Consider the following 54,068-nt stretch of genomic DNA (forward strand, 5'->3'; position numbering starts at 1 on the left):
GGCACGCGAAGGCGCGCGGGTGGGCATTCTCGATGCCGATATCTATGGCCCCAGCCAGGGCATCATGTTCGGCATTCCCGAAGGTACTCGGCCGAAGGTTCGCGACCAGAAGTTCTTCGTGCCGGTGGAAGCTCATGGCGTGCAGGTGATGTCCATGGCGTTCCTGACCGACGACAACACCCCTGTGGTGTGGCGCGGTCCGATGGTCTCAGGCGCGCTTATCCAGCTGATCACCCAGACCGCCTGGGAAGACCTGGACTACCTGGTTGTGGACATGCCACCGGGCACCGGCGACATCCAGCTGACCCTGGCGCAGAAGGTGCCGGTGGCCGGCGCGGTGATCGTCACCACCCCCCAGGACCTGGCGCTACTGGATGCCAAGAAGGGTGTGGAGATGTTCCGCAAGGTGAACATCCCGGTACTCGGGGTCGTGGAAAACATGGCTGTGCACATCTGCTCCAACTGCGGACACGCCGAGCACCTGTTCGGCGAGGGCGGCGGCGAGAAGCTGGCGGCCCAGTACGGCGTGGATCTGCTGGCGTCGCTGCCGCTGTCCATGGCCATCCGCATGCAGTCCGATGGTGGCAAACCCACCACCATCGCTGACCCGGAAAGCCAGATCGCGATGATCTACCAGCAGGCGGCCCGCTGCGTTGGGGCGCGCATTGCGCTGTCCGACCAGGCTGCCACCGCCATGCCGAACATCACTATCAGCGACGACTGACGCTCCGACCATCCGGCGGGGCCTTTGCCGAGGCTTTCGCCGGGCTGTAAGATTCGCCGTCAAATTTTCAGCCCCTGACAGGACGCCCGCCATGACCATCAAATCGGATAAGTGGATTCGCCGCATGGCGCTGGAGCACGGCATGATCGAGCCGTTCGTCGAGCGCCAGATTCGCGGTGCGGACGATAGCCGGGTGATTTCCTACGGCGTTTCCAGCTACGGCTATGACGTGCGCTGCGCCGGCGAATTCAAGGTGTTCACCAACATCCATTCCGCCGTGGTCGACCCGAAGAACTTCGACGAGAAGAGCTTCGTCGACATCAACAGCGACGTCTGCATCATTCCGCCGAACTCCTTCGCGCTGGCCCGCACTGTGGAATACTTCCGCATTCCCCGTGATGTGCTGACCATCTGCCTGGGCAAGAGCACCTATGCCCGCTGCGGCATCATCGTCAACGTGACCCCGCTGGAACCCGAGTGGGAAGGCCACGTGACCCTGGAGTTCTCCAACACCACCAACCTGCCGGCGAAAATCTATGCTCACGAAGGCGTGGCGCAGATGCTGTTCCTGCAGTCGGACGAGGCGTGTGAGGTCTCTTACAAGGACCGTGGCGGCAAGTACCAAGGCCAGACCGGGGTTACCTTGCCCAAGGCCTGAGGCCAATGGGCAATGAAAGAACCGGGCTCGATGCCCGGTTTTTTTGTGCCCGGTGTCCGCAGGTCGGAAAGCTTGAATGCCTGGCGGAGGGTGGGGCTCTATCCAGGGAACTCCCTACCACGGAGGAATCCGGGATGCACATCGAAAAGCTCATAGAGACACTGTCGCCGGAGTCCAGCTTCCTGCTGGGGACTGTCCTGCGCGAACTACTGGCCGGTCGCGACCCGTTGCACGAGGAAGGGCCCGGCGATCCGGGACAGCCCGACGAGCCGAGTCAGCCCCATGAGCCGGGCGAGCCCACCATTCCTGATGAGCCACCACCGGTACCGGTGGTCTGAGGTTCAGGGCACCAGCGGCAGGATGCGCTTGTGCTGGGTGTTGTCGTAGGTGCGAACGATGGTGGCGTAGGCTTCGGGGCTGACTTGCTGACCGTGCAGGAAAGCGTCGATCTCGATGTAGGTCACCCCGTGAGCTTCTTCATCGGGCTTGCCGGGGCGCAGTTCTTCCAGGTCGGCGGTGGGCACTTTGTGGACCGCGCTTTCCGGTGCGCCCAAATGACGGGCAATGCTGCGTACCTGGTTCTTTACCAGACCGGAGAGGGGGGCGAGGTCGCAGGCACCATCGCCGAACTTGGTGAAGAAGCCCATCACCGCCTCGGCTGCGTGGTCGGTACCGATCACCAGGCCATTGTTTGCGTTGGCGATGGCGAACTGGGCCACCATGCGGATGCGCGCCTTGATGTTGCCGGTGACGAAGTCGCGGCGCGCGTCGGTGAGGTGGTTCAGGTGGGTAACCTGCTCGGACAGCCCGATCACGCTGTCCGCAATGTTCACGGTTTCTTCTTCGTCGGCACGAATGAAGTTCATCGCCACCTGCGCATCCGCCTCGTCGTGCTGGACGTTGTAGGGCAGGCGCACGGCGATGAAACGGTAGCCGGCATCACCCGTCTCGGCACGCAACTCCTCGACGCTGAGTTGGGCCAGGCGGCCGGCGGTGGTGGAATCGACGCCGCCGCTGATGCCCAGCACCAGGACCTTCAGGCCGGACTTGCGCAGGCAGTCCTTGATGAAGCTCTTGCGGCGTTCGACTTCGGCCACCAGGGCTGCTTCGTCGGCGAAGGGCGGGACAACATCCAGGGCTTTGGCGATTTCTTGCTGGCGGTTGCTCATGTGCGGAGTCCTTACTGGGCGTCGGTGACGCGGAAAACGTGTTTCAGGTAGGTGACGAAATTTTCGTCGCGGCATTGGGTCTTGCCCGGCTCATCGGAAATCTTCGCCACCGGTTGGCCGTTGCAGGCTGTCATCTTGATCACGATGTTCATGGGCTCGACCCCCGGGATATCGCAGGTCAGGTTCGTGCCTATGCCGAAGCTGACCTGGATGCGCCCGCGCAGGGCGCGGTAGAGCGCGAGTGCGCGGGGCATGTCGAGGCCGTCGGAGAATACGAGGGTCTTGGTCTGTGGGTCTATGCCCAGATTCTGGTAATGCCGGATGGCTCTTTCCGCCCATTGCAGCGGGTCGCCGGAGTCGTGGCGCAGGCCGTCGAAGAGCTTGGCGAAGTACAGGTCGAAGTCGTTGAGGAAGGCCTGCATGTTGATGCAGTCGGTCAGTGCGATGCCCAGCAGGCCCCGGTACTCGCGGACCCAACAGTCGAGCGCGGCGATCTGGCTGTCGATCAGTCGCGGGCCGAGTTGCTGATGGGCCATCAGCCATTCGTGGGCCATAGTGCCGATGGGCTTGATGTCGTACTCGCGGGCCAGGTGCACGTTGCTGGTGCCGACGAAACGGCCGGGGAAGTCGCGCTTGAGGATGTGCACGACTTCTTCCTGGACCTTATAGGAGAAGCGCCGGCGGGTACCGAAGTCCGCCAGCTGGAATCCGCTGAGTTCCTCGTCACTGGCATTGGCCTTGAGCCAGTCGAGCTTGCGATAGAGCCTTTCGCGGGCCTGGGTCAACTTGACGTCGCGATAGCGGTAACGGTTGCGGACTTCGCTGATGATCGCCAGTAACGGAATCTCGAAGAGGATCACGTGCAGCCAGGGGCCGCGCAGGCGGACGCAGATCTGGCCGTTGTCGATACCCAGTTGCAGGTAGCGCAGGTTGAAGCGGAACAGGCTGAGGAAACGGGTGAAGTCCGGCTTGATGAAGGGGATGCGCTCGAGGAAGTTCAGTTGGTCAGGAGTGATGGAGATGTCCGCCAGTTGCTCGATCTGGAAGCGGATTTCCGCGAGGTAGGGCGTCAGGTCTTCATCGTTGCGGCAGCGGAACTCCCACTCGACTTCTGCGTTGGGATAGTTGTGCAGCACCGCCTGCATCATCGTCAGCTTGTAGAAGTCGGTGTCCAGCAGGTTCTGAATGATGCGGCCGGAAAAGGCGCTGTCGGGCATGGTCGGTTCTCGGGGCTCCGGGCAAACCGTGGAAAGGGCGCAGGATGCGGCACCGGCGGGTGTTACGCAAGATTGCGGGCACTACCTCCCATGCGGAATGCCGGGCAAAAGAAAAGGCACCCGAGGGTGCCTTGAAATGTGATCTATGGAGTAAGTCCACCAGATCAGAGCGATGGGGCGGTGGGAAGTTCCACCGCTTGCCGATCATTTTTGCGGGGTCAGCATCAGGCGCTTGGTGCCATAGACGGCATCGAGGTTCTGCGGCTGGAAGGGGAACTTCACGTAGCGCGCCTTCAGCCAGGCATCGATGCCGTCGGCATAGTGCGGGCTGGCCGGGTTGCCGGACTGGCCGGAGCTGTTCACACCGATCATGGGCTCGGGCTGGCCGAAGTCGACGATGATGCGCATGGCCGGAATCAGCCAGGTATCGAAGTCTTCGCCCCAGTGGTAGGCCGAGACGTTGAGGGTGGTGTGGTCACCGCCGGCCGGGTAGGGGCCGCGATCCAGATAGCCCTTCAGGGCGTTGAGGCCGCTGCGCTGGCTGGCGCTCATGTACGGCGCCAGCTGGGTGCTGTCGGTGACCCACTCATAGGTGTGCAGCTTGCCCCATTGCCAGGCCTTGCGGTCCGCTCCCAGGCGGCCTTCGGCGTAGCTGACGGCGGCGGCCAGGCTGCGCGCGAGGATGGCTGGCTTGTCTTCCTTCTGCGGGGTGTTCACATCGTCCCAGAACGGGCTGTCGACGCGCCCCAGCAGGTGATCAGCCTGGGCTGAATAGGACAGGTCGGCGGTCTGCACCAGGGCGCGCCAGGCCGGGTTGCTCTCCGGGCCCAGTTCGTCGAGGAAGATCTGCCGCGCGCTTTCGTGGAGGAAGGCGCCGTAGTAGGCGGCGTCGGCCGACGTCGGACTGAGGCGGCCGTCGAACGACAGCAGACGGTCGAGGCCTTCCTGGGCCTTGGCCCGGTCGGTGGGCGGCAGGGCATTGATGGCCTGTTTGAGCGGCTGGGCCATGCCGGGGTCCTGCAGCATGGTCTTGAGCTTGGCCGGGAATGGGCTGGTCTGGTCGTACTGCATGGTGATCATGCTCTGCCAGTCGTGCTTGCCGCTGCCGCCAGCCAGTTCGGCGATGCGCTCGGCGCGCTCCGGGTAGTACCAGGAGTTGGACAGCTGCACGCCGTAGCCGCCCTGCACGGTGCGGTGGTTGGCGGTGCCGAGCCAGCCCTGAGCCGGGTCCTGGTCGTAAGGATGGAGCATCGGGTCGGCGTAGCCGTCCCAGTCGTAGCGGCCGTCCCAGCCTGGGGAAGGCAGCAGGCCACGGCCTTCGCGGCGGTTCGGGTAGCGGCCGGTCACCTGCCAGGCGATGTGCTTGTCATCGGCGTAGAGGATGTTCAGGCCCGTTGCACGGATGGAGCGGGTGGCCTCGTGGGCTTGGTCCACTGACTGTGCGCGGGACAGGGCAAAGAAGGCGTCCAGGGACTGGTCGGCTTCAAACTGGCTGGTCTGCAGGGCGATGCCATAGCCGCTCTTGATTTCCATGGGCTGGAGCGGGTGCTTGCGCTGGCCAAGCACCGAGTTCAGCAGTGGGCCGTGGCGGGTTTCGTAGATTACTTCGCGTACCGGGCGTTCGCCTTTGACGAAGAAGGTCTCCATGCGCTCGCTGGCAGGCACCCACTTGCCGTTGGCCTGGTAGTAAAGACGGCTGCCTTCGCGCTTGATCTTCTCGAGGAACAGATCCTGGTTGTCGCCCATGACCATGGTCATGCCCCAGGCCAGCTTGCCGTTGTAGCCGGCGACCACGGCCGGTACACCGGCGATGGAGACACCGGCGGCCTGGAACTTCGGCGAGCGGATCTGCACGAAGTTCCAGACCGAAGGCATGGAGATGGGCAGGTGGGTGTCATTGGCCAGGATGCTGCGGCCGGTGCGGCTCTTCTGCGGTGCGATGGCCCAGTTGTTCGAGGCGGCGACGCCAAGCATGTCGAGCGAGGCGATCTGGTTGGCGGCATCATCCAGCGCAGTCAGGCCAGGAATCTGGCCGCCCAGTTGCAGGCCCTTGAGCTTCTCGGCTTCCTCGAACGGCAGCGGTTCGTCGGGATAGATGGGGGTGAGCCAGGCCAGCTTGTCGGCGCCGACCTTCTGCGCCAGGACCAGGGAGGCGATTTCCTCCTGCAGGTTCACCGCCAGGCCAAAGTTCAGCAGGGTGAAGACCAGCGCCGAGTCCTCGGGCTTCCAGTAGGCCGGTTTGTAGCCGGACTCGGCCAGGTCCATCGGCAGTTTGTCGCGGTAGCGATAGAGATAAGCGTTGACGCCGCGGGCGTAGACCGCGAAGAACTCCTTCAGGCGGGGCGAGGAGTTCTTGTAGAGGATGTCGGCACTCTTGCGCAGGTTCACGGCGCGCATGAACCGGTCGATTTCCAGCACGCCGGGTCCGGCCAGTTCCGCGAGGCGGCCTTCGGCCATCAGGCGCAGGCCAACCATCTGGCTGAGGCGATCGGAAGCGTGGACGTAGCCGAGGGTGAACAGCGCGTCGTGGAAGGTGGTGGTTTCAATCAGCGGCATGCCCAGCGGGTTGCGGCGGATCGACACGCTCTGCGCGAGGCCTTTTACCGGCTGGAAGCCGGAGGTGGGCGGCAGGCTGTCCGAGTAGCGGCTGTCCAGCCAGGACTGGCAGCCACTGAGACCGATCATGGCGCCAGCGGCGGCGGCAACGCAGAACCGGGGGAGGAAGCGCTTGAAGGCTGGCGAAGCCATGGAACGGGCTCTCCTGAGAGGGGCATCGGATCAAACGCGCTACGTTAGTGAGCCGCCCCGCGCCGTGCAAGCACCGCCCGCCCTACTTTTTCACGTTACCCGGATTCACCTGTTCCACTAGTGCATAGGCGCGGATGGTCGCCGGGCGCGCCTGGATATCCAGATACCAACGCTTGAGGTTGGGGAAGTCGTCGAGGTTCTGTTCCTGCCAGGGGTGGCGGTCGATCCAGGGATAGATGGCCATGTCGGCGATGCTGTACTCGCTGCCGGCCACGTAGGCGCGGTCGGCTAATCGCTTGTCCAGCACGCCATAGAGGCGGGCGGTTTCCTTCATGTAGCGCTGGATGGCGTAGGGCAGCTTCTCCGGGGCGAAACGGTTGAAGTGATGGTTCTGCCCGGCCATCGGCCCGAGCCCACCCATTTGCCAAAACAGCCATTGCAGGCATTCCTGGCGGCCACGCAGGTCCTTGGGAATGAAGCGGCCGGTCTTCTCGGCCAGGTAGAGCAGAATGGCGCCGGATTCGAACAGCGACAGCGGCTCGGCGCCATCTGCTGGTTCGTGGTCGACGATGGCCGGGATGCGGTTGTTCGGCGAGATCTTCAGGAAGTGCGGCTGGAACTGCTCGTCCCTGCCGATATTGATCGGATGGAGTCGATAGGGCAGGCCGGCTTCCTCGAGGAACAGGCTGATCTTGTGGCCGTTGGGCGTGGTCCAGTAGTAGAGGTCGATCATCGACAAGGCTCCTGGGGCGTAGGCTTGGTCCGGAAACGAAAAGGCCCGCACTTGGCGGGCCTGGTGAGTGTCAGCAACGTCAGGCGCCGTGGCACTTCTTGAACTTTTTCTGGCTGCCGCAGGGGCAGGGATCGTTGCGGCCCACTTCCTTCAGCGGGTTGCGCACCGGCTCCTGGTGGCCGTGATTGCAGTGCGGGCCGTGGACGTGGCCGTGATGGTGGTCGTGATCATGGTCGTGGTTGCAGTTCGGACCATGTACGTGGGGTTCTTGGCTCATGAAGGTACTACTCCGGGATGTAACTGCCGGGGATTATCTCGCCATTGCGGCTCAGGTGCACGCTCTTGCCGAACATCAATCCAGTCTTAACTTCGCCTTGCAGGCGGTACTTGATGGGCTCGTCGGGCTTTTCCAGCAGCTTCACGATGTACTTCATGTGTCGCCACAGGTTGGTGCGCACCGGTACTTCGAAGGTCTGGCTGCCATGGGCGGGTACGGTGAACCAGGTACTGGATTCGCCGGATGCCAGCTTCACTTCATTGAGGTGAACGGTGTAGACCAAGCCGCGCACTGGCAGGCTGACGTCGTTGGGGTTGTCTATGCGAAAACGCAGCACGAACTGTTGTTCCAGCAGTTTGGCGCGTACCACGTCCACCTTGAGAAGGCGCACGTCGGGGTCCTGGAAGCTGTCGCTGATCCAGGTGGAGCATCCACTGAGGCCCGAAAATGGGAGGGCGAAGAAAAACAGTAGGCTGAGAATTCTTATCGTTTGCGCCTGGGAAAACATTGCAATACTCCAAGTGACGCTCCAGTGTAACAAGCAACTGCTCGGCCGCAACCAGTTGTGGGGGGAAAAAAAGCTGCGCCATACTGCAAGACAATTCGGACAGGAGTGTGACCAATGGGGCGTTATGAGATCGCCTTTTCCGGAAAGCTGGTACCAGGGGCGCAAAGGGAAGTGGTGCAGGCCAATCTGGCCAGGCTTTTCCAGGCCGATGCCCAACGCGTTGCCATGCTGTTCTCTGGTCGGCGCGTGATTCTCAAGAACAACCTGGATGAAGCCGCTGCCGAAAAATATCGCTCGACCCTGGAGCGCGCCGGTGCGCTGGTCGAAGTGGCATCCATGGAACCGGAAATAGAAGAGGTGGAACTGGCTCCGCCGCCCGAACCCGAACCGCAGGTTCAGCCGGTCCCAGCGCCCAACGCCGCGCAGCAGGCTGCATCGCCTGGTCGTTTGAAGGTGGTGCCGCGTGATGAATACATGGCTGCTTTCGTCGGTGTGGACGCACCGGACTTCGGTATCGCGCCGGTTGGCGCCGACCTTCAGGATGCCAAGCCACAATCGACGGCGCCACGCTACGACTTCTCCACTCTCAGCCTGGCGCCCGTAGGCAGCGACATGGGACAGCAGAAAACACCCCCGTCAGGCCCCCCGCCAGATACGTCGCATTTGCGGCTTGAAGAGCGCAAATAGATAGAGAAAGGCCCGCGATTGCGGGCCTTTTTTGTCAGTGCCTCAGAAATAACTCGAGCAACATTTCTTGAACTTGAGGCCACTGCCACAAGGGCAAGGATCGTTGCGGCTCGCCTTCACCGGGACGGTCGGGTCGAGGAAGTACCAGTGGTTATCCGCCTGGACGAAAGCCGAACGTTCACGATGGCTGTGCTCACCACTCTGGTCGTGCCAGCGTGCAGTGAAGGTAACGAACGCGTGCTCCGGCTGGCCGCCGAGCAACTCATGGCATTCCACCTCCAGCCCGAGCCAGGTGCTGCCAAGGCTCCAGGCGCGGATGGCCTCGATATCCAGCCCGGAGCGCTGGGCGGGCAGGGTGGTTTCCACCAGATAATCCACCAGGCCCAGTACATAGGCGCTGTAACGCGAACGCATCAGTGCCTCGGCGCTGGCGGCAGGATGACCGACATGATGGCGGCCGCAGCAGACTTCGAGGCGGTTGCCACTTCCGCAGGGGCAGATCGCAGTGCTCATGGCTTACCACCAGTATTTGCCGAAGTTTTCCGGGTTGGCCCAGAACTTCGCGTTCAGCCAATCGGGGACCTGCTTGTATTCGCGCAGGTCGTAGGTGAACAGAGTGAGGGTCTGCTCTTCGCGGCGAAAGCGCTCGCTTGCCTGGAGAGCGAGAGAAAAGAAGTCGGTGTCCCGCCAGCCGCAGGCACTGAGGTCGGCCAGCACCGCCACCCGACTGGCATTCAGATTACGGATACCGCCAAGCAGTTCCAGTCCGGTTCGCTTGGGCAGGTGTTCCAGGCAGTCCGCCAGCAGGGCGAGGTCGAAGCGCTTTGCGGCCTGTTCCGCTGGCAGCGTTCCGGCTGGCACTTGCACGACCTGGCTGTCGGGGTGTGCGGCGGCGAACGCTTCCAGGGCAGGAAGCGGGCTGTTGCCCACCAGCAGGAGGCTTTGCGGCGCGTAGCGTTCGAGCAGGGCCGCGAGTGCCTGCTGGGGTGTGCGGAAAGAGAAGCTGTCAGTCATCGAAAATCCTCGAACAAGTGGAGCAAGACTAGCCCGAAGGCGAGTCATGGCCTAGTGCTGGCGGTTTCCGGGGCTGGCGTCTTTACTCCCTAATTGTCGGTATGGGCCGATTCTAAGAGGAGACTCGCTTATGAGCATTACACGGACAGCTTTACCCCTAATCCTGGTGACCAGCTTGTTGACCGGTTGCGCCGGTCTGCAGAAGACCGACTGGCCCAAGTGTGCAGCAGTAGGGGGTGTGGTAGGTGCGGGGCTGGGTGCGATCGAAAGCAGTACATACGCTGGCTGGGGCGCCTTGATCGGCGCCGGTACGGCAGCTGCCTATTGCTGGGTACACGGCGATGGTGACGAAGACGGCGATGGCGTATTCGACAGCCGTGACAAGTGCCCTGGCACACCACCCGGCACCCAAGTGGACGCTGACGGTTGCCCGCTCAAGGCAGAAGAGCCAGTGGTTGAAGAAGTGGTCGTCGAGCACGAAACCATTGTTGTCCGTGACCTGCTGTTCGCCTTCGACTCCTCGAAACTCGATGCGGCAGACGAAGCCACCCTCGACAACGTAGCTACTCGCCTGAAAAACGAAGCACCTGACGCCAAGTTGACCATCACCGGTCACACTGACAGCGTTGGTTCCGACGCCTACAACCAGAAACTCTCCGAGCGTCGCGCCCATGCGGTTGCAGACTATCTGGTGCGCAGCGGCATCCCGGCCTCCAATATCGTCAGTGTTGGTGGTGCGGGTGAAAGCCAGCCAGTGGCCGACAACTCCACCAAAGACGGTCGCTCCATGAACCGTCGCGTAGAAATCCAGATCGACCGTTAAACCCCGGTAAGCCTGCGGCGCGCGCCTTGTGCGCCGTGGGCGCCGGGTCTTTACTCCTGTGTTACCGGCCTGGCCGGTGGCACAGGAGAATCATCATGGGCAACCAACTTCCCCGGGTTGCGATTTCACTTCTTCTGGTCAGCAGTTTCCTGTCTGGTTGCGCGTCCACGTCCAGTGATGGCCGTGCGGTGTTGAATCAGGGGAATTGGCCAATCTGTAGTCTGGTCGGTGGTCTCGTAGGTGGTGGGTTAGGCGCCGTGGAAAGTTCTGCCTGGGCGGCCGGTGGTGCCGCGGCAGGTGCCATAGTCGGTGGCCTCATCTGCTTTGCGCAGGATGGCGATGCCGATGGCGATGGTGTTTTCGATCGTCGCGATACCTGCCCCAATACACCCGCCGGAGCGACGGTCGATAGCCGGGGCTGTCCGGAACGGACTTATCCGCAGGCACCTCCGGAGCCCGTCCCGCCGCCACAGGACGAAGTCATCGTCCTCAGCGATATGGGCAACGTGCTCTTCGCATTCGATTCGGCCGAACTGACCTCTGCAGCGAAAGACCAACTGGCAGCAGTTGCCAATCGACTCACTGGCGCCAACCTGGTCAGCGTCAAGGTGATCGGCCACACCGACAGCGTGGGTTCCGATCAGTACAACCAGGGGCTTTCCGAGCGACGGGCGAGGAGCGTGGCGGACTTCCTGGCGAGCCAGGGCGTACCTGCTGACAAGCTGACGACCGAAGGCGTGGGCGAGAGCAAACCGGTGGCGGACAACGAGACGGATGCCGGGCGCGCGCAGAATCGCAGGGTGGAAATCCAGGTCGACCGCTGACGGATTTCCTGCGCCGTATCAAGGAGTCGATTGCAAGTGAATGCTTTTCCCGGCGACGCACTGGTGCGTCGCCGGGCTTCGGCGTATGTTCCGCAAAAACTCGAACAATGCCGGGAGGAAGGCATGCGTTTATTCATGGGGCTGGGCAAGGTAGTTGCCCTGTTGTTCTGGCTGGTCGTCATTGCCAACGTCGCTGCACCGTTCACAAAACCATTCGACATGCTGCTCAACGGTGCCGGAATCCTGCTGATCCTGGTCCACCTGTTCGAAATCATGCTGTTCAATTCCTTGCTGCACGGCCGCGCCAATCCCTGGCAGGACCGCCTGCAGCTGCTCCTGTTCGGCGTCTTCCATCTGCTCAGCATTCCGCGTCATCGCGGCAAGGAGGCACGTCATGCGTAAGCTGGGCCTCCTGCTCGCACTGATCACCCCCGTCGCCCTGGCCCAGGGCCAGGTGAAGGTGGACGCTCACAACTTCCTCAAGCTGCCCCCCAGAGCTGGGAGCCTCAGTCTCGACCAGGTCGAAGTGGCCGACTACGCCACACTACTGATTCCCGCAGGCGTTACCGAGCTGCGCATTGGCGAGTTGCGCATGGGGCGCGAGGCCCGACTTGGCATCGCACCGTCCGAGAAGGCTTTTCGTCTCGAAGTGCAGCATGGCGAGATCGGTACCGGCAGCCATATCACCGCATCGGGCGCGGCCGGCAGCATGAGCAGACCGGCTAGCGCGGGACGCAACCTCGAACTGCGCCTGGTGGATGTCCAAGTGAATGAAATGACCCTGGATGTGCGCGGCGGCATCGGCGCACCGGGACGGCCGGGGCTGGCTGGCGCCGACGGCGATGCTGCCGGTTGCCTCTGGGGCTCCGCCGGCCGTGGCTGGGACGGTCAACCCGGCACCGATGGCGAGGCTGGTGGTGCGGGCGGTCAGGTGCGCCTTGAAGTGCCGGCATCTTTCCCGGTGGATCTGGTGCGCGTGCGTCTCGAAGGTGGCGTGGGCGGCGCTGCGGGAGAGGGCGGTGCCGGTGGCCATGGAGGTGCCGGCAAAGGCTGCTTGCTGTACAAGGCCGACGGCGCCAAGAGCGGGCGCGCCGGGCAACCCGGCAAGGTCGGTGCTGCCGGCAATACCGGCAGCTTCAAGGTCGTACGATTCTGATCGAGGGCAGGCGCACAGGGACGTGCGCCTGATTCAGAAACTGGGGCGAATGGCGACTATGGTCACCAGCGTCAGCCCGATCAGCAGGTTGAATCCCACCACGCGGCGGATGCGACCGAGCACCGCGCCCCCCTCCGGCCAGTTTTCCGCATTCACCGCCGCACGCAGCTGCGGCAGCAGCAAGGCACTCACCCTCAGGAACAGTGCCAGCATCGCCACATACAGACCGATCATCATGTGCACATAGCGCGGCGCGGTTTCCATGCTGGCGTACGACATATGCAGCATGCCCACGCCGGTGAAGGGCAGGACCAGGACCGCCGGCCATACCCAATAGAAGAAACGGCGGAACACATCCAGCCAGAGACGCAGCCTGACCGGGGGCTCCAAGGTGGCGACGGCGGCGGGGCGCAGGATCATCCAGGCGAAGAACATGCCGCCGACCCATACCAGGGCGGCCAGCAGATGCAGGGCGTAAAGGGCTGCGTGGGCAGTCATCCGGTCAACTCCATTCGGCGGGTAAAAGAAGGCGCGCTATCATAGCCGTCCTGTTAAAGTACTGAAAATTTATCCAGCTCTTCCCGCCGCAGTCATCCATGCTCAGCACCGAACTCAAATCCCAGATCCAGGGCGCCTACAGCCGTTTTCTCGAAGCCAAGGGGCTGAAGGCCCGCTATGGCCAGCGCCTGATGATTGCCGAGGTAGCCAAGGCCCTGGGTGCCATTCCCGTGGACGACGAAGGTCACCGCGAGGGCGAGCCTGCCGTGGTGGCGGTGGAGGCGGGTACCGGTACGGGCAAGACCGTGGCCTACAGCCTGGCGACCATTCCCGCAGCAAAGGCTGCCGGCAAACGCCTGGTGATTGCCACCGCCACCGTGGCGCTGCAGGAGCAGATCGTCCACAAGGACCTGCCCGACCTGATGCGCAACAGCGGCCTGAACTTCAGCTTCGCCCTGGCCAAGGGGCGTGGCCGCTATCTCTGTCTGTCCAAGCTCGACATGCTGCTGCAGGAAGGCCAGGCGCAGAGTGCCACGGCCCAGCTGTTCGCCGACGAAGGCTTCACCATCGACGTCGACGAGAAAGGGCAGAAACTCCTCAATCAGATGATCGAACGCCTCGCCGGCAACCGTTGGGACGGCGATCGCGATTCCTGGCCTGAAGCCATCGAGGACCAGGACTGGGCTCGCGTCACTACCGACCACAGCCAGTGCACCAAACGCCATTGCCCGAACTTCCAGCAGTGCGCTTTCTATAAGGCACGGGAAGGTATGACCAAGGTGGACGTCATCGTCACCAACCATGACATGGTGCTCGCCGACCTGGCCCTGGGCGGTGGTGCCGTACTGCCGGACCCGCGCGAAACGCTGTACGTGTTCGACGAAGGTCATCACCTGCCGGACAAGGCCATCGGCCACTTCGCCCATTACACCCGACTGCGTTCCACCGCCGATTGGCTGGAACAGGTGGCGAAGAATCTCACCAAGCTGTTGGTGCAGAACCCCCTCCCAGGCGATTTCGGTCGTCTGGTGGAAGGCGTACCCGAGTTGGCTCGGGAGATTCGTACTCACCAGCAGTTCATGTTCAACGCTTGTGAGGAGATTGCGGACTTCCGCGCCGGTGAGGACATGGAAGGCCGCGACCGTCCCCGCCATCGTTTCGAGGCCGGTGTTGTGCCGGAGCACCTGCGAGAGTTGGGTATCGAGCTGAAGAAAGGCTTCTCCAGGCTGCACGACGTCTTCACCCGGCTGACCGAGTTGCTCAAGGAAGCCATGGACGGTGAAGCCAGCATCGGCGTCGCCAGTCATCAGGCCGAAGAGTGGTATCCCCTGTTCGGTAGCCTGCTGTCTCGTGCCCAGGGTAATTGGGAGCTGTGGACGGCCTTCACCGTCGAAGATCCGGAGGACAGTCCGCCCATGGCGCGCTGGCTGACGCTCGCTGAAAGCGGGGCGCTGCATGACATCGAGGTCAATGCCAGCCCCATCCTCGCCGCTGAGACGCTACGCCGTAACCTGTGGAATGTGGCATACGGTGCGCTGGTCACTTCCGCAACCCTCACCGCGCTGGGCAAGTTTGACCGTTTCCGCATGCGCGCCGGCCTGCCCAAGGTCGCGGTCACTGCCGTCGTGCCTAGCCCGTTCCAGCATGCCGATGCCGGTCTGTTGCGTGTTCCTGACCTGAAAGCCGACCCGCGCGATGCCGCCGCTCACACTGCCGCCATCGTCCGTGAATTGCCTGCTCTGGTGGAGGGCGCACGCGGCACGCTGGTGCTGTTTGCCTCGCGTCGGCAGATGCAGGATGTCTTCGAAGGGCTGGACCGTGACTGGCGCAAGCGCGTGCTGATCCAGGGCAACCTGTCCAAGCAGGAAACCTTGAACAAGCACAAGGCACGGGTGGACGACGGCGAGCCCAGCGTGCTCTTCGGTTTGGCGAGCTTCTCCGAAGGTGTCGACTTGCCGGGTGCCTACTGCGAACACGTGGTGATCGCCAAAATTCCCTTCGCCGTACCGGACGACCCGGTGGAAGCGGCGTTGTCCGATTGGATCGAGGCCCGCGGCGGTAACCCCTTCATGGAGATTGCCGTGCCCGATGCCTCCCTGCGTCTGGTGCAGGCATGTGGTCGCCTGCTGCGTACAGAGGCCGACCGAGGCACCATCACGCTGTTGGATCGACGCGTGGTCACCCAGCGCTACGGCCGCGCCATTCTCGATGCCCTGCCGCCGTTCCGTCGCGAGATCGCCTGATACAGGACTGCCCTTGACGCTGAGCGCCCCCCATCTGCGATGATGCCGGGGTTTTTGCGGACGCCCAGAGCGCCCGCCTTGTCCCGCTTCGTTTTGTCGCACAGTTGGCGAGATACGAACTTTTTGCGGTCTATGCTCAGCATTCTCTTGGGAACTCCGGTCCGATGCTTTCGATACCAAAACGCCCCCTCGCCCTGGCCATCCTTTTCGGGATGTCGGGAATTCCCCTGATTGCCCAGGCGGAGACCCTGTTCAACTTCGTCCGGCCGCTGGATGCGGTGCAGGTGACCACCCAGGACGCCAACCTGCCGAGCGTGACCGCTGAAACCACCGCGAATGGCGAAGTCCTGCGCCGTCTCACTTTCAATGCAGCGGAGAAGCCCAGCCTGCGCCTGACCCCGCAGAGCGGTACCTGGGACTGGACCAAGGCCGAGGCGATGAGCCTGCGCATCCAGAGTGCGCAGGACTGGGCAATTACCTTGGACGTGGCCATCGAAAGCACCGATGGCAAGGTTCTGACCACCCAGGTAGCGCTGCCGGCCGGACCGGCGCAAACCTTGCTCGTCCCCCTTTCCGCAACATCACCCAATGCCCACGGAATGAGAGCGGCGCCGCCGGTACCCTGGACCGCCGATGGCAAGCGCTGGCTGCCGGCGACACTGGTCAACGGCGAGATCGACCGCAGCAAGGTCGCCTCTGTGACGCTTTCCCTGAGCCAGCCGACTGCCGCCCAGAACGTGCTGCTCGGTCGTTTCGGAACTGAAGAGAAAGATCAGCAAGAAGCCTTCTACGACGGCCTGATGGACGCCTACGGCCAGTACACCCGCGCTGATTGGCCGGGTAAGGTGAAGAATGACGAGCAGCTGAAGAAGGCCCCCGGGGACGAAGTGAAACAGCTTGCCGACTGGACGGCCAAGTTGCCGCAGCAGGACACCTACGGTGGCTGGCTGGGTGGTGAAACCTTCGAAGCCAGCGGCTTCTTCCGTACCGAGAAGCGTAATGGTCGCTGGTTCCTGGTCACCCCGGAAGGCCATCCGTTCTTCTCGCTGGGCGTCAACGCGGTGACTCCGGGGTTGAGCCAGACCTACGTCGAGGGCCGGGAAGCCATGTTCAAGGCACTGCCGAAGGACAACGAGCCACTGGCCGGCCATTTCGGCAAAGGCGACGACCGTGCCGAAACCGACGCCAACAAGGGGCGCGAATTCAACCAGGGCCGCTGGTACGACTTCTACGGCGCCAACATCGAGCGCACCTACGGCGGGAATGATCCGCAGCGCTGGGTTCGCCACAGCCTGGATCGTCTCAAGGCGTGGGGCTTCAATACCGTCGGCAACTGGAGCGACCCGGCCTTCAACAACAGTCAGCGCATGCCCTACACGCTGCCTCTGTCCATTCACGGTGACTACGCCACCATCAAGACGGGCTTCGACTGGTGGGGCGGCATGCCCGACCCCTTCGACCCGCGATTTGCGATGGCGGCGGAGCGCGCTATCGCCATTGCCGCCCGCGACCATCGCGACGATCCCTGGCTGCTCGGCTTCTTCGCCGATAACGAACTTGCCTGGGGCGGCCATAGCGAAGACCCTAGGGCCCGTTACGCGCTGGCCTACGGCACCCTGCGCCTGACGACCGACGTGCCTGCCAAGCGCGCTTTCCTCAAGCAGCTGCGCGACAAGTACCGTAACCAGCAGGGCCTCTCGAAAGCCTGGGGCATCGATTTGCAAGCCTGGGAGCTGATGGAAGACCCGGGCTTCGAACCTCCGCTGCCGAATCCGGAGCACCCGGCCATCGAGGAAGACTTCCAGCGCTTCCAGCGCTTCTTTGCAGACACCTATTTCAAAACCATCGCCGACTCCATGAAGTGGCATGCGCCAAACCATATGCTGCTAGGTGGTCGTTTCGCCGCAACCGTGCCCGAGGCCATCGAGTCCTGCGCGCAGTACTGCGACGTGATCAGCTTCAACCGTTACACCCGTGAGCCGCAGCACGGCCTGGACATGGATTTGCTGCGTCGCCTCGACAAGCCCCTGATGCTCACCGAATTCCACTTCGGCTCCCGTGACCGCGGTCCGTTCTGGGGTGGCGTCTCCGAGGTCTACAAGGAAGAAGAGCGCGGTCCGGCTTACGCCGCTTATCTCAAGAAGGCAGCCGAGGAGCCGCTGATCGTCGGCGCCCACTGGTTCCAGTACCTCGACCAGCCCGCCACTGGCCGTCTGCTGGACGGCGAGAACGGCCACCTGGGACTGGTCGGCATCACTGACCGCCCATGGCAGGGCTTCGTCGAGGCCGTGCGCAAGGCGAACCTGGCGTTGGCCGCTGATATCAACAAGCCTGTGCAGCCCCAAGCTCCCTCGAAGGAGCAGCCCAAGACGCCGGTGAAGGAGCAGCCCAAGGAAGCGGCCAAGCCGACAGCGGCAGAAAAGCCCGTGGAGCCAGCCCAAGAGGCTGAACAACCGACTGCCGAACCGGCAGAACAGCCCAAGGCTGAGGAACCCGCCCAGCCGGCCGCTCCGAACCAGGAGGAAGCCGGGAAGCCCTGATGGGTGACCCGTCTTCGGCACGGTTCACAAGGGGCGGCAAGGCTGGAACAATGCCGCCTCCATTTTCTTTCAGGAGCATGCCGGTGCAGACCCAGGGCTATTTCGACTTGCGCTTCGAAGCGGCGAGAGACGCGTTCGCCGAACTCTTCGCTGATCCGCAGGAGCGCGGCGCCGCCCTTTGCGTGCAGGTCGGTGGCGAGACGGTGCTCGATCTCTGGGCCGGCGTGGCCGACAAGGATGGCCAGCAGGCCTGGCACAGCGACACTATCCTCAACCTGTTTTCCTGCACCAAGACCTTCGCCTCCGTAACGCTGTTGCAGCTGGTGGGGGAGGGCAAACTGGAACTGGACGCCCCCGTGGCGCGCTACTGGCCTGAGTTCGCTGCAGCAGGAAAGGAGCGAATTAGCGTTCGCCAACTGCTTTGTCACCGCGCCGGCCTGCCCGCGATTCGCGCCTTGTTACCGGCCGAGGCCCTCTACGATTGGGAAGCGATGACGTCGGCCCTGGCTGCTGAAGAGCCTTGGTGGACACCCGGGGAGGCTCATGGCTATGCGCCTATCACCTACGGCTGGCTGGTTGGCGAGCTGATTCGCCGAGCCGATGGCCGGGGACCGGGCGAGTCCATCGCTGCCCGCATCGCCCAACCTCTGGGGCTGGATTTTCATGTGGGCCTGGCGGATGAGGAGTTCCATCGCGTCGCCCATATCGCACGTGCCAAGGGCAACATGGGGGATGCCGCGGCGCAGCGGCTGCTCAAGAGCATGATGACCGAGCCGACGTCGGTCAGTACCCGCTCGTTCACCAATCCGCCGTCGATCATGACCAGCACGAACAAGCCGGAATGGCGTCGCATGCAGCAGCCTGCGGCCAATGGCCACGGCAACGCGCGCAGCGTGGCGGGTTTCTATGCCGCCTTGCTGGACGGCGAGCTACTGGACTCGGAGCTGCTCGCCGAACTGACCCGTGAACACGCCCAGGGCGAGGACCTCACCCTGCTGACCTCCACCCGCTTCGGCCTCGGCTGCATGCTCGATCAACCGGACGTAACAAATGCCACCTATGGCATGGGCCGTTACGCCTTCGGCCATCCCGGCGCAGGCGGCTCCACCGGCTTTGCCGACCCGGAGCGCGAACTGGCCTTCGGCTTCGTCACCAACACCCTCGGCCCCTATGTGCTGATGGACCCGCGAGCGCAAAAACTGGCACGCGTGGTCAAAGACTGCCTGGGCTGAGCCACTCGTCAGATACCCTGTTTATTTCTTTGCTGATTAAAGGCTTGGCGCGAAAATTTAAGCTCGATTGAGAGATTAAAACGCCATCAGCTGATGCTGGCGAGCGGCCTTCAGCGACTACGGAATCCTGCCCCATGAAGCTGTTAAAGATTTCCACCCTGATCCTCTGTGTGTCTGCCTCCGGCTGCAGCATGCTTGGCCAGCAGAAGGCCGAGGCGCCTGTTGCCAAACCCGAGAAGACCGTCTCCGCCAGCAAGGGCTGGTGGCCCTTTGGTGGTGACGAAAAGGCCAAGCAAACCAAGGTTGCCAAGGTGGATACCAAGGCGACCCAGGCTTGGCTCGATCAGTACGAGCCGCGCCTGCGCGAGGCGGTGAAGGGCAGCAAGCTGGAATTGGAGCGTCGTGAGAACGTGCTGGTGGTGACCCTGCCGGTCGACCCGTCCTACAACCCGGATCGCCCGAGCATGCTGCTGCCTATCACCCTTGGCCCCATTACCAGAGTGGCGAAGCTGGTGGAAGGCGATCCCAAGACCGCGGTGCTGGTCCTGGGCCATGCAGATAGCTCCGGCAAGGACGAAATCAACCGCAAGCTCAGCCAGGAGCGCGCCCAGTCCGTTGCGGCGATCTTCCGCCTGAGCGGCCTGCAGCGTGATCGCCTGTCCCTGAAGGGGCTGGGCTCGGATATGCCGCGCGCCGCCAACGACAGCCAGCAGGGCCGTTCCCTCAACCGCCGTGTCGAGATGATCCTGACGCCGCAGGAAACCCTGGTTGCGCTAATAGCCCAGTACAACAAGCCGGCCAAGCCGGAGCCGCTGGACAAGGCCAAGAAGGTGGTTGCGGCAGATCAAACCGAATAGGCCTGGCTTGGGTAAGCTATTGGTTTTCCGAACACAGGACTGCCAATCATGACCCAGACCCTGGCCGATATGCGCCGTGACTATGCCCGTGACGGGCTCAGCGAGGAACAGGCTCCCGCAGAGCCCTTCAGCCTGTTCCAGAGCTGGTTCGGCGATGCGGTGAAGACCGAGCAACTACCGGTCGAGCCCAACGCCATGACCCTCGCTACGGTCGACACCGAAGGCCGTCCCCATTGCCGGGTCCTACTGCTCAAGGGACTGGATGAGCGCGGATTCACTTTCTTCAGCAACTACGACAGTGCGAAGGGCGATCAACTGTCGGCCAATCCATTCGCCGCCATGACCTTCTTCTGGCCCGCCCTGGAGCGCCAGGTACGAATCGAGGGCAAGGTGGAGCGGGTGAGCCCGGCCGAGTCCGACGCCTACTACCAGGTTCGTCCGCTGGGTAGCCGCCTGGGTGCCTGGGCATCGCCACAGAGCCGGGTGATCCGCGATCGCGCGGAGCTCGAAGCGCTGCTGGCGAATACCGAACAGCGATTCCTCGATAGCGCACCCAGCTGCCCTCCGCATTGGGGCGGCTATCGCTTGCTGCCCGAGCGGATCGAGTTCTGGCAGGGGCGCCCGAGCCGTCTGCATGACCGCCTCAATTACCGGCTCGTGGATAGCGCCTGGGTTCGCGAGCGCCTGGCACCCTGACTTTCCCGAGAGAAGGCGCGAGGCCATCGACCACTCGCGCCCGAATCCGCTTTACCGCCTGGAAACGGTTGAGCCGTCCGGCCTTGATTGGCGGCTTTCCGGCGTTGAATTCGAAGTAGCGGCAGATGTGACAACCCGCTATGCGGGGCCTGTGGCGCCACTCATGTTTCCGGCCTGAAGAAGGATGCCAATCCCACGTAGGTGGAATCGCTCGACGCGGCGCCAGGGGCATTACGCGCAGCGGATCGCCGCTTGCTAGGGCCGAGACCATGGCCTGCACCTGCGCGCAGGTGCAGGCCAGCGGCCTGGGGTTTGCCGCGCGGGCCTTTCTCGGTGCCCGCTTCCGCTCCGTAGTCGAGCTGGTGGCGGAAGTTCGCCTCGACCCCCAGAGCTTGCATGGCAAGACGCCCGCTGGGCGCGGTGCGTAGCTCGATATCACCCGGCTATAGGAGCTCCCCGCTAACCGCCCTCAGGCGGTGTAACGCTGCGCCGCCCGCTCAAGCCACACCTGCAGGTCCTTGCGTCTGACGCCTTGGGCGCGGGCGGCCTGCAACTGCTCCAACATGAAGGCTTGCTTGTCCTTGTCGCCCCCGGCCAGGGACAACGCGAGGTCGCGATCAATCCAGCGCTTGATGCGAACGTACAGCCACCAGTGAAAGTAGAGACCGGCGATGGTGGTGATCGCGATGATGAAGTAGTCCATGGGCTAACCTTGAGTGACAGGGAGCTTGTGGGAAATTTCCTTTGAAACTGTCAGAAAGCTGAATTCAGGCTGAACGATACCTGAGTAGTCAGCCCGCTCTGGTGACAGCCTCCGCGGCGCGGAGTCTAATGGACAAGTAATTAATTCTGGAGGAATTGCTATGCGTAAACCCTATCTGCTGGTTGCCTCTTTCACGGCAGTGGCACTGGCGCTGGGTGGCTGTCAGTCGAGCCTGACCGGAGACACCTATTCCCGTGACGAAGCTCGACAAGTGCAGACCGTGCGCATGGGCACCATCGAATCCCTGCGACCGGTGAAGATCGAGGGCACCAAGACGCCGATCGGCGCCGGTGCCGGGGCTGTTGTCGGCGGCATTGGCGGCAGCACCATCGGTTCCGGTCGCGGCAGTGCAGTCGCAGCCGTGATTGGCGCAGTTGCAGGCGGTCTGCTGGGTGCGGCTGCCGAAGAGGGCGTTACCCGTACCCAGGGCGTCGAAATCACTGTACGTGAAGACGATGGTTCGATGCGCGCCTACGTCCAGGAAGTCCAACCCAATGAAGTCTTCCGCGTGGGCGAGCGTGTGCGCATCACGACGGTCAACGGCACCAGCCGCGTCGCACACTGAGGCTAAGCTGTCCCAATCGGGACAGCTTGCTGTTTCCCTCCCCGCTTCCACGAATGTCGGCGATAGCGTCATGGCGCTATCGCCGTTTGGAGTGGACGTTCTCCGCAGTTGCTAGCGTTTTGAAATAATTCAATCTATCGCGATGAATCGATAGTAATGGATAATCGCTGGGTTTTTTTCTTGCCATTTCCGTTACTTGGAGGAAGTTGGCGCTGACCTAGGGGAGATATGGATGATTCTGGCGCTCATTGTCGCGCTGCCCTTTCTCGGGGCACTTCTTCCGCCGCTGGCCGAGCGCCTTGGCCGTTCCGTTTGCGCGGCCGTCACCGCATTGTTGCCGCTGACCGGCCTCGTTCTCCTGTTGTCCCAGACCGATAGCGTCTTTGCCGGGCACACCCTCAACTTCGTCCAGCCCTGGCTACCGGGCTTCGGCCTCAGCTTCAACCTTCGACTGGATGGCCTGGGCTACCTGTTCGCCCTATTGATTCTCGGCATCGGCCTGTTGGTGATCCTTTACGCCCGCTACTACCTGTCGAAGGAAGAGCCCATGGGGCGCTTCTTTGCTTTCCTGCTGCTGTTCATGGGCGCGATGCTGGGCGTCGTGATGTCCGAGAATCTGCTGCTGATGCTGGTGTTCTGGGAGCTGACCAGCCTGTCTTCGTTCCTGCTCATCGGCTTCTGGGGTTATCGCTCCGATGCGCGCAAGGGAGCACGGATGGCGCTGGCGGTTACCGGTGGCGGTGGCTTGGCGTTGTTCGCCGGGATATTGCTGGTAGGGCATATCGCCGGTAGCTTCGAGCTGACCCAGGTGCTTGCCGCAGGCGAGCAGATCCGCGCCCACAGCCTCTATCCGGTGGCGCTGGTGTTGGTGCTGCTGGGTGCATTCACCAAGTCCGCGCAGTTCCCGTTCCATTTCTGGCTGCCCCACGCCATGGCCGCGCCGACCCCGGTGTCCGCCTACCTGCACTCGGCCACCATGGTGAAGGCCGGGGTGTTCCTGCTGGCGCGGCTGTATCCGGCCTTGTCCGGTTCCGACCTCTGGTTCTACCTGGTCAGCCTGAGTGGCCTGGCGACGTTGCTGTTCGGTGCCGGCATGGCGTTGTTCCAACATGATCTCAAGGGACTGCTGGCTTACTCGACCATCAGCCATCTCGGCTTGATCACATTGCTGTTCGGCCTCGATTCGCAGCTTTCCAACGTTGCTGCAGTGTTCCACATCATCAACCACGCCACGTTCAAGGCTTCGCTTTTCATGGCCGCGGGAATCATCGACCACGAAACCGGCAGCCGCGACATGCGCTTGATCAACGGGCTGTGGCGGTACATGCCGCATACCGCGGTGCTGGCGATGGTGGCCTCTCTTGCCATGGCCGGCGTGCCCTTGCTGAACGGTTTCCTCAGCAAGGAGATGTTCTTCGGTGAGACGTTGCAGCAGGACCTGTTGGGTAGCTTCAGCTGGGTAGTGCCGGCGGCGGCGACCCTCGCCGGGGTCTTCTCGGTCGCCTATTCGCTGCGTTTCGTCCACGACGTCTTCTTCAATGGCGAGCCTGCTGTCCTGCCCAAGTTCCCGCCTCACGAGCCGCCGCGCTACATGAAGGTGCCGGTGGAGATCCTCGTATCCCTCTGCCTGCTGGTGGGCATGCTGCCGGGCATCACGGTCGCGCCTCTGCTCGCTACTGCAGCCTCGGCCAGCCTGGGGGGCACTTTGCCGGAATATGACCTGGCGATCTGGCATGGCTTCAACCTGCCGCTGGCCATGAGCCTGGTCGCGCTGGTGGGCGGCGTGCTGGTCTATGTACTGCGCAAGCCGCTGTTCCGCTGGTACGCCGACCTGCCCGATACCGATGCCAAAGAAGTGTTCGAGCAGCAAGTGCAGCGCTGTGTCGTGGCCGCCCGCTGGATCACCGGCCACCTGGAGAACGGCTCCCTGCAACGTTACCTGTCGCTGCTGCTGGGCGCTGCAATGATGATGGTGGCGCTGTCTCTCGCGCCCTTGCCGCAGATCGCTGGCGAACGTCCGCTGACACCATTGGACGGCATCACCGCCCTGGGTTTGGTGGTGCTGGCGTTGTCTGGTGTGTTGACGGCGATATTCCATCGCCAGCGGCTGATCGCGCTGATGATCCTCGGTGTGGCCGGCTTGCTGGTAGCACTGGCATTCGCCCGGTTCTCCGCACCTGACCTGGCGCTCACCCAACTGGTGGTGGAAGTGGTGACCCTGGTCCTGCTGATGCTGGCGCTCTACTACCTGCCGTCTCGTACGCCGGGGGAAAGCTCCAGCCTGCGTGGACTGCGCGATTTCATCCTGGCCTGTGCGGTAGGCGTGATGGTGGCGTTGCTGGCCTATGCCGTGCTGACCCGTCCATACGAAGGCATCGCCGATTTCTTCCTCGCCAATAGCGTATCCGGGGGCGGCGGCACCAACGTGGTCAACGTGATACTGGTGGACTTCCGTGGCTTCGACACCCTGGGCGAAATCACCGTCCTGACGATTGCCGCCGTGGGTATCTTCGCCATGCTCTCGGGACTGCGCCTGGAAAATCCGACCTGCGACCCCCAGGGGCGCAACTGGGCCGGTGCCAAGCACCCGCTGATTCTCGAAACCCTCTCGCGCCTGATGCTTCCCCTGGCCCTGCTGATTTCGGTGTTCATCTTCCTGCGCGGGCATAACCTGCCGGGTGGCGGATTCATAGCCGGCCTGGTCACCGCGGTGGCCCTGGTGCTGCAGTACATCGCCAGTGGAATTGCCTGGGTGGAACAACGCCTGCCGTTGAATTACCAGCGCATCGCGGGTGCCGGGGTGCTCATTGCTGGACTCACTGGCCTCGGTAGCTGGGCCTTTGGCCGCAACTTCCTCACCTCGGCTTTCGGCCATTTCGAGCTGCCGCTGGTGGGGGAATTCGAGCTGGCCACCGCCATGCTGTTCGACCTCGGCGTCTATCTGGCCGTGGTTGGCTCGACGCTGCTGGTACTGGTCAACCTCGGACGGCTGAGCCTGTCCCCGCCTGCGATCAAGGAGATTCATTGATGGAGGCGCTGTTCGCCGTAACCCTCGGCCTGTTGACCGCCAGCGGCATCTACTTGTTGCTGCGCGGCCGGACTTTTCCGGTGGTACTGGGGCTGACCCTGCTGTCCTACGCAGTCAATCTGTTCCTCTTTGCCATGGGGCGTCTGGCCGGTGAAGCGGCGGTGCTCGGGCGCGACGTGCAGTTTGCCGACCCCGTGCCGCAGGCCCTGGTATTGACCGCCATCGTCATCGGCTTCGCCATGACCGCCTTCGTGGTGGTGCTGGCCCTGCGCGGCGTGGGTGATCTGAACAGCGATCATGTCGATGGCCACACCGACGGGGAGTCGGCGCCATGATCCACCTGACGATACTGCCCGTCCTGATTCCGCTGTTCACCGGCGCGCTGCTGCTGGTGCTGCCGTCCAACGAGCGCCTCAAACGCAGCCTTTCGGTGCTCGCTACCCTGGCGCTGATACCGGTGGCGCTGTACCTGATGCAGCAGGCTGGCGATGGCCAGTTGCGTGTCTATGCCCTGGGCAGCTGGCAGCCTCCCTTTGGCATTATCCTGATGCTGGACCGCCTTGCAGGGCTGATGCTGCTGGCGACCGCCGTACTGGCCAGCGCCGCCGTGCTCTATGCCGTGCGCGGCGATGATCGCATCGGTCTGCGCTTCCATGCGCTTTTCCAGTTCCAGTTGTTGGGAATCAACGGCGCCTTCCTCACGGGCGACCTGTTCAACCTCTTCGTGTTCTTCGAAATCCTGCTGATCGCGTCCTATGCGTTGCTGCTGCATGGCGGAGGTGGCGAGCGGGTCAAGGCGGGCATGCACTACGTGATCCTCAACCTCGCCGGTTCGGCGCTGTTCCTGATCGCAGTGGGCGCCCTCTACGGCATCACCGGTACCTTGAACATGGCCGACATGGCCCGCCAGGTGGCCGCAGCCGGACCGGAAAATGCCCCGGTGCTGGCCGCAGCCGGACTGGTGTTGCTGCTGGTGTTCGCCCTCAAGGCGGCACTGCTGCCGCTGTACTTCTGGCTGCCACGCGCCTATGCGGCGGCGAGTGCTCCGGTGGCCGCGCTCTTCGCGATCATGACCAAGGTGGGCATCTATTCCATCCTGCGGGTATACAGCCTGGTCTTCGGTCCCGAAGCCGGAGAGTTGGCCAACCTGGCGCAACCCTGGCTCTGGCCGCTGGCCCTGGCGACGGTAATCCTCGGCGCTCTGGGCGCACTGGCGGCCACTACGTTGCAGGGCCTGCTGGCCTACCTGGTGGTGGTATCCGCCGGCACCCTGCTGGCAGCCATCGCCCTGGGTACCCCCGAAGCCCAGGGCGCCGCACTTTTCTATCTGCTGCACAGCACCTGGGTGGCCGGAGGCCTGTTCCTCCTCGCGGACCTGGTCAGCCGGCAGCGTGGGGAGAAGGCGGGCCACCTGGTGCAAGGACCGGCACTGCAGAACCCGAACATCCTTGGCGCGGCGTTCTTCTTCGGTGCCATTGCGGTGGCTGGTCTCCCGCCTCTGTCGGGCTTCTTCGCCAAGCTCCTGCTGCTCCAGGCAGTGCCGCCGGGCGCTGGTGCATTGCCGCTGTGGAGCGTGCTGCTGATCGGTGGCTTTGTCAGCCTCATCGCCCTGAGCCGCGCGGGCAGCACATTGTTCTGGCGCACTGGCCACCAGGTGCTCGGCAGCGCGGAGCTGGACGGTGGCCGATTGCTCGCCACCCTTTTGCTGTTGGCCGGCAGTCTGCTGCTGGTGGCGTTTGCCCAGCCACTGCTCGATTACGCCCAGGCCACAGCCATGCAGCTGCATGACCTGAACCTTTACCGCGCCATTCTCGAGGGGAGCGGAGCATGATTCGAAGAATCTTTCCTCACCCCGCCGAAAGCCTGCTGCTGCTGTTCGTCTGGTTGCTGCTGGTGGATTCCTTCGCCTTCGGCCACTGGCTGATGGGGGGCTTCCTCGGCTGGGCGATTCCGTTCTTCTTCCAGCCGCTGTTGATCGAGCGTCCGAAACGCTGGCACCCGCTCAAGTTGATGCGCTTCCTGCTGATGGTGGTGGGGGACGTGCTGGTGGCCAACTTCCAGGTGGCGCGCCTGACCCTCGGCCGTGTCGAAGCGCTGCGTCCCGCCTTCGTCGAGGTCCCCATCGAGCTGGACAACGAACTGGCCATCAGCGTGTTGGTGAGCGTGGTGTCGCTGACACCAGGTTCGCTGGCCGCCGACCTCAGCGCCGATCGCCGGACACTCCTCGTGCACGGCCTGGACGTCCCGGACAAAGCGGCCATGGTGGCCGAGATCAAGTCGCGCTACGAGGCGCCGCTGAAGGAGATCTTTCCATGCTCGGCCTAGTGATCCCCCTTTGCCTGGCCATGCTCGGCCTGGCGCTGCTGCTGACCCTGGCGCGGCTCATCAAGGGGCCTTGCCTGCCGGACCGCGTGCTGGCGCTGGACACCCTCTACATCAACGCCATCGCCATGCTCGTGCTCTACGGCATCTGGAAGGGCAGCAACCTGTTCTTCGAGGTCGCACTGCTGATCGCCGTGCTCGGCTTCGTCAGCACCGTGGCGGTGGCCAAGTACATGCTGCGCGGAGACATCATCGAATGACCGGCGAACACTTGGCCCTCTGGTTGGAAATCCTCGTGTGTGCGCTGCTGATCCTTGGCAGTGCCTTCATGCTGATCGGCGCCATCGGCCTCTATCGCCTACCGGACTTCTTCATGCGCCTGCATGGCCCGACCAAGGCCACCACCCTGGGCGTGGGTGGCGTGGTGATGGCTTCGCTGGTGTTCTTTTCGGCCGATGCCGGCGGGATCAGCCTGCACGAGTTGCTGATCAGCCTGTTCCTCTTCATCAGCGCCCCGGTCAGCGCCTATATGCTGGCCAAGGCAGCGGTGCTGCAGCAGTTGCCGCTGGACCAGAAAACCCGCGGCAAGCCCTGGAACCAGTGAACGCAACAGTTTCTCCTGCCGGCTGTGCCTGTCTGGCCCCATGGACGGCCGCCTAGACTGGCGACTTTCTCCCGGAGGTGAAGCATGGCGCAGCAAGGTCGACTGGTGGCGGTGGTCTGCCTGGTGCTGGCCATGGCGCTCTGGGGCAGCTCCTTCATCGCCCTCAAGCTGGCCTTCCAGGAGGTCGCTCCGCATTGGGTGATTTTCGCGCGTATGGCCTTGGGCAGCCTGATCTTCCTTGCCGCCTGGCGCTGGCGAGGCAACCTCGACTACCGGCCTGGCGACTGGAAATACCTGCTGGGCCTGGCCGCCTGCGAACCCTGCCTCTACTTCATTTTCGAAGCCCTGGCGCTGCAGCACACCAGCGCCTCCCAGGCCGGAATGATCACCGCGCTTCTACCGCTGCTGGTAGCGGTGGGTGCCTATGGCTTGCTACATGAACGGATCACTCGCGGCACCCTGGCTGGCTTCGTCCTCGCCGTGGTCGGCGCAGTCTGGCTCAGCCTGGCCAGCGACTCGGATAGCCATGCCCCGCAGCCGCTGCTGGGCAATTTCTACGAGTTCCTCGCCATGCTCTGTGCCACCGGCTATACGCTGCTGCTCAAGCACCTGTCATCGCGCTACTCGGCCTTTTTCCTGACCGCCATGCAGGCCTTCATCGGCAGCCTGTTCTTCCTGCCCCTGGCATGGGTCACTTCGCCCTTGCCGGAGTCCGTCAGCCCACTGGGCGTTGGCGCCATGATCTACCTCGGCACCGTAGTCACGGTGGGTGCCTATGGCCTCTACAACTTCGGCGTCTCGTGGTTGCCGGCGAGCCAAGCCACCGGCTTCATCAACCTGATACCGGTGTTCACCCTGGTATTTGCCTGGGGCTTGCTGGGTGAGCGGCTGACTTTCGTGCAACTGCTCGCTGCCAGCGTGGTGTTCGCGGGTGTTGCGCTGAGCCAGTGGAAGAGCGCATCTCCGGCTCCGGCCGGGGTGCTGGATTGATCGTTCTGAACAATGCCTTCGCCATTCGCCTGGCCACCGCTGATGACATCCCAGCCTTGTGCGACCTGATCCTCGCGCATGGTCCCAACCCGTGGAATCACCTGCCACCAGATGAGGTCCGCGCCCACTTGCGGGGCATCGCCGATGCATCCGTAGGAGCGATCCTGGCGGAAGGCGAGGGGAGTCTGGCGGGCTTCGTCAGCGTCTACCTGAGCCAGGACATCCAGGTCCATCAGCAAGCCGGAAGGCAGGATCAGCTCCAGGGCTATGTCTGTGAGGCCGTGGTGCATCGCGATCTGGCCGGGCGCGGGTTGGGCACGCGACTACTTTTGGCCGCCATGGAGAAACTGGCCGCGCTTGGGGCTGTGGACATCTATATCCAGCGGCATGAGGAGAACCTCGCCTCGGCGGGCATGATGCGCAAGGCCGGCTTCCGCGAGGTGTCGACCTTCGACGATCCTGCCCGTCGGCCCAACGGTTCTCGCCGGACCACCCTCTGCCACTGGAGCTCGGGCGGCCCAGCTTTTTAAGGGTTCAGCCACGCCAGGACCACGTCCAGCATCCGGTTGGCGAAGGCCCATTCGTTGTCGTACCACGCCAGTACCTTCACCAGCTCCCCTTGCACGCGGGTGTGATTGAGGTCGACCACGCAGGACACCGGATAGCCATTGAAGTCGCTGGATACCAGCGGCAACGCGTTGCACTCCATCACGCCCGGCGGCAGGTTCTCCGCACCGGCTACGAGGGCCGCATTGAGGACTTCGCGGCTCGTCGGGCGTTCGGCGATGAACGTGAGATCCAGCAACGACACGTTCGGCGTTGGCACCCGAACCGCCAGACCATCCAGGCGTCCTGCCAGCTCCGGCAGCACCAGGCCGATGGTCTTGGCCGCGCCAGTGCTGGTGGGAATCATCGAGAGAGCCGCAGCCCGTGCGCGATAGGGGTCGCTGTGGCTCTTGTCCAGCAGATGCTGGTCGTTGGTGTATGCATGCACCGTGGTCACCAGGCCGCTGCGAATCCCCACTTCGCGGTGCAGCAACATGGCCAACGGCGCCAGGCAGTTGGTGGTGCAGGAGGCATTGGAAACGATCTGCTGGCTGCCCAGCTGGTCATGGTTGACCCCGAACACCACGGTCAGGTCGGCGGTTTCGAGGGGGTGCGACAGCAACACTCGCGGCGCACCCGCGGTCAGGTGCTGCTCCACTTGGGCGCGCTTCTTCAGCTTCCCGGTGCATTCCAGCACCAGGTCCACGCCAAGCTGGTCCCAGGGCAGGTTGACCGGGTCACGCTCGCGCAGCAGGTGAATGATCTGGTTGTTCACCTGCAGGCGATCATCGCTCAGGTGAACATGGCCGGAGAAGCGGCCGAAGGTCGAGTCGAAACGGGTGAGGTGGGCCAGCGATTCGAAATCGCCGAGGTCATTGATGGCTTCGATGCGCAGGCGCTGGTCGAGACCCCGCTCGAACAGAGCACGAACGAGCGCGCGACCGATGCGCCCATATCCATTCAGGGCGATACGCAGCATGGTGTTCTCCTTCCTTTGATCCTTCCCTCAGCTTAGTGGTGAAGGACGAGGAAGGAGACCGCTGCCAATCGTCAGTTGTCGCGGGCGCCGCCGAAGGAGGCACAGCCACGTTGTGTCTTGCCGTCCAGGCGCAGCTCGGCGGTCAGGTGCTGCACCGCACCGCTCATGCTGTCGACACAGCGTTGGGGCGCTACCCAGAGCTCCAGGTGTTGGCCATTGGCTTCGCTGGACAGGTTGAATCGGCCGTCCGGCAGTTGTTCTTCCATATAGGGAAGGGCCAGGGAAGGTTGGCCGGGACGGTCGAGAATCAGGCCCTTGCCACTGACGCTGATGCTCCAGTCCGGCTCATGGCCGCTGGCGCGCAGCAGCAGGCGCTTGAAATTGAGGTCATCGCAGCCATGGCCTTCGCGCTGCAGGCGGTAGAGGGTCTTCAGGTTCAGCTGGCCGTCGGCGTCCGGCAGCTTCGTTGCGCCCATGCTGGCGCGAATATCAGCGAACAGGGTGCCGGGACCATCCGCCGAGAGGTTGGCGGCTTCAGGCAACAGCCCGGTGGCGCCACTGTCGACCAGCGCGAAGCGGCGTTTCTCGCCACAGGGGCTGAACATCACCTGCCCGGAGACTACGCTCAGCTCACCCTGCAGGCGCACCATGTTGGCGTCGGGAGCAGGGGCTTTGTCGGCGAACATCTGGCAAGCGCCGAACAGGGGCAAGAGGCTGAACAGCAAGGGGCGGGCGAAGCGCATAGTGGGTCTCCTTCAGGGAGCGGCAACGTTACCGGTGCGCAGCTTCCGGCTCAAGCGCGGAGAAGGCAGATGATCCAGTGCAAGCGAGTCTTTGATGCGGTGCAGTCCGGAGATGGCCAGCGGGTACTGGTGGATCGACTGTGGCCACGCGGATGCCGAAAGGAATCTTTGGCCCTGACCACCTGGCTGAAGGAGGTGGCGCCTTCAGACAGCCTGCGCAAACAGTTCTGCCATGATCCGGCGCTATTCGATGAGTTCCGCCTGCTATACCGCGCGGAATTGGCGGCCCATCCCGAGTACTGGCAGGGACTGCTGGAGATGGCCCGCAAAGGCGACCTGACCCTGCTCTACGCCGCCAGGGACGAGGTGCACAACAACGCCCGGGTGCTGGCGGATTTTCTCGAGGAAGAGCTTGAACGCAGCGGTCCACCCAGTTCGCCGGTGTGTTATGCCGGCGAACTTTAGGGGGGGTCAGCCCACGTGGTAGGTCTGCCCGGTTTGCGCACCTTCCGTGCTCTTGGCGTAGGCCAATGCCGCCTCGGCTGCCGGTACCGCCTTGTAGCCACGGAAGTAGGGTGCGTAGTCGGGCAGGGCCTCCTCGATCACGGTCGGGCTGACGCTGTTGATGCGCATGCCGCGCGGCATCTCCAGGGCGGCGCTGCGCACGAAGGCATCGATGGCGCCGTTGACCATGCTGGCGGATGCGCCGAAACGGATCGGGTCGTGGCTCAGCACCCCGGAGGTGAGTGTGAACGAGGCACCGTCGTTGGCGAACTCGCGGCCGATCAGCACCAGGTTCACCTGGCCCATCAGTTTGTCCTTCAGGCCGATGGCGAACTCGGCTTCACCCATTTCCGCCAGGGCGCCGAAATGCACCTTGCCGGCGGCGCTGATCAGGGCGTCGAAGGGGCCGACCTTCTCGAACAGGCGACGAATCGAAGCAACGTCGGTGATGTCGGCTTGCAGCTCACCGCTGTTGCGGCCGACGCGGATGATTTCGTGGCGCTCGGTGAGCTCCTGTTCGATGGCCTTGCCAATGGTGCCGCTGGCACCGACGAGAATGATTTTCATGGGACCGGATCCTGTGTGGAGGAATGAACGACAGGTCCAGTGTAGAGTGCTGCCTGTTGTCGATAATCCATGTAATTGGAAAAATTTGGTTTTCAAATGGAAACAATAGGGCCGCATTTCAATGAGCGAAATGGATGATCTGGCCGCCTTCGCGGTGCTGATGGAAGCCGGTAGCTTCACTGCTGCTGCCGAGCGGCTGGGCTGCAGCAAGGGGCAGTTGTCCAAGCGCATCCGGCTGCTGGAGCAGGGGCTGGGGGCTTCGTTGCTGCATCGCACGACGCGGAGGCTGGACCTGACCGCCGCAGGGGCAGCCTTGTTGCCGGAGGCACAGGCCCTGGCCGCCCAGGCCGAGCGAGCCAGGCAATCGGTGCGGCGCCTGCAGGAGGAACTGGCCGGCTGCGTGCGCTTGACGGTGCCGGTGTCCCTCGGTGAAACCTTTTTCGATGCGCTGTTGCTGGACTTCACCCGGCAGTACCCGCAGATCCGTGTTGAGCTGGACCTGCACAATGGCTATCGCGACCTCGTGGCGGAAGGTTTCGACCTGGCCATTCGTTCAGGCGTGGACATGGATGAGCGTCTCGTGGCGCGGCCGCTGTTCTCCCTGGAGGAAATCACCTGCGCTACCCCGGCCTATCTAGCCTCCCACGGTGAACCCCGGCAACCGGCAGACCTGGCCCGCCACCAGTGCCTGCTGAACACGCATTACAGCGGTTTCGAGGAGTGGCTCTATCACCAGCAGCACCGGCTGGAGCGGGTAAAGGTGGCGGGTGCGCTGGCGAGCAATCACTACAGCTTGCTGAAGAAGGCCGCTCTCTCTGGCGCCGGCGTTGCGCGGCTGCCCTCCTACATGATCTACGACGAACTGGCCGATGGCCGTCTGGTGTGGCTGCTGCGCGACTTCCAGACCCGTCAGACGCCAGTCTTCCTGGTTCACCCCTGGCAAGGCGGGCTACCGAGACGCACCCAGGTACTGGTGGACTACCTGCTGGCCTGGTTCGAGCGCAGCCGGCGAAAACTGGATAAAGCGGGAGAGTAGGGCAGGGGCGGCGCCAGGACGGAACAGCGCTGTCCGTCCTGGCGCAATGGGAGAGGGTGTCAGGCCAGATGCTTCAGCAGGCGTGCCTGCAGGGCTTGCAGTTCATTCGGGTCGGCCTTTTTGCTGGCGTGGATTGCCAGCGACTCGCCCTCGAAGCGCGGCACGATGTGCATGTGAATGTGGAACACCGTCTGGCCCGCCGGTGCACCGTTGAACTGTGCCACCTGTACACCGGCCGGTTGCAGTTCCTGCACCAGTACGTGGGTCAGCCGTTGCACCACGGCCATTACCTTGGCCAGGGCGTCGGTTTCGATCTCCAGGATGTTGCGGGCGGCGGATCGCTTGGGGATCACCAGCGTGTGGCCAAACGACTGCGGGAAGATGTCGAGGAAGGCGAGCACGTCGTCGTCTTCGTAGAGTTTGTAGCAGGGGGCTTCGCCGCGAATGATCTGGGCGAAAACGTTCTGCGGATCATAGGTGCCGTGCAAGCTCATCGAAGGCTCTCCATTTGCCGATTGCGAGCCGTGCACATTAACGCCCGGCGCGACGCCGGAAAACCCCGGAAGCGCCCATCCGCCACACCGACCGCTGCATCCACTGCAAGCGCAACCGCAGCATCCGGCGATTCGTCGAATTTTTTTCGGCCATGAGCCGGTAATCAAGGCGCTGAGACCCGTATTCGTCTGCAAGAGGATGCTTAATCGCTAATAATTTGAACTGGCATTTACTCCCATTTTGTCTTGAGGAGCTTCACCGGCAGGCTGGCTACTTTGCGGCCAGTGCCAGATCCCCTTCAGCTTTGCATGTAGGAACGATCGATTTCTGACCTTGTGCCGCGGGTTGTCCAGGCAGTCCGCGGCTTTCCTTTCTTGTTGGCCTGCTAGCCAAGTGGCCATTTCCGGTCATGCACACCCAATTGGGTGCTGAATCCACGGCCGTGAAACTGCGGGCGAACACCGCTGCGAACGACTAGGGTATCCAGGGTCGAAAGTGGACCGATGGTTCTGCGTTTTTGCCGACGTTCTGGCAAAAGTCCCCGTCGCCAGCCGCCGTTTCTGGCGTTACCCTTCGCATCTGGATAAGAAGTGGAGCACCGCAAAGCTGACGTCGGCGATCCCGCCACCTGGCACCAAGCCCGCCAGCGAGGCACGACGAAGGATGTTCGCGCCAAGGCTTCCACCCCTGTTTGCTGTTTCATTCCGCCTGCGGGATGACCCTTTTTCCGCTGCCGGCCTGTCGTGGCCGGTAGCTGACTGCCTGAACCGGCCGTTCGAGCGAGCGGCCCAGTATCGAGAGGATCGACCGTGCACAACGTCGTAATCAGTGGCACCGGCCTGTACACCCCGTCCAACAGCATCTCCAACGAAGAGCTGGTGGAGTCCTTCAATGCCTACGTGCAGGCCTACAACGCCGAGAACGCCGGCGCTATCGAGCGTGGCGAAATCGAGCCCCTGGCCGAATCCAGCGTGGCCTTCATCGAGAAGGCATCCGGCATCAAGAGCCGCTTCGTGGTGAACAAGGACGGCATCCTCGATCCCAAGCGCATGACGCCGCGCATTCCGGAGCGCACCAACGATGAGTGGGGCATCCTTTGCGAAATGGCAGTTGCCGCCGCGAAGCAGGCGCTGGAGCGTGCAGGCAAGACCCCGGCGGACATCGACGGTGTGATCGTCGCCTGCTCCAACCTGCAGCGTGCCTACCCGGCGGTGGCGATCGAAGTCCAGGCGGCGCTCGGTATCGACGGCTTCGGCTACGACATGAACGTCGCCTGCTCCTCGGCCACCTTCGGTATCCAGGCTGCCACCACCGCAGTCCAGACCGGCCAGGCCCGCGCCATCCTGATGGTCAACCCGGAAATCTGCACCGGCCACCTGAACTTCCGTGACCGCGACAGCCACTTCATCTTCGGCGATGCCGCCACCGCGGTGATCATCGAACGTGCCGACCAGGCCACTTCCAGGCACCAGTTCGAGGTCGTGGGTACCAAGCTGCTGACCCAGTTCTCCAACAACATCCGCAACAACTTCGGCTTCCTCAACCGCGCCGCGGAAGAGGGCGTGGGTGCCCGCGACAAGCTGTTCGTCCAGGAAGGCCGCAAGGTGTTCAAGGATGTCTGCCCTATGGTCGCCGAGCTGATCGCCGCCCACCTGGAAGAGAACAAGCTCAACGTCACCGACGTGAAGCGCTTCTGGCTGCACCAGGCCAACCTCAACATGAACCTGCTGATCGCCCGCAAGTTGCTGGGTCGTGAGGCCGAGCCGCAGGAGGCGCCGGTGATCCTCGATACCTACGCCAACACCAGCTCCGCCGGTTCCGTGATCGCCTTCCACAAGCACCAGGACGACCTGCCCAGTGGTGCGCTGGGCGTGCTCAGCTCCTTCGGCGCCGGCTACTCCATCGGCAGCGTGATCCTGCGCAAACGTTGATGAACCAACCGGCCGACGCTGACCTGCTGCCCCGGCTCCTGGCCGGGGAGCAGGGCGCGTTTCGCGAGTTGATCGGCACCTACCAGGGCGCCATGCGTGCAGTCGCCTATGCCATCGTCGGCCAGCGGCATGCCGATGAGGTGGTACAGGACGCCTGGCTGGCCGTGGTGCGCAACCTGGACGGCTTCCAGCAGCGTTCAAGCCTCAAGACCTGGCTCCTCACCATCGTCGCCAACAACGCCCGCAGCCGTCTCAAGCAGAACCGCCGCGAGGTGTTGCTCGACGACCTGCCTGCCCCCCACGGGAGCATCGGTGCTGATCGTTTCGCCGAAGATGGCCACTGGGCCGCGACCCTGCCGGCCTGGCACGAGGATTCGCCCGAGGCCCTGCTCACTGAGGAGGAGCTGCGCGAATGTCTGGAGAAGACCTTGCTCAGCCTCTCGGAGATGCAGCGCAGCGTGGTGTTGCTGCGTGAGCGCCAAGGGCTGGAACTGGAAGAAATCTGTAATTTATTGGAGATATCGCTCTCCAATGTCCGGGTGCTGCTGCATCGTGGACGCCTGAAGCTGTTCGCCACGCTGGAACATTTCGAGGAGACAGGCCAATGCTGACGTGCAAGGAACTGGTTGCCCGTTCCAGCGAATTGCTCGATGGCGAACTGAGTTTTCGCGAGCGCATGGCTGTGCGCCGCCACCTCATGCTGTGCCGCAACTGCCGTCGCTTCATCAAGCAGATGAAACTGACCCAGGCAGTCGTCCGCCTGTTGCCGGAGGGCCAGGGTGCCGAAGTGGACGACCTGGCCGCACACCTGGCGCAGAAGCGCCGCGATTCCCTCTAGCGTTCCATTCCCGCCCGCTTCGTGAGTAGTCGCGAATCCGCATATTCGCAAGTCGCCTATTTCAAGTCCCTTAAGCTCGTCTTGCTCGGCAAAAACACCTGAAAGCCGCGTGGTAGAGCGTCTGCGTGCTTATGAAATTTCGAAGTAAAAAAGTTCCGTTGTCACAAAATATTTATATATAAGCAACTGAGCTGAAATAACCCGCCGCCAAGATTCCCCACCAGCACCGACGAGCCCAGACGCTCTCGTGTTTTCTAACGCTTAAGACCAATAGGGGAACCCTTCGATGATCCGTAAGCACTTCGCCGGTTTTGCCGCCAGCGCCATGGCTCTGGCCATTTCCGCCCAGGCTTTCGCCGGTACCGTTACCACTGACGGCGCCGATATCGTCATCAAGACCAAAGGCGGCCTGGAAGTCGGCACCACCGACAAGGCTTTCAGCTTCAAGCTCGGCGGTCGTCTGCAGGCTGACTACAGCCGCTTCGACGGCTTCTACACCGTGAACGGTGACACTGCCGACGCCGGTTACTTCCGTCGCGCGTTCCTGGAACTGGGCGGCATCGCCTTCTCCGACTGGGCCTACCAGATCAACTACGACTTCTCCCACAACGCCGGTGGCGATGCCAAGGCTGACGATGGCTACTTCGACGAAGCCTCCATCGCCTACATCGGCTTCCAGCCGGTGGTGATCAAGATGGGTCGCTTCGACCCCGACTTCGGCCTGGAAAAGGCCACCAGCTCCAAGTGGGTAACTGCCCAGGAGCGCACCGCCGCCTATGACCTGGCCGACTATGTGAACAACCACAACGGTGGCATGGGCGTGCAGGTGTCCGGCACCTACGGCGCGTCCCTGTACGGCTCCGCCGGCCTCATGGCCAACGACGCCACCAACCGCGACGAAGACGGTGACAGCGTCAAGCAGTTCAACCTGCGCGGTGTATTCGCTCCGATGCACGAGGCCGGCAATGTCCTGCACTTTGGCGTGAACTATGCCACCCGCGACCTGCAGGATACCTCCTTCGACGGTCGTATCCGCAGCCGCCTGGGCATCCGCGGTGTGAGCACCGAAGGTGGCCAGGACGCCGGTAGCAACGGCAACCGCCTGGTACTGGCCGGCGCCAACAACACCCCGGTCGGCGCTTACGACAACGACAGCACCGTTGGCCTGGAAGCTGCCTTCGCCACCGGTCCGTTCTCCATCCAGAGCGAATACCTGAAGCGCGAAGTCGAAGCCAAGGCTGCCAACCGCGAAGACATCGATGCCGACGGCTACTACGTGCAGGTTGCCTACACCCTGACCGGCGAAGCCCGCGACTACAAACTCGGCAAGTTCGACAAGATCAAGCCGGCCAACAAGGGCATCGGCGCCTGGGAAGTGTTCTATCGTTACGACAACATCAGTGCTGAAGACGACAACGGCGCCTTCGCCAACATCGACGACGTGGAAGCCAAGGTGCACAACCTCGGTGTGAACTGGTACGCCAACGAAGCCGTCAAGCTCAGCGGGTACTACGTCAAGACCAAAGTGGACAACGCCACCAACGCGGTGGGCGACGACGACGGCGACGGCATGGTCTTCCGTGCCCAGTACGTGTTCTAAGACGACACGGGTTTCCGCTCCTTTGCTTGAGCCCCGCCATCTGGCGGGGCTTTTTTACGCGCACGGAAAAGTGCGGAAGGGCGAGCGGCCCCGCCTTGGGGGCAGATCAACCACGGCTTCCTGGCGTGCCCGGCGTCGCCTACGTATGCTCTGCACTCCCGCCTTTCGGTTGTCGCGCCATGCTGCTGATCTCCAACAGCGTCCACCTTCCCCTCGATGAGATTGAATTGTCCGCCATCCGCGCCCAGGGGGCGGGCGGGCAGAACGTCAACAAGGTCTCCAGCGCGATGCATCTGCGCTTCGATATCAACGCCTCGTCGCTGCCGGACTTCTACAAGGAGCGCCTGCTGCAACTGCGCGACAGCCGCATCACCGCTGACGGCGTGATCATCATCAAGGCGCAGCAGTACCGCACACAGGAACAGAATCGCGCCGACGCCCTGGAGCGCCTGGCGGAGCTGATCCGTAGCGTGACGAAAGTGCAGAAAGCAAGACGGCCGACCAAGCCCACGCTGGGCTCGAAGAAGCGTCGGCTGGAAGGCAAGGCCAAGCGCGGGGCAATCAAGGCCGGCAGGGGGAAAGTGGATTTCTGAGGTCGTGGGTATCCGACCCGCTACTGCGCCAATCCGGTGAACAGCTGCATGCATCGCTGCGGGTCGCCGGTTTCGATTCCGGTATACAGCCACTTCTGGCGCTGCTCGAGGCTGCCGTGGGTCAGCGGGTCGCGCATGGGGGCTTTGCCTGGGATCGTGCCCTGTTCCTGTGTGTAGGCCATGACCGTCTGCAGCATCTTGTCCACGTCATCGGGATTGACCCAGGGGTATTTGCGCTGGGCATAGCCGACCCAACTGCCCGCCAGGCAGTCGGCCAGCAGCTCCTGGGCGACCATCAGACCCTCCGGCCCTGAGAGTTTGACGCCACCTTCCTTCATATCCTTGATCCAGCTGTTGACGCCCACCAGGTTCTGCATGTGGTGGGCCACCTCGTGCGCCACGACGTAGCTGCGTGCGAAGTCGCCGACTTCGGGTGCGTTCTTGTGCAGGCCGTCGAGGTGGTCCAGATCCAGGTAGAGACTCATGCTGCCGGGGCAATAGAAGGGACCGCTGGTTGTTCCGGTGTCCTTGCAGGGCTTTTCAACTTTGCCGCGGTACGTCACCAGCTTGGGCTTCTTGTAGGAGTAGTCGCCACGTGCGAGGAATTCGCCCCAGATGTCCTCGATGCTCTCCATCATCAGCTCCACCAGCTCCTGCGAGTCGGCCGGCGCTTGCGCCGGGGCCGGTACCGGCGCGGCGGCAACCGGGGCAGACGGGGCTTCGGTGGAGTTGCTCCCCGGGAAGAGTGGCGGGGGCGGCTTCAGGCGTTCGAACAGCTGCGCCGGGCCGAACGCGAGGTAGAGCGTCACACAGATCAGCGCCACCGCCATCAACAGCCAGGCAAGGATTCGCAGCAGGCGGAGCAGCAGACCTTTGCGGGGCCTCGGGGTGGCGGAGTTTTCGGGCATGGTGGCGTTTCCTTGTGGCGTCGAGGTTCAGTGTTGTCGTTACTTCGTGTCCTCGCCATTTGTTTCTTGCATGAGACATCTGTCACATGGTGGCAACCTGATGCTGCTTGAATGCCCTGCACCTCAAATGTCGCCCGGAGTACCGACCATGGCAGCCGAAAGCAGTCTGGCTCGCCTTCTCAAGACCGTGGAGCCGTTGGCCCCGGATATGAGTATCAGTGATGTGGCTGATCGCCTGCTGACCCCTGAGCACAAGGCTTTCCTGTCGCTGCCGGTGGTGGACGCGCAGGGCAAGCCACTGGGATTGGTCAGCCGCTACACGTTGCAGGATATTTTCATGCAGCGGTTCGGCCGCGACCTCTGGGGCCGCCGTCCGGTGGGCGACGTGATGAATTCGGCGCCGCTGACCGTGGCCCTCGCTTCTGGCCTGGAGCCGGCAGCCAAGCAGGTCACCGCACAGCTGCAGTACCCCATTACCGAAGATTTCATCCTGGTGGACGAGCAGGGACGCTACCTGGGACTGGGTACGGTGCTGGACTTGCTGAAGGCCATGGAGCTGCGCATCGCCCAGCGCAACCGGGTACTGCGCCAGGCGCTGGTCGACCTGAAGGAATCCCAGGCGCAACTGGTGCAGTCGGAAAAGATGGCGTCCCTCGGCCAGATGGTGGCGGGCGTCGCCCACGAGCTGAACACGCCGTTGGGGTATGTGAAGAACAACGTGCAGCTGATGGAAGAGCTGACCACGCCGCTGTTCGCCCTGGCCTCGAGCCAGGCTGCGCTGGCCGCTTGCCTCGAAGACCCGGCCTGCGACGAACAGCGCCTGGCCGATGCGCTGGAGCAGGCCGCCGCCAGCCGCGAAGCGGCCGCTCCCGAGCTGCTGGCCGACGACCTGCGCCAGCTGTTCGGCGACACGCTCTATGGCCTCGGCCAGATCTCCGAACTGGTATCCGGACTCAAGGATTTTGCCCGTCTGGACCGTGCCATGAGCGAGGAAGTGGACCTCAACGAGTGCATCCGCAGTTCCTTGCTCATCGCCCGCAACCACATCAAGGACAAGGCCGAGGTGCTCCAGCTGCTCGGTGAGCTGCCGCGTATCGCCTGCGCGCCGTCGCAGATCAACCAGGTGCTGCTGAACCTCTTCACCAACGCCGCCCAGGCCATGGATGCGCCGGGACGCATCCAGGTGAAGAGCTGGGCCGACGACGGCAATGTCTGCATTTCCGTGCAGGACAGTGGACGGGGCATGCCGCCGGAAGTCATGCAACGCATCTTTGATCCGTTCTACACCACCAAACCGGTGGGGCAGGGCACGGGGCTGGGGTTGTCCATCAGCTACAAGATCATCCGCGACCACGGCGGCAGCATCCGCGTGGCCTCGGAGCCGGGGCGCGGAACGCGCTTTCTCATCAGCCTGCCGCGCAGTCAGGCGGTCGAACTGAAACGGAGTGCCTGAGCCCATGAATTCACCTGTCCGCATCCTCTTCGTCGATGACGAGGAACGCATCCTGCGTAGCCTGGCGCTGCAGTTCCGTCGCCAGTACGAGGTGATCACCGAGAGCGACCCGTTGCGGGCGCTGGAGCGCCTGAAGGAAGAATCGGTGCAGATCATCGTCAGCGACCAGCGCATGCCGCGCATGAGCGGCGCCGAACTGCTGGCCCGCTCGCGGGAGGCCGCACCGGAGTGCCTGCGCATCCTGCTGACCGGCTATTCGGACCTGGATGCTGCGGTGGAAGCGCTGAACAACGGCGGCATATTCCGCTACCTGACCAAGCCCTGGGACCCGCAGGAGATGGCGTTCACCCTGCGTCAGGCGGCGGAGATCGCCGAGCGCCAGACCTGCGCGCCAGTCACTGCCGCCACCAGTGATCTGGCGGCGCCGCTGAACCTGCTCTTGCTCGACGACGACCCGGAAACCCTGCACTGCGTAGAAGCCTTCTGCCAGGCCGGTGGGCACCGGCTGATGCGTGCCAACAATCTGAGCGAAGCGTTGGTAACGCTGAACTTGGAACCCGTGGACCTGCTCGTCAGCGACCTCAAGCTAGGTGACGAGGACATGGCGCCGCTCCTGAAATCCCTGGCCCAGGCTCATCCGCGCCTGCTCAGCCTGGTAGTGACGCCCTTCCGCGACACCCAGGCCCTGCTGAAACTGATCAACGAAGCACAGATTTTCCGCTACCTGCCCAAACCCATCCGCCGGGGGCTGTTCGAGAAGGGCCTGAAGGCCGCTGCCGAACAGGCCTTTCTCTGGCGTTCCCAACCGCTGGACCTGGTCCCGCGCATGGCCGAAGCCCCGAAAGAAGCAGGCGAAAACCAGAAGGTCGGCAGCCTGCTCGGCATGCTGGCGCGGCTGCGCGAGCGGATGATCGCCTGAGCCCCTGCCGGCGGGGCATCAGGACAGGTCCGTTCGAGTGTTTCAGGGCCTGGAAGCGCTTTCAAACGGTGACCCGAGCGTGGGTGTTTCCGGGCGCTGCGCAAAACGCTGGGACAGGACGGAGCACACCATCAGCTGGATCTGGTGAAAAAGCATCAGCGGGAGAATGAGCATCCCGATGCTGCTGCCGGCGAACAGTACCTGCGCCATGGGCACGCCGGTGGCCAGGCTCTTCTTCGACCCAGCGAAGAGAATGGTGATGCGGTCTTCGAGATTGAAGCCCAGCCACTTGCCCAGCAGATTGACGATGGTGAGCACCAGGGCCAGCAGCAGGCAGCAGCCGACTACGATGCCGAGCAATTTCAGCGGAGGGACCTGCTGCCAGAGCCCGCCGATCACGGCCGCGCTGAATGCCGTGTAGACCACCAGCAGGATGCTTCCCTGATCGACGTACTTCAGCCATTGCTTGTTGCGATTGACCCAGCCGCCGATCCATTGGCGGGCGATCTGCCCGGCGACAAAGGGCAGCAGCAACTGGATGCTGATCTTGCGGATGGCCTCGACGGTGGAGCCGCCGTCGCCATGAACCCCCATCAGAAGTGCGACCAGAACAGGCGTAACGAATATGCCGAGCAGACTCGACGCAGCGGCACTGCAAATGGCCGCCGGGATGTTGCCGCGAGCCAGAGAGGTGAAGGCAATGGCCGATTGCACGGTAGCGGGCAGGGCGCAGAGATAGAGGAAACCCGCGTAAAGCTCGGTACCCACCATGGGCAGCAGCACCGGCTTCAGTGCCAGGCCCAGGAGCGGGAACAGACCGAAGGTGCAGAGGAACACCAGCAGATGCAGACGCCAATGGCCGGCGCCGGCGATCACGGCATCGCGCGACAACTTGGCGCCGTGCAGGAAGAAAAGCAGGCCAATGGCGATGTTGGTTATCCAGTCGAACGCCACCGCGACCTGACCCTGGGCGGGCAGCAGAGTGGCAGCGGCAACGACGGCGATCAGCGTCAGTGTGAAGTTGTCGGGGAGAAAGCGCGGGCGGGCCATGGATGGATTCACTGATTGTCATTCGGGACCGGCCTAATCTAGCCTTGCTCCTCGATGCCGACTAACGCGATAGGGGCAACAAATGTCTGAAAACGGACAGGCTCAATGGTCCGAGCGCCAGATCCCCCGACTGACGAAACTCCCCCGGCCACTCTTCGCCCGAAACGAATCGCTGGCCAATGCGACGGGAACGCCCCGTCATACCCATGACTGGGTGCAACTGTCCTATGCCATTCGCGGCGTGCTGCATGTGCATACACGGGAAGGGAGTTTTGTAGCCCCACCGCAAAGGGCCGTATGGATACCGGCGCAGACGGAGCATGAGGTGTTCAGCTCGCCTCACACGGAAATGCGCAGCCTGTACCTGGACGCCGCAGTTACGGGAGGAGCGCTGAGCAGCTGTCGGGTGATCGAGATGGACGCGCTGACGCGTGAGCTGATCCGGCGCTTCTGCGAGCTTCCGGCGGAATACGACGAGGCGGGCCCCGACGGGCGCCTGGCTCAGGTGCTGCTGGATCAACTGCTGGTCGCCCGCGAGGTCAGCCTGTCATTGCCCCTGCCCAGCGACGCCAGGCTGTTGCGCCTGTGCCGGGCACTGCAGGCGGCCCCGGACGACGCGCGAACGCTGCTGCAATGGAGCGAACAGCTGGGCGCTTCCGAGAAAACCCTGCGACGGCTATTCCTGCGTGAAACCGGGTTGACCTTCCGCGTATGGCGCCAGCGCCTGCGCTTGCATGGCTCGCTGGAGGCGCTGGAACGGGGGCAGCGAGTGACGGAGGTCGCCCTTGCCTACGGCTATGACTCCACCTCCGCATTCATCGCAGCCTTTCGTCAGCACTTCGGGGTGACGCCCGGCGACTTCTTCCAGCCCTGAAACCGCGCAGGACTCAGACCGCACCCTGCTTGCGGTCAGTGCGTACGTTGACCTTCATTGCGGGCACTCATGGCGACACCTCCTGGCCGTCTGCCATGAAGACTGGCAAATCCCGCCACGCCACCCACAGCTCCCGCTGCCAACGCACTACACCCACCGGCCGGCCCAACGGATGAAGGCTAGTCGCGGTGCGGCCTTTATCTCCGGCCAACTAATGGTTGTCGACGGTGGTCGGACGGCCAAGCTGCCGTTGCCGTTCTGAGACTGCGTCGCTTCGGGCGATTCTTTTTCGAAACTCCGAGCTGCCGGTTGAACCTCCTCCGCATTGCAGGCGTAGCGGAGGAGGTTCCTGTTCAGGGCCGCTCAGGGGCTTCGTTGATCAACATCGGCGATAGCATCTCCTGGCTGGCCACGGACGTTGCAATCGAGTTCGACTTCTCGCCGACGCTCCAATACCCACGCCCAGTTCTTGCACATCGCAAGTACCCCGGCTGTGCTTGCTCTCGCTCCTGTATCCCTATACTGAGCCAGCCACGGTAAAGTCGGTGGGCCAGGCGGGGCTACGAGTGCCGGCAGCAATCAGTCCAGATGCGGCGTCGCATCGGGAAATGGAAGCGGCGAATGCAGAACTGTCCGGAAGTCCCAACTGTGAGAATTTGCTTGCGCTGGTACCAGCCTATGGACCGACATCCGCGTATCAGCTGGGAGAATGTCGATTCGTACCCTGAGCTCCTGTGAGTCGAGAAATGAGAGCGTCCTTCGAGAGCGTTCTGAAGAGCAAGAACCTGGCTCACCTGGACAAGGCCCGTCGCTCAGGACTGACAACTCCGGTCCGGCGTGTGTCCTTCATCCTGCGCGAGCATTTCTCGATGATGGCCTTCACCGGTGCTGTAGATGCGCTGGTGACCGCCAATCTCATGAGCTCGACCCCCGTGTTCGAAGTTCAGGTGGTGGGGGGAGATAGCAATCTCGTCGTGAGTGACCTGGGCATATCCATTTCCACAGATTGCGTCCTCAGCGAGCTGGATGAAAAACGTCAGGACATCCTGGTGGTTTGTGGCGGCTTTCGCGTTCGGCTCGAGACTGAGGCATTGCTACGGACCAAGCTTCGATCAGCCGATGCCGCCGGGGCAGTGCTCGGGGGGCTCTGGAATGGTGCCTATTTTCTGGCCGAAGCCGGCCTGCTGGATGACCACGACTGCGCGTTCCATCCGGACTGCCGGGCGATGATGATGGAGCTCTTTCCAAAGGTAAGGGTAACGAGTCACTCCCAGGTACTCGATCGCAGGCGAATCAGTTGTGCTGGTGCCAACAGCTCCCTGGGCATGATGCTGGAGGTCGTTCGCCACAGTGCGGGTGATGACCTGGTGAGTGCCGTGGAAGAGGTGCTCAGCTGCGACAAAATGAAAGATGTCGTCGACGTGTCGGTCGTCTCGATCGATTTCGATCCAACGCTGCCTGAGACGATCAAGCTCGCGTTGGAGTTGATGCACAGCAACATTGAAGACCCGATCGAAATTGAAGAAATCGCTCGTTACGTGGGTATATCCAGACGACATCTGGAGCGTCTCTTCCGGCGCTATGTAAAGGCGACGCCTCCACGCTACTACCTCGAGCTTCGACTCACCCGGGCACGTCAGCTACTGCAGCACACCAATAAATCGCTGATTGAGATCGCCGTGGCGAGCGGGTTCGTGACCCTCCCGCATTTCCAGCGTTGCTTTCGCGCGATGTTCGATATGGCCCCGGGGCAGTTCCGCAAACGAAATCACTTCAAGGTTTGAGCTTGCGGGGCGGGCAAGCGGAGTCGGGGAAAACGTTTGGAGCGTTGCCGGCTTTCAGTTTGAATTTCTGTACGCCGTCTTGAATCCAGCCGATGACCTCCGCCGGCCCTATCAACGCCTTCCGACCCGCCAGGCGGCCGGAAATCACGCGTTAGTTTCACAACCAGGGACACGACATGACCTACCGAACACGGACAGAAGCCTTTTGGGCGGGAGTTCGCACGCTAGTTCCTTTGACGCCAGGTGTTGTGCCGTTCGGGCTTGTGGCGGGTGTCATGGCCGCAGACATGGGCATGTCCCCAACCATGACCATGACCTTGTTGTTCTAATCGGGGTCGGCACAGATGGCAGCACTGCAACTGCTGCACAACGATGTGCTGCCTGTGGCGATAGTAATGACTGCCCTGGTTATCAATTTGCGCTTTGTGATGTACAGCGCATCGCTCGCGCCGTTTCTGCATCACTTGCCTAGTCGTTGGACGTGGCCACTGTCTTACATACTGTCTGACCAGTCGTACGCAATCTGCATTCTCAGGCTTTCAGGGCAGTAGTCGCCGTCGGAACATTCGCTCAGCGCCAAGTGGCAGCTGGCGTGTATCGAGAACGCACGTGGTCGGCGCAAAAAAATGCCGCCTGTGTGGCGGCGGCGAGGTCTCAAGCTTATGGCCTTTGACTAAGTCACGTCTGTTCGGAGAAGCGGGCCTCAAAACATTTGAGGCCGTGCAGGTCGCAGAACCTGGTGAGGTCCTGCCAATGCGAAGAGCTACAAGCGCACCGTGATCAATGGAGCAATGCTATTCGTGACCTGACTGCGATCAAGATTACGCTGCCGTCGCCGAGCGATAGGTGTCCATATTCGACTGCAAAAGGGAAGAACGCGACGCAGCATCGGGTGATTGCCAAGAAGGTCATCGCCGTTGGCTGCAGGCGGCAAGAATCGGAGCTCCGGGCCGGCCATGTGCCGGCCTGGAGACTCCGAAGGACACGACCCCCCCAGCTTCCCTGATTGTTATTGAACCGAGCGGTGTTCCACTTCGACAACGTCGACATCCGGAGCATCCGGCGCGTCATTGGGTTCCGCCTCGACGGCGTCGACGTCCGGTGCGTCAGCAGCGTCGTCGGCTACGTCTGCAGCATCCCTGGCTGCGTCCCTGGCTGCGTCCCTGGCTGCGTCCCTGGCTGCATCAGCAGCAGTCCTGGCCGCATCCCTGGCGGCATTCGCGTCATCTTTTGCTGCGTCCCGGGCTGCGTCTGCAGCCGCTCTGGCAGCATCCCGGGCGGTATCCGCGGCGGCTCTTGCCGCATCCCTGGCCGCATCCGCACCCTCGAAACCAGCCGCTCTGGCCGCGTCCCTTGCCGCATCGGCGGCTGATCTTGCGGCATCCCTGGCCGCGTCTGCTGCATCCCTGGCCGCATCTCTGGCAGCGTCTGCATCTGCTCTGGCAGCGTCTCTGGCCGCATCCGCATCATCTCTGGCCGCGCCCCTGGCGGCATCGGCCGCATCGTTGTCGGCGTCGTTGTCCTGGCCATCGCCCGGACCATCGTTGCCCGCCATACCGCCCCGGTCCGTGTCGCCGCGTCCCGGCCCGTCATGACCGTCACCGTCGCCGCCATGTCCAGAGGCAGAACTGCCCTTGCCACCGCCATGACCATGACCATGACCACTGCCATCACCACCGCCATGTCCAGAGCCAGCGTTGCCGCCGCCACCGCCGTGACCGCCACCATCGCCACCGTGACCGGAGCCGCCTCCGCCACTTCCGCCACCGCTGCCTCCGCCGCCGCCACCAGAGCCGCCGCCATGACCACCTCCACCACTGCTACCACCACCATGTCCGCCGCCTCCATCCTGGGCGTGGACACTGAATGAGCTCGAAATGTAATCAGGTACCAGCACGCTGGATGCCGAGAGAACACCACCAATCGCTAGAGTGAGTAGGCACTTTCTAAAAGACATAGTCGGACCTCCGTCTCAGTCTTCAGGGGTTCCCTCACCGAGGAACACACATTCGGTTGAGCCCGGGACAAGGCCGTGGTTCATCGCTGGTTACATGCTTCTGGACAGGCGGGAAGCGCGTGAATTAAGACGTTTGGAGCTTGGGGGAATAAGGGGACGGCCCCCTTGGTGCGGGCGTTTTTAAGGGTTGGTGTTTTTGCGGGAAAATTTCCCACATTGATTCATGGGGGAAACAGTCGAAGGCTTTTCGACGGAAAGCGGCAAGTTCCGAGCTGGCTTTACATGCAGGCATGCAGGTGATGAACGGCAGCACCTGTTCAAGGTAAATCGCCCCGCCCTGCGCCGCGAATGGATTGTCAGGTTGGGCTCCTGCGACGTTGTGGTCACAGGGGGGGGCGGCGAGGGGGCTCTGACGGTGCGTCAGCACTTGCCAGCCGCCGAGCCGGGCATGGGCGTTCCGCGTGGTAGCCGGAGATCGGCACGCAAGCCGCCGCCGTCGCGGTTGGCAAGGCTGATGCTGCCGCCCAGACGGGAGGCGATCATCTGCACGATGGCCAGGCCGAGGCCGGCGCCCTGGGGGTTGTCCTGGCTGTAGAAGCGCTCGAACAGTCGTTCCAGCCGACTCTCGTCGATCCCCGGCCCCTGGTCTTCGACCCGCAGTACGAGGGCGTCCTGGCCATCCGGCAGCAGGCTCACCTTCACTTCACTGCCTGTCGGCGAGAAGTTGCTGGCATTGGTCACCAGGTTCTGCAGGGCGATGCCGATGGCCGCCGGGTCGCTGGTGGTGTGGTAGTCGCCGTCCGCCACGTCGAGGGACAGTTCCAAACCCTTGTCCAGCACCAGAGGCGTGAGTTCGGCCAGGTGCTCACGAACCAGAGGCTCCAGGTCCACGGGCTGCCATTTCTGCCAGACCAGTTCAGGCTCAACCCGCGCCATGGTGAGCAACTGGTGGACCACGCGGGTCAGGCGGTCGACGCCCACGGTGAGAAACCGCAGAGCCTCGGTACGTTGCTCATCGTTCGTGGCTTCCAATGCGTTCTGCGCATGCAGGCGCAATACCGCGAGCGGCGTACGCATTTCGTGGGCGGCGTCGCCGATGAAACGGCGTTCGCGCTGGAGCATCTGTTCAATCTGCGCCAACAGCCGGTTGATCGCCGCTTGCATGGGTTCCAACTCCCGGGGCAGCGGCACGACTTGCAGCGGCGCGAGGGATTCAGCGTGGCGGCTGCGGATCACACGCGCCATGTTCTGCAAGGGGCGCAGCCCCCAGCCGATGGCCAGCCAGACCAGCGCCGCGAGGATGAGGATGCCGATCAGGTTCGGCCACAGCGTATGACGCACGATACGGCGCACCAGGTCCTGGCGCACATCGTCGCGTTCACCCACCCAGATCCGCAGGCCTTGTTCCGGGTCCGGCAGGACGAACCCGCGCCAGTGGTGTTCGCCGAGCTGGAGGTTGTGGAACCCCGTTCGGATGGGGACGTGGTCGAAGGGCGGCGAGCTGGCCGATTGCACCAGGCTCCGGCCGTCGCGGTCCCAGACATGGAAGGCCAGCTTGCTCTCGTAAGGGTGGCCGACCTTGTGCGGCCCGGCCTGGCTGAGGGCCAGGTTGAATGCCTTGAACAGTTCTTCTCGGTTGCTGCTGGCCTGCGGCATGTTCATCACGCCCAGCAACAGTCGGGCGTTCTGTGCCAGGTGGGCATCGTAGATTTCTTCCACCTCGTGGCTGCTGTCGCGGTAGTTGAGGTAGACGATGAGCAGGGTGCCGAGCAGCAACAGGGCCATCACCAGCCACAGGGTGCGGTGGCGCAGTGAGGTCATGGTCGCGCATCCACTAGGTAACCGATGCCTCGCACGGTGCGAATGAGGTCACTGGAGAGTTTCTTGCGCAGGTGATGGATGTGCACTTCCAGGGTGTTGCTTTCGGCTTCCTCGTCCCAGCCGTAGAGGGTCTGCACCAGGCGCTCGCGGGTCAGCACCTTGCCCGGTTGCGAGAGTAGTTCGTGGAGCAACTGGTACTCCTTGGGTGTCAGCGGCACCGGGTTGCCCTGGTAGCTGACCTGCTGGCTGGTCGGATCGAGCACCACGCCGGCGTGTTCGATGAGCACCTGCGGCCGGCCTGCGCTGCGGCGCAGCAGGGCGCGCAGGCGCGCCTTGAGTTCATTGAGGTCGAAGGGCTTGACCAGGTAATCGTCAGCACCGGCGTCCAGACCGAGGATGCGGTCTTCAAGGGCATCGCGGGCGGTGAGTACCAGCACCGGCAGGGTTGAACCGCCCGCCCGGAGCTTCTGCAGGACGTGCACGCCATCCAGGCGCGGCAGGCCAAGGTCGAGGATGGCCAGGTCGAACTCTTCGGTCTGCAAGGCATGTAGCGCGCTGGCGCCGTCGGTGAGCCAGTCGATGGTGTAGCCCTCCTGGCGCAGACCGGCGCGCACGCCTGCGCCCAGGGCGTTGTCGTCTTCGACGAGTAGGAGTCGCATGGGCCGCCTTAGCGCTTTAGCGCTTCTGGATTTCCTGCAGTAAAGCATCGATTTCCTGGCGACGGCCCTGGTCGGCCAGTTCACGTCCGGGGCGCGGGGCGGCAGCCTTGGCTTTGAGCAGGGCCTCGCGCGCCTGTTCCGGGTGCCCCTGGCGATTGAGGTGATCGCCCCAGAAATACAGGCTGTCGATACCAGTCGGGTTGATCTGCAGCGCCTTGCGCAGCAGCTGATCGGCCTTGTCTTCGTCGCCGAAGCTGACGGGCCAGCCGGGAACGCGGTCGTAGAGCGCGCCGAGGCTGGTGTAGGCCGAACCCTGCAGGGCTTGCGGGTCGAGCTGGATGGCGCGCTCAAGGGCGGCGCGGGCGTCCTTGACCTTGCCCAGTGCACCCAGTCCACCCTCGGCGCCGGCCCAACTGCTGGTGACAATGCCATGCCAGATCCAGGCCTCAGCGGCTTGTGGGGCGCTGCGGGTGAAGGCGCCACTCTGGGCGGCGAGTTTCTCGAACTCAGCAGCGCGCTGCTTCTCCGGCAACTGGTACTGGATTTCCGCCCAGCGTTTCTGGATGTCCGCCAGGCGCTGGCTGTCGCTGGCGTCGAGGGCCCATGCGGGGATGCTGAGGGCCAGGAGCAGGCCGAAAGCGCACAGTAGCTTGTTCATCATGAGTGGTCCTTGCCGTGGTGGAGGTTGCTGAAGCGGCGGATGATCGGCAGCTGCTTGTGCAGCGCGCGGTCCACCACGCCCGGCAGCATGCTGTTGAGGCGGACGAAAAATTTCTCCGGCCAGCCGAGGTAGAGCTCGCTGAGGTCTTTTTCGATGGCCGCGATCACCGCGCCGGCCACCTGTTCCGGCTCGTCCACGCCCACCTTGAGTTCGGCGTTGAGGGCCATGGCGGTCTGGCTGTTCATGCTGGTACGGGTGGCGCGCGGAGCGACGTATAGAACGTTCACAGGGGTGTCGGCCAGTTCCCGGCGCAGCGCCTCGGAAAAGCCGCGCAAGGCGAACTTGCTGGCGCAGTAGACGGCATAGCCGGGGTAGCCGATGGAACCGTAGGTGGAGCCCACGTTTACTACCAGGCCATGGCTTTGCTGACGCAGCAATGGCAGCAGGGCGCGGGTCAGTTGCAGGGTGGCGGTGACGTTGAGGGCAAGCATGTCTTCGATCTGCCCATCGTCCACCTGTTCCAACATGGCGAAGGCGTTCACCCCGGCTGCATTCATCAGGACGTTGATCCCGCCCATGCCGCGAGCCGCTTCCAGTGCGCGCTGGCGGCCTGCAGCCTGACGCAGGTCGGCGCCTACCCAGGACAATTGATGAGGAAAGCGTTGGCGCAATCCGGCCAGGGTTTCAGGGTGGCGGCTGACCGCCAACACCTGGGCGCCGCGCACGCAGAGTTGCTCGACCAGGGCCAGGCCAATACCGCCGCTGGCACCGGTGAGTAATACCCGGCAGTCAGCGAGCCGCATGGTCCACCTCACTGGCACGAGGCAGCCCTCGGAACATCTCGGCGTAGAGCTGGTAGACGACCTTTGCGGCGTGGATCACTGCCTGTTGGTCGTCTTCGTCTTCCAGGCGATCCATCAGGCGGCGGTAGGTGGCCATGTGATCCTGGTCGAGGGCTCCATGGGAGGACAGGTAGCTGAAGGCTTCCGCCGGCAGTCCGAGGCTCTCGCGGATGGTGCCGGCGGCCTGGGTCGCCAGGGCGATGCTGGTGCCTTCAAGCACGTTGACCATGCCGAACAGTCCCACCGGGTTGCCACGGGCGATCAGGTCGTAGAGGTAGGCGACCATCAGTTCGATGGCCAGCGAGGGGCGGCTAGTGCGGGCGGCCTCCGCGTCGCCTCCGCAGGCCCTGATGTCATCGAGAATCCAGCGTTCGTGGCCGTACTCCTCATCGATGTATTCGCACACGGCACCCCGCAGCCATTCGAGACGGGATGGCAGGCGCGCCCCGCAGGCCATCATCAGTGGCACGGTGTGGCGCACGTGGTGGTAGGCCTGGCCGAGGAAGGCTCGATAGCCCTCCAGACTGACCTGCCCGGCCAGGGCCTCGCGTATTACCGGCACATTGAACAGGGCATCGCGTTCCTGGGCCGTGGCGACTTGCAGCTGGTTGAAGAAACTCATGGTCTTACCTCGTTTTCGAGTTCGAGCAGGGGGCCGCGAAAGCGCTCGGCAATGGCGTCTCGGCGCAGGCGCCCGTTGCTGGTGAGCAGCCCGTCGGCGGCGCTGAAAGGAGCGGTCAGGCGGTACCAGGCCCTGACCCGTGCGTAGTCGGGGAGAGCCGCGTTGGCGCTGGCCACGGCATCCGCGAGGGTCTGTTCGTCGCACTGCGGGTCCAGCGGCCAGAGCAGGGCAAGGTTGCCGGGCAGGCCTTCGCCCTGGACGAACGCCTGGGCGATCACCCCGCGCTGCGTGAGTTCGGCTTCCACCCAGTCCGGATTCACATTGCGGCCAAAGCTGGTAATGAACTGGTGCTTCTTGCGGCCCTTGAGGTGCAGGTAGCCTTCGCTGTCGAACTCGCCCAGGTCGCCCGTGGGCCACCACTCACCTGCATGGGGCGTCTCGCCGAGGTAGCCGAGCAGGGCGGAACCGCTGACCTGCACTTCGCCATCCTCCGCCAGACGCACCTGCACATGGGGCAGGGGTTTGCCGACGCTGCCCGGGCGATTGGCACCGGGGCGGTTCAGGCAGACTACCGACGCACATTCGGAGAGACCGTAACCCTCGAACACCGGTAGACCGATCCGTGCCGCGCGGGTCAGCAGATCCTGCGAGACCCGTGCGCCGCCCACTGCGACGAAGCGGAACTGCGCGGCGCTGAGGTGGTTGCGTTCGATCGCGGTAACCAGGCCCAGCAACAACTGCGGCACCAGGATCAGGCTCTGGGCGCCACTGAGTACGAGCGTGGCGAGCAGCTTCGGCCAGTCCACCCCGCTGGCACCCTGGATGCCGAGCTGCCGCTGCGGCAGCACCGTGACGCAGGCGCCGGCAATCAACGCGGCGTAGACCCCGAGGTTCTCCAGCAGGACGGCCATTGGCAGCACGGCAAGGTAGTGTGCCGGTGCGGTGGGGCGGCTGGCGATTTCCAGTTCCTGGCTGACCCGAAGCAGGGCTTGCGCACCAAGGCAGACACCCTTGGGCTGGCCGGTGGTGCCTGAGGTGTAGGTGATTTTGGCAGTGTCGGCGGGCAGGGCGGTGCGGCCGACTCCGGACCGACGCCAGAGGGTTCCATCCGAATGAAATCCGGCGTCTTCCAGGTCGGCGGTGAAGCCGTCGTCCACCACCGCCAGGCCGACCTGGCATTGCTCCAGACAGTGGGCGCGCTGCTGGGGGCTGAAGAAAGGTGGCAGGGTCAGGCAGGGGCGTCCGGCAAACAGGGCGGCCAGGTCCCAGAGCAGCGCCTCGGGTCCGTTGTCCAGACCGAGGGCGAGCACGCCTTCGGGCTCGCTGCGCAGCAGACCTTCACGCCGCTCCACTTCGGCCAGCAACTGGGCGTAGGTATAGCGCCGGGTATCCCCGCGGATGGCCAGGGGCATCGGCAGGTGGTTGGCATGCTCGCGCAACCGCTCGCGCAGGGCTTCAGGCTGCATGGTGGGCAGTCCTGTCGATATCGGGAAAGCCCAGGCGGGCGAGTACGCCGTTGCGCTGCAACAGCTCGAAGCCAAGGCGGATGTTGCCGGTAAACACCTGGGGTTTCTGCTCGTAGTAGGTGCCCCATTGTTCTTGCGCTTCCCCGAGACGGCCGGGGTCGGCTGCGCCGAGTGGCTGAGGTTCAAGGCCCAGGCGGCGGAAGCTGTTGATCAGTCCCGGGGCGCCGGTGAACACCACCCATTCAAGGCCTCGCAGGTTCAGGAGCCAGGTCACGGCGACGATGATCAGCCGGGCATTGCCGACGTTGATCGAGGCCAGGTTGCCCACTTCCACCACTTGCTCG

Annotated in this window: 59 protein-coding genes and 1 pseudogene (2 of these 60 cut by a window edge); 36 read left to right on the forward strand and 24 right to left on the reverse strand. The window is 63.3% G+C overall.

Features of this window, described 5'->3' with window-relative positions; translation table 11 throughout:
• The 3 genes from apbC to D6Z43_RS00570 all read left to right on the forward strand — a co-directional run.
• On the forward strand, positions 1 to 724 hold the 3' portion of the coding sequence (gene apbC, locus D6Z43_RS00560; protein ID WP_120649782.1) for an iron-sulfur cluster carrier protein ApbC. The gene continues 371 nt to the left of window position 1, outside the view; only the last 724 of its 1,095 coding nucleotides appear in the window; its start codon lies off the left edge, out of view; the stop codon is at positions 722 to 724.
• 91 nt (positions 725 to 815) lie between these two features.
• The gene (gene dcd / locus D6Z43_RS00565; protein WP_120649783.1) at positions 816 to 1,382 is read left to right on the forward strand and encodes a dCTP deaminase; all 567 of its coding nucleotides are present in this window, start codon (positions 816 to 818) and stop codon (positions 1,380 to 1,382) included.
• A 134-nt stretch (positions 1,383 to 1,516) separates the two neighbouring features.
• Positions 1,517 to 1,720 carry a hypothetical protein gene (locus D6Z43_RS00570; RefSeq protein ID WP_120649784.1) on the forward strand — a complete coding sequence of 68 codons (204 nt, stop codon included), beginning with the start codon at positions 1,517 to 1,519 and terminating at the stop codon, positions 1,718 to 1,720.
• Positions 1,721 to 1,723: 3 nt separating this feature from the next.
• On the opposite strand, the gene nadE is transcribed toward D6Z43_RS00570, so the two are convergent.
• The 6 genes from nadE to D6Z43_RS00600 form a co-directional block, all read right to left on the reverse strand.
• Positions 1,724 to 2,551: an ammonia-dependent NAD(+) synthetase gene (gene nadE / locus D6Z43_RS00575; RefSeq protein ID WP_120649785.1), complete on the reverse strand. Its 828-nt coding sequence runs from the start codon at positions 2,549 to 2,551 to the stop codon at positions 1,724 to 1,726.
• 11 nt (positions 2,552 to 2,562) lie between these two features.
• Positions 2,563 to 3,768 carry a nicotinate phosphoribosyltransferase gene (gene pncB, locus D6Z43_RS00580; RefSeq protein WP_120649786.1) on the reverse strand — a complete coding sequence of 402 codons (1,206 nt, stop codon included), beginning with the start codon at positions 3,766 to 3,768 and terminating at the stop codon, positions 2,563 to 2,565.
• A 204-nt stretch (positions 3,769 to 3,972) separates the two neighbouring features.
• Entirely contained in the window at positions 3,973 to 6,516 is a 2,544-nt protein-coding gene (locus D6Z43_RS00585) for a penicillin acylase family protein (RefSeq protein ID WP_120649787.1), read from the reverse strand.
• An 82-nt stretch (positions 6,517 to 6,598) separates the two neighbouring features.
• The gene (locus tag D6Z43_RS00590) at positions 6,599 to 7,249 is read right to left on the reverse strand and encodes a glutathione binding-like protein (RefSeq protein ID WP_120649788.1); all 651 of its coding nucleotides are present in this window, start codon (positions 7,247 to 7,249) and stop codon (positions 6,599 to 6,601) included.
• 79 nt (positions 7,250 to 7,328) lie between these two features.
• On the reverse strand, positions 7,329 to 7,526 hold the full coding sequence (locus D6Z43_RS00595) for an SEC-C metal-binding domain-containing protein (protein ID WP_120649789.1): 198 nt from the start codon (positions 7,524 to 7,526) through the stop codon (positions 7,329 to 7,331).
• Positions 7,527 to 7,533: 7 nt separating this feature from the next.
• A complete protein-coding gene (locus tag D6Z43_RS00600) occupies positions 7,534 to 8,034 on the reverse strand; it encodes an LEA type 2 family protein (protein ID WP_120649790.1) in 501 nt (166 codons plus the stop codon).
• A gap of 114 nt (positions 8,035 to 8,148) precedes the next feature.
• Between D6Z43_RS00600 and D6Z43_RS00605 the strand changes: the two genes are divergently transcribed.
• Entirely contained in the window at positions 8,149 to 8,721 is a 573-nt protein-coding gene (locus D6Z43_RS00605; RefSeq protein WP_120649791.1) for a hypothetical protein, read from the forward strand.
• A gap of 42 nt (positions 8,722 to 8,763) precedes the next feature.
• Here D6Z43_RS00605 and D6Z43_RS00610 read toward each other — a convergent pair whose 3' ends face one another.
• A complete protein-coding gene (locus tag D6Z43_RS00610; RefSeq protein ID WP_120649792.1) occupies positions 8,764 to 9,234 on the reverse strand; it encodes a YchJ family protein in 471 nt (156 codons plus the stop codon).
• Between the two features lie 3 nt (positions 9,235 to 9,237).
• Positions 9,238 to 9,735: a DUF6231 family protein gene (locus D6Z43_RS00615; protein WP_120649793.1), complete on the reverse strand. Its 498-nt coding sequence runs from the start codon at positions 9,733 to 9,735 to the stop codon at positions 9,238 to 9,240.
• Between the two features lie 130 nt (positions 9,736 to 9,865).
• On the opposite strand from D6Z43_RS00615, the gene D6Z43_RS00620 reads away from it, so the two are divergent.
• The 4 genes from D6Z43_RS00620 (at position 9,866) to D6Z43_RS00635 (ending at position 12,538) form a co-directional block, all read left to right on the forward strand.
• Positions 9,866 to 10,558, forward strand: a complete 693-nt coding sequence (locus D6Z43_RS00620) for an OmpA family protein (RefSeq protein WP_120649794.1) — start codon at positions 9,866 to 9,868, stop codon at positions 10,556 to 10,558.
• Positions 10,559 to 10,653: 95 nt separating this feature from the next.
• A complete protein-coding gene (locus tag D6Z43_RS00625; RefSeq protein ID WP_120649795.1) occupies positions 10,654 to 11,382 on the forward strand; it encodes an OmpA family protein in 729 nt (242 codons plus the stop codon).
• A 123-nt stretch (positions 11,383 to 11,505) separates the two neighbouring features.
• A complete protein-coding gene (locus D6Z43_RS00630) occupies positions 11,506 to 11,784 on the forward strand; it encodes a DUF1145 domain-containing protein (RefSeq protein WP_120649796.1) in 279 nt (92 codons plus the stop codon).
• Complete coding sequence (locus tag D6Z43_RS00635; RefSeq protein WP_120649797.1) at positions 11,777 to 12,538, forward strand: collagen-like protein; 762 nt, start codon at positions 11,777 to 11,779, stop codon at positions 12,536 to 12,538. The genes D6Z43_RS00630 and D6Z43_RS00635 overlap by 8 nt, the downstream gene beginning before the upstream one ends.
• A 33-nt stretch (positions 12,539 to 12,571) precedes the next feature.
• Here the strand turns inward: D6Z43_RS00635 and D6Z43_RS00640 are convergent, their stop codons facing one another.
• Entirely contained in the window at positions 12,572 to 13,036 is a 465-nt protein-coding gene (locus tag D6Z43_RS00640) for a CopD family protein (protein ID WP_120649798.1), read from the reverse strand.
• A 98-nt stretch (positions 13,037 to 13,134) separates the two neighbouring features.
• On the opposite strand from D6Z43_RS00640, the gene dinG reads away from it, so the two are divergent.
• From dinG to D6Z43_RS27750, 6 genes are all read left to right on the forward strand, one after another.
• Positions 13,135 to 15,279, forward strand: a complete 2,145-nt coding sequence (gene dinG, locus D6Z43_RS00645; RefSeq protein WP_120649799.1) for an ATP-dependent DNA helicase DinG — start codon at positions 13,135 to 13,137, stop codon at positions 15,277 to 15,279.
• 164 nt (positions 15,280 to 15,443) lie between these two features.
• On the forward strand, positions 15,444 to 17,819 hold the full coding sequence (locus D6Z43_RS00650; RefSeq protein WP_120649800.1) for a beta-galactosidase: 2,376 nt from the start codon (positions 15,444 to 15,446) through the stop codon (positions 17,817 to 17,819).
• 83 nt (positions 17,820 to 17,902) lie between these two features.
• A complete protein-coding gene (locus D6Z43_RS00655) occupies positions 17,903 to 19,051 on the forward strand; it encodes a serine hydrolase domain-containing protein (protein ID WP_120655155.1) in 1,149 nt (382 codons plus the stop codon).
• A 191-nt stretch (positions 19,052 to 19,242) separates the two neighbouring features.
• Complete coding sequence (locus tag D6Z43_RS00660; RefSeq protein WP_256661059.1) at positions 19,243 to 19,908, forward strand: OmpA family protein; 666 nt, start codon at positions 19,243 to 19,245, stop codon at positions 19,906 to 19,908.
• Positions 19,909 to 19,956: 48 nt separating this feature from the next.
• The gene (gene pdxH / locus D6Z43_RS00665) at positions 19,957 to 20,604 is read left to right on the forward strand and encodes a pyridoxamine 5'-phosphate oxidase (protein WP_120649802.1); all 648 of its coding nucleotides are present in this window, start codon (positions 19,957 to 19,959) and stop codon (positions 20,602 to 20,604) included.
• A 269-nt stretch (positions 20,605 to 20,873) separates the two neighbouring features.
• The gene (locus tag D6Z43_RS27750) at positions 20,874 to 21,032 is read left to right on the forward strand and encodes a hypothetical protein (protein ID WP_153917297.1); all 159 of its coding nucleotides are present in this window, start codon (positions 20,874 to 20,876) and stop codon (positions 21,030 to 21,032) included.
• Positions 21,033 to 21,073: 41 nt separating this feature from the next.
• Here the strand turns inward: D6Z43_RS27750 and D6Z43_RS00670 are convergent, their stop codons facing one another.
• The gene (locus D6Z43_RS00670) at positions 21,074 to 21,307 is read right to left on the reverse strand and encodes a hypothetical protein (RefSeq protein ID WP_120649803.1); all 234 of its coding nucleotides are present in this window, start codon (positions 21,305 to 21,307) and stop codon (positions 21,074 to 21,076) included.
• 160 nt (positions 21,308 to 21,467) lie between these two features.
• Here D6Z43_RS00670 and D6Z43_RS00675 point away from each other — a divergent pair, with 160 nt between their 5' ends.
• The 9 genes from D6Z43_RS00675 (at position 21,468) to D6Z43_RS00715 (ending at position 29,406) form a co-directional block, all read left to right on the forward strand.
• Positions 21,468 to 21,932 (forward strand): glycine zipper 2TM domain-containing protein, encoded by a 465-nt coding sequence (locus tag D6Z43_RS00675; protein ID WP_120649804.1) that lies wholly within the window; start codon positions 21,468 to 21,470, stop codon positions 21,930 to 21,932.
• Between the two features lie 232 nt (positions 21,933 to 22,164).
• Positions 22,165 to 24,960 carry a monovalent cation/H+ antiporter subunit A gene (locus tag D6Z43_RS00680; RefSeq protein ID WP_120649805.1) on the forward strand — a complete coding sequence of 932 codons (2,796 nt, stop codon included), beginning with the start codon at positions 22,165 to 22,167 and terminating at the stop codon, positions 24,958 to 24,960.
• Entirely contained in the window at positions 24,960 to 25,295 is a 336-nt protein-coding gene (locus tag D6Z43_RS00685) for a Na+/H+ antiporter subunit C (RefSeq protein ID WP_120649806.1), read from the forward strand. The genes D6Z43_RS00680 and D6Z43_RS00685 overlap by 1 nt, the downstream gene beginning before the upstream one ends.
• A complete protein-coding gene (locus tag D6Z43_RS00690; RefSeq protein ID WP_120649807.1) occupies positions 25,292 to 26,791 on the forward strand; it encodes a monovalent cation/H+ antiporter subunit D in 1,500 nt (499 codons plus the stop codon). The genes D6Z43_RS00685 and D6Z43_RS00690 overlap by 4 nt, the downstream gene beginning before the upstream one ends.
• Entirely contained in the window at positions 26,788 to 27,285 is a 498-nt protein-coding gene (locus tag D6Z43_RS00695) for a Na+/H+ antiporter subunit E (RefSeq protein ID WP_120649808.1), read from the forward strand. The genes D6Z43_RS00690 and D6Z43_RS00695 overlap by 4 nt, the downstream gene beginning before the upstream one ends.
• Positions 27,273 to 27,542 carry a K+/H+ antiporter subunit F gene (locus tag D6Z43_RS00700; protein ID WP_120649809.1) on the forward strand — a complete coding sequence of 90 codons (270 nt, stop codon included), beginning with the start codon at positions 27,273 to 27,275 and terminating at the stop codon, positions 27,540 to 27,542. Before D6Z43_RS00695 ends, D6Z43_RS00700 begins: the two co-directional genes overlap by 13 nt.
• Positions 27,539 to 27,886: a Na+/H+ antiporter subunit G gene (locus tag D6Z43_RS00705; protein WP_120649810.1), complete on the forward strand. Its 348-nt coding sequence runs from the start codon at positions 27,539 to 27,541 to the stop codon at positions 27,884 to 27,886. Before D6Z43_RS00700 ends, D6Z43_RS00705 begins: the two co-directional genes overlap by 4 nt.
• 84 nt (positions 27,887 to 27,970) lie before the next feature.
• Positions 27,971 to 28,876, forward strand: a complete 906-nt coding sequence (locus tag D6Z43_RS00710; protein ID WP_120649811.1) for a DMT family transporter — start codon at positions 27,971 to 27,973, stop codon at positions 28,874 to 28,876.
• Positions 28,877 to 28,881: 5 nt separating this feature from the next.
• Positions 28,882 to 29,406, forward strand: a complete 525-nt coding sequence (locus D6Z43_RS00715) for an N-acetyltransferase family protein (protein ID WP_371924437.1) — start codon at positions 28,882 to 28,884, stop codon at positions 29,404 to 29,406.
• Here the strand turns inward: D6Z43_RS00715 and gap are convergent.
• A complete protein-coding gene (gap, locus tag D6Z43_RS00720; RefSeq protein WP_120649812.1) occupies positions 29,403 to 30,401 on the reverse strand; it encodes a type I glyceraldehyde-3-phosphate dehydrogenase in 999 nt (332 codons plus the stop codon). The genes D6Z43_RS00715 and gap overlap by 4 nt on opposite strands.
• Before the next feature lie 71 nt (positions 30,402 to 30,472).
• Positions 30,473 to 31,144 carry a COG3650 family protein gene (locus D6Z43_RS00725; protein ID WP_120649813.1) on the reverse strand — a complete coding sequence of 224 codons (672 nt, stop codon included), beginning with the start codon at positions 31,142 to 31,144 and terminating at the stop codon, positions 30,473 to 30,475.
• Positions 31,145 to 31,213: 69 nt separating this feature from the next.
• Between D6Z43_RS00725 and D6Z43_RS00730 the strand changes: the two genes are divergently transcribed.
• A complete protein-coding gene (locus D6Z43_RS00730) occupies positions 31,214 to 31,609 on the forward strand; it encodes a DUF488 domain-containing protein (RefSeq protein ID WP_120649814.1) in 396 nt (131 codons plus the stop codon).
• Positions 31,610 to 31,615: 6 nt separating this feature from the next.
• On the opposite strand, the gene D6Z43_RS00735 is transcribed toward D6Z43_RS00730, so the two are convergent.
• Entirely contained in the window at positions 31,616 to 32,215 is a 600-nt protein-coding gene (locus tag D6Z43_RS00735; RefSeq protein WP_120649815.1) for a short chain dehydrogenase, read from the reverse strand.
• Between the two features lie 121 nt (positions 32,216 to 32,336).
• Here D6Z43_RS00735 and D6Z43_RS00740 point away from each other — a divergent pair, with 121 nt between their 5' ends.
• Positions 32,337 to 33,251: a LysR family transcriptional regulator gene (locus D6Z43_RS00740; RefSeq protein WP_120649816.1), complete on the forward strand. Its 915-nt coding sequence runs from the start codon at positions 32,337 to 32,339 to the stop codon at positions 33,249 to 33,251.
• 59 nt (positions 33,252 to 33,310) lie between these two features.
• Here the strand turns inward: D6Z43_RS00740 and D6Z43_RS00745 are convergent, their stop codons facing one another.
• Entirely contained in the window at positions 33,311 to 33,745 is a 435-nt protein-coding gene (locus D6Z43_RS00745) for an HIT family protein (RefSeq protein ID WP_120649817.1), read from the reverse strand.
• An 810-nt stretch (positions 33,746 to 34,555) separates the two neighbouring features.
• Between D6Z43_RS00745 and D6Z43_RS00750 the strand changes: the two genes are divergently transcribed.
• The 5 genes from D6Z43_RS00750 (at position 34,556) to arfB (ending at position 38,708) form a co-directional block, all read left to right on the forward strand.
• Complete coding sequence (locus D6Z43_RS00750) at positions 34,556 to 35,677, forward strand: beta-ketoacyl-ACP synthase III (RefSeq protein ID WP_120649818.1); 1,122 nt, start codon at positions 34,556 to 34,558, stop codon at positions 35,675 to 35,677.
• The gene (locus D6Z43_RS00755) at positions 35,677 to 36,288 is read left to right on the forward strand and encodes an RNA polymerase sigma factor (protein WP_120649819.1); all 612 of its coding nucleotides are present in this window, start codon (positions 35,677 to 35,679) and stop codon (positions 36,286 to 36,288) included. Before D6Z43_RS00750 ends, D6Z43_RS00755 begins: the two co-directional genes overlap by 1 nt.
• The gene (locus D6Z43_RS00760) at positions 36,282 to 36,515 is read left to right on the forward strand and encodes a zf-HC2 domain-containing protein (protein WP_120649820.1); all 234 of its coding nucleotides are present in this window, start codon (positions 36,282 to 36,284) and stop codon (positions 36,513 to 36,515) included. Before D6Z43_RS00755 ends, D6Z43_RS00760 begins: the two co-directional genes overlap by 7 nt.
• Positions 36,516 to 36,801: 286 nt before the next feature.
• A complete protein-coding gene (locus tag D6Z43_RS00765) occupies positions 36,802 to 38,115 on the forward strand; it encodes an OprO/OprP family phosphate-selective porin (RefSeq protein WP_120649821.1) in 1,314 nt (437 codons plus the stop codon).
• 179 nt (positions 38,116 to 38,294) lie between these two features.
• Positions 38,295 to 38,708 carry an alternative ribosome rescue aminoacyl-tRNA hydrolase ArfB gene (gene arfB, locus D6Z43_RS00770; RefSeq protein WP_120649822.1) on the forward strand — a complete coding sequence of 138 codons (414 nt, stop codon included), beginning with the start codon at positions 38,295 to 38,297 and terminating at the stop codon, positions 38,706 to 38,708.
• Between the two features lie 20 nt (positions 38,709 to 38,728).
• Here arfB and D6Z43_RS00775 read toward each other — a convergent pair whose 3' ends face one another.
• A complete protein-coding gene (locus D6Z43_RS00775; protein ID WP_120649823.1) occupies positions 38,729 to 39,616 on the reverse strand; it encodes a neutral zinc metallopeptidase in 888 nt (295 codons plus the stop codon).
• Positions 39,617 to 39,764: 148 nt separating this feature from the next.
• On the opposite strand from D6Z43_RS00775, the gene D6Z43_RS00780 reads away from it, so the two are divergent.
• Positions 39,765 to 41,069 (forward strand): ATP-binding protein, encoded by a 1,305-nt coding sequence (locus D6Z43_RS00780; RefSeq protein WP_256660929.1) that lies wholly within the window; start codon positions 39,765 to 39,767, stop codon positions 41,067 to 41,069.
• Positions 41,070 to 41,073: 4 nt separating this feature from the next.
• Positions 41,074 to 41,988: a response regulator gene (locus D6Z43_RS00785; RefSeq protein ID WP_120649824.1), complete on the forward strand. Its 915-nt coding sequence runs from the start codon at positions 41,074 to 41,076 to the stop codon at positions 41,986 to 41,988.
• A 42-nt stretch (positions 41,989 to 42,030) separates the two neighbouring features.
• Here D6Z43_RS00785 and D6Z43_RS00790 read toward each other — a convergent pair whose 3' ends face one another.
• Positions 42,031 to 43,038 carry a bile acid:sodium symporter family protein gene (locus D6Z43_RS00790; protein ID WP_120649825.1) on the reverse strand — a complete coding sequence of 336 codons (1,008 nt, stop codon included), beginning with the start codon at positions 43,036 to 43,038 and terminating at the stop codon, positions 42,031 to 42,033.
• An 82-nt stretch (positions 43,039 to 43,120) separates the two neighbouring features.
• Here D6Z43_RS00790 and D6Z43_RS00795 point away from each other — a divergent pair, with 82 nt between their 5' ends.
• The 3 genes and pseudogenes from D6Z43_RS00795 to D6Z43_RS00815 form a co-directional block, all read left to right on the forward strand.
• A complete protein-coding gene (locus D6Z43_RS00795) occupies positions 43,121 to 43,912 on the forward strand; it encodes a helix-turn-helix transcriptional regulator (protein WP_120649826.1) in 792 nt (263 codons plus the stop codon).
• Positions 43,913 to 44,658: 746 nt separating this feature from the next.
• On the forward strand, positions 44,659 to 45,696 hold the full coding sequence (locus tag D6Z43_RS00810) for a GlxA family transcriptional regulator (protein ID WP_120649827.1): 1,038 nt from the start codon (positions 44,659 to 44,661) through the stop codon (positions 45,694 to 45,696).
• 176 nt (positions 45,697 to 45,872) lie between these two features.
• Positions 45,873 to 46,238: pseudogene (locus tag D6Z43_RS00815) on the forward strand (AzlC family ABC transporter permease); the annotation flags it as partial.
• 467 nt (positions 46,239 to 46,705) lie between these two features.
• Here the strand turns inward: D6Z43_RS00815 and D6Z43_RS28185 are convergent.
• Positions 46,706 to 47,251 carry a hypothetical protein gene (locus tag D6Z43_RS28185; protein ID WP_256661062.1) on the reverse strand — a complete coding sequence of 182 codons (546 nt, stop codon included), beginning with the start codon at positions 47,249 to 47,251 and terminating at the stop codon, positions 46,706 to 46,708.
• 57 nt (positions 47,252 to 47,308) lie between these two features.
• Here D6Z43_RS28185 and D6Z43_RS28515 point away from each other — a divergent pair, with 57 nt between their 5' ends.
• Positions 47,309 to 47,566, forward strand: a complete 258-nt coding sequence (locus D6Z43_RS28515; protein ID WP_305955690.1) for a hypothetical protein — start codon at positions 47,309 to 47,311, stop codon at positions 47,564 to 47,566.
• Positions 47,567 to 48,073: 507 nt separating this feature from the next.
• On the opposite strand, the gene D6Z43_RS00830 is transcribed toward D6Z43_RS28515, so the two are convergent.
• The 7 genes in view from D6Z43_RS00830 to D6Z43_RS00860 are tightly spaced (at most 16 nt apart) and all read right to left on the reverse strand, a layout consistent with a single transcriptional unit that may run on beyond the window.
• A complete protein-coding gene (locus tag D6Z43_RS00830; protein ID WP_120649828.1) occupies positions 48,074 to 49,474 on the reverse strand; it encodes an ATP-binding protein in 1,401 nt (466 codons plus the stop codon).
• Complete coding sequence (locus tag D6Z43_RS00835; protein ID WP_120649829.1) at positions 49,471 to 50,133, reverse strand: response regulator; 663 nt, start codon at positions 50,131 to 50,133, stop codon at positions 49,471 to 49,473. The genes D6Z43_RS00830 and D6Z43_RS00835 overlap by 4 nt, the downstream gene beginning before the upstream one ends.
• A 16-nt stretch (positions 50,134 to 50,149) precedes the next feature.
• Positions 50,150 to 50,791, reverse strand: coding sequence for a hypothetical protein (locus D6Z43_RS00840; RefSeq protein ID WP_120649830.1), 642 nt, complete (start codon positions 50,789 to 50,791; stop codon positions 50,150 to 50,152).
• The gene (locus D6Z43_RS00845) at positions 50,791 to 51,597 is read right to left on the reverse strand and encodes an SDR family oxidoreductase (protein WP_120649831.1); all 807 of its coding nucleotides are present in this window, start codon (positions 51,595 to 51,597) and stop codon (positions 50,791 to 50,793) included. Before D6Z43_RS00845 ends, D6Z43_RS00840 begins: the two co-directional genes overlap by 1 nt.
• Positions 51,584 to 52,258 carry a TenA family transcriptional regulator gene (locus tag D6Z43_RS00850; protein ID WP_120649832.1) on the reverse strand — a complete coding sequence of 225 codons (675 nt, stop codon included), beginning with the start codon at positions 52,256 to 52,258 and terminating at the stop codon, positions 51,584 to 51,586. The genes D6Z43_RS00845 and D6Z43_RS00850 overlap by 14 nt, the downstream gene beginning before the upstream one ends.
• Complete coding sequence (locus tag D6Z43_RS00855) at positions 52,255 to 53,724, reverse strand: AMP-binding protein (RefSeq protein WP_120649833.1); 1,470 nt, start codon at positions 53,722 to 53,724, stop codon at positions 52,255 to 52,257. The genes D6Z43_RS00850 and D6Z43_RS00855 overlap by 4 nt, the downstream gene beginning before the upstream one ends.
• Positions 53,714 to 54,068, reverse strand: the 3' portion of a protein-coding gene (locus D6Z43_RS00860; protein WP_120649834.1) for a thermostable hemolysin. Its footprint extends 320 nt past the window's final position; only the last 355 of its 675 coding nucleotides appear in the window; its start codon lies off the right edge, out of view; its stop codon occupies positions 53,714 to 53,716. Before D6Z43_RS00860 ends, D6Z43_RS00855 begins: the two co-directional genes overlap by 11 nt.

Origin of the sequence: Pseudomonas sp. DY-1, from assembly GCF_003626975.1 — a bacterium.
GTDB lineage: Bacteria > Pseudomonadota > Gammaproteobacteria > Pseudomonadales > Pseudomonadaceae > Metapseudomonas.

Coding starts and splice junctions, on each gene's coding strand:
- D6Z43_RS00605 (WP_120649791.1), top strand. CDS start 8,149: ATGGGGCGTTATGAGATCGCCTTTTCCGGAAAGCTGGTACCAGGGGCG.
- D6Z43_RS00635 (WP_120649797.1), top strand. CDS start 11,777: ATGCGTAAGCTGGGCCTCCTGCTCGCACTGATCACCCCCGTCGCCCTG.
- D6Z43_RS00600 (WP_120649790.1), bottom strand. CDS start 8,034: ATGTTTTCCCAGGCGCAAACGATAAGAATTCTCAGCCTACTGTTTTTC.
- D6Z43_RS00755 (WP_120649819.1), top strand. CDS start 35,677: ATGAACCAACCGGCCGACGCTGACCTGCTGCCCCGGCTCCTGGCCGGG.
- D6Z43_RS00780 (WP_256660929.1), top strand. CDS start 39,765: ATGGCAGCCGAAAGCAGTCTGGCTCGCCTTCTCAAGACCGTGGAGCCG.
- arfB (WP_120649822.1), top strand. CDS start 38,295: ATGCTGCTGATCTCCAACAGCGTCCACCTTCCCCTCGATGAGATTGAA.
- D6Z43_RS00610 (WP_120649792.1), bottom strand. CDS start 9,234: ATGAGCACTGCGATCTGCCCCTGCGGAAGTGGCAACCGCCTCGAAGTC.
- D6Z43_RS00595 (WP_120649789.1), bottom strand. CDS start 7,526: ATGAGCCAAGAACCCCACGTACATGGTCCGAACTGCAACCACGACCAT.
- dcd (WP_120649783.1), top strand. CDS start 816: ATGACCATCAAATCGGATAAGTGGATTCGCCGCATGGCGCTGGAGCAC.
- D6Z43_RS00760 (WP_120649820.1), top strand. CDS start 36,282: ATGCTGACGTGCAAGGAACTGGTTGCCCGTTCCAGCGAATTGCTCGAT.
- D6Z43_RS00730 (WP_120649814.1), top strand. CDS start 31,214: ATGATCCAGTGCAAGCGAGTCTTTGATGCGGTGCAGTCCGGAGATGGC.
- D6Z43_RS00620 (WP_120649794.1), top strand. CDS start 9,866: ATGAGCATTACACGGACAGCTTTACCCCTAATCCTGGTGACCAGCTTG.
- D6Z43_RS00690 (WP_120649807.1), top strand. CDS start 25,292: ATGATCCACCTGACGATACTGCCCGTCCTGATTCCGCTGTTCACCGGC.
- D6Z43_RS00740 (WP_120649816.1), top strand. CDS start 32,337: ATGAGCGAAATGGATGATCTGGCCGCCTTCGCGGTGCTGATGGAAGCC.
- D6Z43_RS00685 (WP_120649806.1), top strand. CDS start 24,960: ATGGAGGCGCTGTTCGCCGTAACCCTCGGCCTGTTGACCGCCAGCGGC.
- nadE (WP_120649785.1), bottom strand. CDS start 2,551: ATGAGCAACCGCCAGCAAGAAATCGCCAAAGCCCTGGATGTTGTCCCG.
- D6Z43_RS00835 (WP_120649829.1), bottom strand. CDS start 50,133: ATGCGACTCCTACTCGTCGAAGACGACAACGCCCTGGGCGCAGGCGTG.
- D6Z43_RS00630 (WP_120649796.1), top strand. CDS start 11,506: ATGCGTTTATTCATGGGGCTGGGCAAGGTAGTTGCCCTGTTGTTCTGG.
- D6Z43_RS00795 (WP_120649826.1), top strand. CDS start 43,121: ATGTCTGAAAACGGACAGGCTCAATGGTCCGAGCGCCAGATCCCCCGA.
- D6Z43_RS00830 (WP_120649828.1), bottom strand. CDS start 49,474: ATGACCTCACTGCGCCACCGCACCCTGTGGCTGGTGATGGCCCTGTTG.
- D6Z43_RS00660 (WP_256661059.1), top strand. CDS start 19,243: ATGCTTGGCCAGCAGAAGGCCGAGGCGCCTGTTGCCAAACCCGAGAAG.
- D6Z43_RS00745 (WP_120649817.1), bottom strand. CDS start 33,745: ATGAGCTTGCACGGCACCTATGATCCGCAGAACGTTTTCGCCCAGATC.
- D6Z43_RS28185 (WP_256661062.1), bottom strand. CDS start 47,251: ATGGCGGGCAACGATGGTCCGGGCGATGGCCAGGACAACGACGCCGAC.
- D6Z43_RS00590 (WP_120649788.1), bottom strand. CDS start 7,249: ATGATCGACCTCTACTACTGGACCACGCCCAACGGCCACAAGATCAGC.
- D6Z43_RS00705 (WP_120649810.1), top strand. CDS start 27,539: ATGACCGGCGAACACTTGGCCCTCTGGTTGGAAATCCTCGTGTGTGCG.
- D6Z43_RS27750 (WP_153917297.1), top strand. CDS start 20,874: ATGGCCTGCACCTGCGCGCAGGTGCAGGCCAGCGGCCTGGGGTTTGCC.
- D6Z43_RS00765 (WP_120649821.1), top strand. CDS start 36,802: ATGATCCGTAAGCACTTCGCCGGTTTTGCCGCCAGCGCCATGGCTCTG.
- D6Z43_RS00810 (WP_120649827.1), top strand. CDS start 44,659: ATGAGAGCGTCCTTCGAGAGCGTTCTGAAGAGCAAGAACCTGGCTCAC.
- D6Z43_RS00700 (WP_120649809.1), top strand. CDS start 27,273: ATGCTCGGCCTAGTGATCCCCCTTTGCCTGGCCATGCTCGGCCTGGCG.
- dinG (WP_120649799.1), top strand. CDS start 13,135: ATGCTCAGCACCGAACTCAAATCCCAGATCCAGGGCGCCTACAGCCGT.
- D6Z43_RS00650 (WP_120649800.1), top strand. CDS start 15,444: ATGCTTTCGATACCAAAACGCCCCCTCGCCCTGGCCATCCTTTTCGGG.
- D6Z43_RS00625 (WP_120649795.1), top strand. CDS start 10,654: ATGGGCAACCAACTTCCCCGGGTTGCGATTTCACTTCTTCTGGTCAGC.
- D6Z43_RS00785 (WP_120649824.1), top strand. CDS start 41,074: ATGAATTCACCTGTCCGCATCCTCTTCGTCGATGACGAGGAACGCATC.
- D6Z43_RS00615 (WP_120649793.1), bottom strand. CDS start 9,735: ATGACTGACAGCTTCTCTTTCCGCACACCCCAGCAGGCACTCGCGGCC.
- D6Z43_RS28515 (WP_305955690.1), top strand. CDS start 47,309: ATGTCCAGAGGCAGAACTGCCCTTGCCACCGCCATGACCATGACCATG.
- D6Z43_RS00790 (WP_120649825.1), bottom strand. CDS start 43,038: ATGGCCCGCCCGCGCTTTCTCCCCGACAACTTCACACTGACGCTGATC.
- D6Z43_RS00725 (WP_120649813.1), bottom strand. CDS start 31,144: ATGCGCTTCGCCCGCCCCTTGCTGTTCAGCCTCTTGCCCCTGTTCGGC.
- D6Z43_RS00855 (WP_120649833.1), bottom strand. CDS start 53,724: ATGCAGCCTGAAGCCCTGCGCGAGCGGTTGCGCGAGCATGCCAACCAC.
- pdxH (WP_120649802.1), top strand. CDS start 19,957: ATGACCCAGACCCTGGCCGATATGCGCCGTGACTATGCCCGTGACGGG.
- D6Z43_RS00570 (WP_120649784.1), top strand. CDS start 1,517: ATGCACATCGAAAAGCTCATAGAGACACTGTCGCCGGAGTCCAGCTTC.
- D6Z43_RS00695 (WP_120649808.1), top strand. CDS start 26,788: ATGATTCGAAGAATCTTTCCTCACCCCGCCGAAAGCCTGCTGCTGCTG.
- D6Z43_RS00845 (WP_120649831.1), bottom strand. CDS start 51,597: ATGCGGCTCGCTGACTGCCGGGTATTACTCACCGGTGCCAGCGGCGGT.
- D6Z43_RS00735 (WP_120649815.1), bottom strand. CDS start 32,215: ATGAAAATCATTCTCGTCGGTGCCAGCGGCACCATTGGCAAGGCCATC.
- D6Z43_RS00675 (WP_120649804.1), top strand. CDS start 21,468: ATGCGTAAACCCTATCTGCTGGTTGCCTCTTTCACGGCAGTGGCACTG.
- D6Z43_RS00775 (WP_120649823.1), bottom strand. CDS start 39,616: ATGCCCGAAAACTCCGCCACCCCGAGGCCCCGCAAAGGTCTGCTGCTC.
- D6Z43_RS00640 (WP_120649798.1), bottom strand. CDS start 13,036: ATGACTGCCCACGCAGCCCTTTACGCCCTGCATCTGCTGGCCGCCCTG.
- pncB (WP_120649786.1), bottom strand. CDS start 3,768: ATGCCCGACAGCGCCTTTTCCGGCCGCATCATTCAGAACCTGCTGGAC.
- D6Z43_RS00840 (WP_120649830.1), bottom strand. CDS start 50,791: ATGAACAAGCTACTGTGCGCTTTCGGCCTGCTCCTGGCCCTCAGCATC.
- D6Z43_RS00585 (WP_120649787.1), bottom strand. CDS start 6,516: ATGGCTTCGCCAGCCTTCAAGCGCTTCCTCCCCCGGTTCTGCGTTGCC.
- D6Z43_RS00680 (WP_120649805.1), top strand. CDS start 22,165: ATGATTCTGGCGCTCATTGTCGCGCTGCCCTTTCTCGGGGCACTTCTT.
- D6Z43_RS00710 (WP_120649811.1), top strand. CDS start 27,971: ATGGCGCAGCAAGGTCGACTGGTGGCGGTGGTCTGCCTGGTGCTGGCC.
- D6Z43_RS00850 (WP_120649832.1), bottom strand. CDS start 52,258: ATGAGTTTCTTCAACCAGCTGCAAGTCGCCACGGCCCAGGAACGCGAT.
- D6Z43_RS00670 (WP_120649803.1), bottom strand. CDS start 21,307: ATGGACTACTTCATCATCGCGATCACCACCATCGCCGGTCTCTACTTT.
- gap (WP_120649812.1), bottom strand. CDS start 30,401: ATGCTGCGTATCGCCCTGAATGGATATGGGCGCATCGGTCGCGCGCTC.